This is a genomic window from Microtetraspora sp. NBRC 16547, from assembly GCF_030268965.1.
Lineage (GTDB): Bacteria > Actinomycetota > Actinomycetes > Streptosporangiales > Streptosporangiaceae > Microtetraspora.
Window position 1 is genome coordinate 1 of sequence record NZ_BSSE01000029.1, and the last position, 56,259, is coordinate 56,259.

A 56,259-nucleotide genomic window follows, 5' to 3' on the forward strand; every position below is an offset into this window, starting at 1 on the left:
TTGCCGGAGAACCAGGCGTCGATGGTTTCGCCTTTCACGCTGGTGGTCTTCATGCGGCAGCGGTCGGTGTCGAAGATTTTGCCGTCGAGGATGAGGTGGGGGACGCGGTCGGCGGCGGCGTGTTCCAAGGCTTCGTGCAGGTCGGGGGCTTGATCGGCCAGGACGTCGATGACCTTGTGCAGGTAGCGGTAGGCGGTGGCCTGGGACAGTCCGAACGCGATGCCGTGCAGGCGGATGTTGGGCTTGGAGCGGAACCAGGCCAGGGCGAACAGTGCCTGGTAGAAGCAGGTCAGGCGCCGAGACCTCTTGGGCGTTCCGCGGTGGCGGCGTTCGGTGTGTAGCAGGCGGCCGACGTAGCGGATCAGTTCACGGGAGACGTCGAGCATGGCAGGATAGGCGATCGCGTGGAGCTTTCTCGGTGTGAGGATCTTGTGGTGAGACCCCTTCTACCGGAAGCTCCACGTTCTTTTTGGGCTCCTGACATTCATCCGTGTATCTGCACGAGCGTGCCTGTTCCTATCAGACAAAGCCCTGATGTCCGAGTCGATCTCGGTGAGAAAACGTCACTCGGTGGTCGTCCCTTCTGATCGGTTTCGGTTGATGGAGATTTCCGCCTGATCGTCGCGTTCATCTCAGCCTGGATGCACCGCGTGATTTCTTGTGATCGATTCCTGGTCCAATTCCTCGGCGAGGACTGTTTCACCAGGTGACGCGCTGTTTCCGGGCGTGTGGGGGCCGCTGCGCGCGGGTCGCAGCTTGTGCACAGGGTTCGGGGGCGGGGGTTTGTGCGCCGAGGGCGCGGGTGACCGTTGGGGTCGTGGTGGTGCGGGCGGTGACCGGGGTTGGGGCAGGTCAGGCCGTCTGACGCGGGGGTGGTCGGTGGGTGGCCTCGAAGGCGTTCATCCAGGCGCCCTGCCAGCGCCAGTGTTCGGGCAGGTGGACGGTGATGTGGCCGCGGTCGTGCCGGGCGATCCGGGGCCGGGGCGGCGATCAACTGGCGGCGCAGTGTGGCCCCGCGTGCCTTGGCGTGGAAGGCCGAGGCCAGGCAACCGGTCGCGCGCAGCAGGTTGTGGGTGATCGGTGCGGAAGTCCTCGTTGGTTGTGTTCCTGGATGGTCGGTTAGCTGATCCTCTGCACGGTGGCACCCCGTCGGATGGCGCGGGGGATCTCGGCGACGGAGTCCACGATGTCGATCAGGTGGGCGATGCTCTCGGCTGGAGCGGTGGAGCTGACATCGACGGTGTAGGTGATCCCGGTTGACCGCCAGCTCTCGGTATCGAAGCCGCCGGCTGCGGAAACGCGCACTCCCAGAAGTTCGATTCCCAGTGCGGCGGCCTCCCGGTAAAGGTCGTTGAGGACGCATCCCGCGGCCGCGAGGTGAAGGAGATGTCCTCCGGTGAAGTCCGCCCTGACGCTCACGCCCTCGGGCGTCCACCGATGAGGGAAATGTACCGCGTGCTCGTCCGTCACCTTCAGCGATCCTGCGCTCACGATCACGTTGAAACGATCACCCATGATTCGGCTCCCGGCACCTCGGGCGTACGGACGTGAGGACAAGAGCCGTCCTACACGTCGCAGCCGCCAACCGTCAACACAGCACTCCCTCTAACGAGAACGCCCGCTCATGCCGCGAAGCGCGCCCCTGCTTCGTCGCCGAGGATCCCCACGTGCAAGAACGCGGACTTGTCGTAAGAGCAACTCGTCGTCGAGCACTACTCCCGGTGACGTCCGGGGCGGGGCGTCTCATGGACAGAGGGGCCCCGCCGCACGGTGGTCGGCAACGGTGCGGACCGACCGAGGCCTCCTGTCATGGACCGGTCCACGTGCCGGGCGGGCCGTCTCGCCGAGCGGGGCCACACATGTAGACATGTCGATCACCCGGACCGGCCCTCTCCGTTATGCTCTCGATCTCGTGTCGTACCCCCCAGGAGCATGTGTGCGTGAGCGCGTCCGCCAATTCATCGAGTCACGGCGGTTCCAGCAGGCGATCATCGGGGTCATCCTCATCAACGCGGCGACGCTCGGAGTCGAGACCTCGCCAGCCGCTGTTGCCCGCTACGGTGGCCTGCTGCACCTGGTGGATCACGTCGCGCTGTACGTTTTCGTGGCCGAGTTGCTCGCCAAGGCGTACGTGTATCGGCTGCGCTTCCTGCGCGATCCCTGGAACGTTTTCGACGCGGTCATCATCGGGATCTCCTTCCTGCCGACGGCGAGCGGCCTGTCCGTGCTGCGAGCCGTCCGCGTGCTCCGGACACTCCGCCTGATCTCCGTCGTACCGTCCCTGCGCCGGGTCGTCTCGGCGCTGCTCAGCGCCGTGCCCGGGATGGCCTCGATCGTGGTCCTCCTCGGGCTCGTGCTCTACGTGGCCGCCGTCATGGGCACCAAGTTGTACGGCGCCGCCGCGCCCGACTACTTCGGCGACCTGCCGAAGTCCCTCTTCTCGCTGTTCCAGGTGATGACGGGGGACGCCTGGTCGGACATCGCGCGCCCGCTGATGGAGACGCATTCGTCGGCCTGGCTGTACTTCGTGCTGGTCGTCCTCGTCTGCACGTTCGTGGTGCTCAACCTCTTCATCGCCGTCGTGGTCAGCGCCATGGAGGAGGAGAACCGAGAGGAACGCAAAGAGGACCATGCGGTGCTGAGCGAGGTGGCGGCCCTCCGCGCCGAGATCCAGAGCCTGCGCGAGATTCTCGCCGGTCGCGTCCCTTCCTGACAGCCGTACGGCTGCTGTACGCCCACCGCGAAACTGTACGCTGACGGGCGCTCCCGCTGAGCATTCGAAGCCACACAAGAACGACAGGGCGGGGTGGGCGCCTTTCGGAGGCCCGCGCACGTCACCCCCGGTTTCGTCCCAGGCCAGATGGCTGGTTTGCTTGGACGGTCACATCCACCAACACCTGAGGATCACCATGCGCAGCGTCGACCCTGAGATCTTCCTCGTCGCCCGGCCCGAGCTGGATTACGACGAGCTCGCCCGCTACTTGCGGGAGATCGGGGGCGAGACCTGGCTGGAGCGGCTGGAGCGGGGCGAGTTCGACGCGCAGAACCTCGCCGAGTTCGCCGGACGCCTGTGCTACCGATCCTTCGAGCCCGGGCTCAACCCCAACGTGACCCGAGTCCGGAAGGACCAGACCGACTACCTCCGCAACATCCTGGCCAGCGCGCACGGCTCGGTTCTGGAACACATCAGCTTCTCCTTCGTCCTGCACAACGTGAGCCGGGTGTTCACCCACGAGCTGGTACGGCACCGCCCCGGCGTAGCCGTCTCCCAGGAGTCCCTCCGTTTCGTCCGGCTGTCGGAGATTCCGTTCTGGTTCCCCGAGTGGGCGCGGGAGGACCCCGAGCTGATGAAGCGGGCGAGCGCCGTGCTCGACCAGCTCGAGGAGTTCCAGACGTGGATGGCCGATCACTTCGGACTGGACGAGGAGGGCGTGCCGTTCGCGGAGAAGAAGCACCGCACGTCCTTCATGCGGCGTTTCGCCCCGGAAGGCGTCGCGACCGGTCTGATTTGGACCGCCAACGTCCGCACCCTCCGGCACACGATCGAGGCCCGTACGGCGGTCGGGGCCGAAGAGGAGATCCGCCTCGTCTTCCAGCGCATCGGCGAGCTGATGAAGGAAGAGGCGCCCGCCCTGTTCGGTGACTACGTCGTCGAGGACGGCGCCTGGATCCCCGGCTGGCGGAAGGTCTGACAACCCGCGGCCAGTCCGGGCGCGCACGCCCACACACCCCTTCGCGTACGCGTGCGTGAACGGCGGGTGCGCCGGTTCGAACGGCATGCGGGCCCCGCGTGAGCGCGCGGGGCCCGTGGAGCGCTCCAATAGACAAGCTCCAAGAGACAAGCGCGACGGGGGACAGGGCGACGGGAGACGAGATCGGGGACGGGACGAGACGGGTTTGAGGAAACACGCCCGCTGGGGCGGTTCGGCCTTGTAGAACTCATCCGCGAATTCCGCCACGCGATTGATCTTTCCTGGTAGATCGAATCCTCGTCAGTTGACCGGGAGCAACTTTTCGCGGCGGTCAGTATCAGACACCCATGTATCGGCGCAGCCCGAAGATCGAATAACTCGTGCGGAAAGTCGTCCCGTGTGAGTGGTCGCTCCCGCGATGGCGCCCGCCAATGGTGATCTTTAAGCGAAGATCGGCTCTTGCCTGATCCGCAGAGCGCCGCCTTTCGTTGAGGATGGTCTTCGGCGGGCGCTGCGACTCGTGCGGACGCCATTCGGCAAGAGCCGATCTTCGGTGAGCGAATTCGCTCGGACACGTCCTTATGGGCGCGTCACGGCTGCTGTTGAGGGCGGGCACAGACCTCCGAGGGGCTGAAGATCCAGCATCCGGACCGGGCCGGTGTGGGACCCCACGAAGCGGGTGTGATTCGGGCGAGGGCGATCCGGGTCGGAGGTGGCGCGAAGGCCCACCGCGGTGCGGCCGACGGGATCAGTCCCTGGCCCGCGGCAGGTGACGCCGAATCCTGGCCGCCCGTACGGCCGCGCCAGGGGGCGAGGCTCCAGCACGAGGCGTCGGTCACCGACTGGCAGGACTCGGTGAAGGAGGCCGCCAGCGGCGGCAGGGGCACCACCAGCGGGACCGACTCCGACACGCGTGTCTCCAGGATCGGCAGGCCGGTCACGTCTCCGGCGGCGGCTCCTCCTGTCGTGTCAGCGGGGTCACCGACCGGCTCGGCCTCGGGATTCGGCTCGTCCTTGGCCGGATTCGCCTTCTCGGGAGGATTCGGCAGCGAGGTCGGAGGGATGCCGGAAGCCGTGACGGTCGGCTTGGGCGTGCCGCCGCCGGCCCCGTGGGTCTTGCTCCCCTTGGGAGAGTGCGCGGGACTCGGAGCGGTGCTCTTGGACGGAGTCGGAGAGGGCGTCGGACTGGCGGTATCCGCGGGCGTAGGGGTGTCGCTGGATGTCGCGGTGGGGGCGGGGTTCGCGCCGGACGTGGGGGTCGTGTCCGGGGGAGGGGTGACCGTCGGTGTCGCGCTCGCCGCGGGCTCCCCCGTGTCCGCGACGGTCGGTGTCGCGGCGGGAGCGGAGGTCGCTGGGGACGTCGAAGGGGATGTGGCAGCGGGTGTCGCATCGGGTGTCGCATCGGGAGTCGCGGCAGGAGGCGTGCTGGTCGTGCCACCGGCGCCGGCGGTCCCCGAGTCACCGCTTCCGGACGATCCCGCGTCGGAAGACGACGTGCCGGAGGCACCACCCGATGAGGAGGGTCCGGCGTCCGGCGCGGAGTCTCCCGAGCTCGAGGTGGAACCCCCCGATGCGGCCGAGTCCGTACGAGTCGACTCCGCGCCGCCTGACCCCGAACCACCCGAATCCGGGCTGCCCGCACTCGAACCACCCGAGTCCAGCGCGGACGAGTCGGATAGTGGAGCGGCGGTCGCGGACGCGTCCAACGCAGGATCGGCACCCGCGGCGAAGGGCTGGGCGACGATCGCGCCCGTCGTCGCGGACACTCCGACAAGGAGAAGATTGGAGAGCAGGCGGGTACGCCGGGGAGAGTTGCGAGGGGACATGGGGGCTCTTCCGTTTTAGGGGGTTTTGAGGGGTTTCCAGCCGGCCGCGGCGAACTCGGGAGTGCCCGGCAGGGTGGTCTGCGGCACGGCGGGTGGCGTGGGATCGGGGATGTTGACCCAGTCGCCCTGGTTGTCACCGCGTACGCCGGGATACCAGGCCATGAGCAGGGTCATCGCGTAGGGGCTGGAGTACGTCGGACCGTCGCCGTCGCCGCCCGTCGTGGCCGTGACCTGGACCAGGATGGACACCTGGACCTGGTCCTGCGCGCGGGCGCGCCACTGGACGCCGATCGTCTGCGTGCGCAGTGAGGCACCTTCGGGCAGCTTGCCGTCCTTGGGCAGGCCGAGCGTCGCGCGCCACCCACTCACGGCGGCCCGGGCGCCGTCGCTGGCGGCCTTGCGCTGCTCCGGCGGGGCGTACAGGACCGCCGCCTGCTCGGCCTGCGCGCCGTCCAGCGTCCAGGCCGCCTCAAGGGCCGCCGCCGCCGCGGAGGCTGCGCCCAGCTCCGTGTGGGGGAACCCGATGGGATATCCCGCGTCCCCCTCGTACGCAAGGGGCTGCGCCAGCGCGATGGCGGTGGGCGTCGGCGTCGGAGTGGGGGCCGACGTGGCGTCCACGACCCGCCATGTCCCGACGATCAGGACGACCGCCACGACGGTGATCGCCACCGCGATGATGATCACGGCCGCGGAGCGGGCGCGGCGAGGAGAGCCGAGGTCCCAGTCGAGCGCGGGATCCTCGACGACCGGGGGCACTAGCGTCCCGCCCGGTCCGGCCGCAGGCCGAACGCCTGTCCGGCGGCCGCCGCCAGACGAAGGTACGCGCCCCGCGTCGTGGGCCGGAGGCGGACCAGGTCCACCTCGGCGCCTTCCTTGAGATGCGGATCGTACGGCACGCGGATCACCGTCCGGCAGCGGTCGCGGAAGTGGCGTTCCAGCAGGTCCACGTCGACGTCGGACCTGCTCTCCACGGCGTTCAGCACCACGATCGCGTTCTTGACCAGGTCCGCGTACCCGTGGGCGGTGAGCCAGTCGAGCGTCGCGGCGGCCGAGTTCGCCCCGTCGACCGCGGGGAGGCTGACCAGCACGATCTGGTCGGCCAGCTCGAGGGTGGCCCGCATCGCGCCGTGGAGCAGCCCGGTCCCGCAGTCGGTGATGCAGATCGAGTAGTAACGCTCGATCAGCCCGGCCACCGTCCGGTAGTCGTCCGCGTCGAACGCCTCGCTGACGGCGGGATCGGTGTCGGAGGCCAGCACCTCCAGCCGGGCGGGGGACTGGGACGTGAAGGCCCGCGCGTCGGCGTAGCGGACGATGTGGTCGGCCTCGGCGAGCAGCGTGCGGATCGTCGCGGCGGTCTCGGACTTGACCTTGAGTCCCAGAGTCCCGCGATCCGGGTTCGCGTCGATCGCGATCACCCGGTCCCCCCGCAAGGAGGCCAGCGTGTTGCCGAGGGCGGCCGTCGTCGTGGTCTTGCCCACCCCGCCCTTGAGACTCATGACCGCGATCCGGTGATGCCCGCTCGCCACAGGCGTCTGAGCCTGCGCGATCAGGGTGCGTCGCTCGCGCTCCGCCGTGGACTCCGAAGGGATGTACTTCCGTCCGGAGAGCCGCCAGACGAGCCGCCGCCATCCGCCCGCGGGCTCCGGGCGCCGGTTCGTGAGCAGGTGTTCCGCGGTGAGCGGGACCGTCTCGGGGACTTGCTCGGCCGGTGCGTCGGCCGAGGTGTGGATCTCTGTCAAGGCACGGTCCTTTCGAACGTGAGCTATCAGCAGGTGCGCCAGCGCACCGTTGTGGTGATCGACTCGGATGGTCCGTGGACGGTGAGCGGCGAAGTCACCGCTTCGGGCACGCCGCACCAGTAACGGACCCTCAGGGCGCGCACGCTGACCACGCCGCGGCCGCCGCGCTTCAGGGTGCCCTTGGAGGGGGTCACCGCCAGGCCGGGAGCTGAGATCCGCCAGTTGATCGAACCTTCGGCTCCCTCGGAGACGGTGAGCGTCACGGTGCCCCGGCCGAACTCGTCGAGCGTCACGGTCGCCGGTATCCGCAGCGGCCCGTTGCCCGTGCTCTGGTCCTCCTCGTCTCCGGGATCTCCGAAGATCCCCTGCGTTCCCTGATCGCTCCGCGCCGTCTCCACCACAGCGGACTGGAGAGAGCGGGTGGGTGTCCCGCCGTCGAGCGCCGGTCCCAGAATCTTGATCCCCGTCACGGTGCCCGCCGCCCCGGCCAGGACGATGACCGCGATCTTCAGGGAGGTGTTCCTGGCGATCGGGCGCTCTTTCGAGATCTGCCGGATCAGCCGGATCGGCCGGGTCGGCTCGTCGGACAGCGGCCGGTTCCGCACCCCGCTCAGGCGCCGCGCCCGCGATCGGTCGCGCCGCTCGTCCAAAGGCCCAGTGGTCGGTACGGCCGGCAGCGGCCCGGTGAGCTCGGCCGGCAGAGGGGAGGGCAGCGGCGCCGACAGGGGAGACGCGGACGGCCCACCCGCCGACGAGACCGGCACCGAGGTGGCCGAGGACGCGGGCGGCAGCGCCCCAGCGGCCGGCGGCGGCGCACTGGACGGCGTACTGGACGGCGTACTCGGCGGCAGAGTCGATGGCGGACTCGCTGACGGATTCGCTGGCGGATTCGCGGCCGAACCCGCTGGCGGACTCGCCGGCGCGGCCGATGTGGCCGACGTGGCCGACGTGGCCGGCGCCGCACCCGATGCCGCCGGTGGCACGCCCGGCGGGATGGGGATCGGCTGGGTGGCCGCGGTCGTGTCTCCCGCGCGGGCGAGGACCTCGCGCGCCCACGCCTGCGTCCGCAGCGCGTTGTATAGCGGAGTGTCGTAACCGGCCTCGGCCGCCGCCGGCGTAGCGGGCTCCGGGGCGGACGGCCGCGCAAGGGGCGACCGGCGTTCGCGCTTCTCCGGTACGGCAGGCAGGGAACGCGTGGACGTGCGCGACCCTCCGGACTCATCCCCGGTCGCGGTGGCGTAGGGATGCCGAGGCCTGCCCGAAGTGCCCGCCGAGCCATGGCCGGCGCCACCCGGATCACGGGTGCCCTTCACCTTCGCCGGACCGTGCTCGTTCTCGGGCTCGTTCTCGGGCTCGTTCTTGGACCGACCGGGGCCGTCGCTCGCCAGAGAGAGATCATCCACATCGGAAGCAGGACGCTCCGTGTCCGGGGCGTGATCGTGATCTGTCGCGGTGTGTTCGTCGCCTGCCCGGGTGGCTCCATCCGACGCGTGATCCCCACCCGCCGGAGTGCGGTCGTCACCGGGGGGGACGGTCGCCTCCGCGACGGGTGTGTCACCCATCTCGGCGGCCCCTTCTGCGGCCCCTCCTGCGACCGCTTCTGCGATGGGACTGTCGCCGGCCGGGCCGCGGTCATCACCGCGGGGAATGTCACGATCAGAGTCGCGGTCATCGCCTGCCGAAGCGGTGCGCTCCGGAGCACCGGCGGAGGCATCGGCACGAGCAGGGCTCTCCGCAGGGCGGGCGGAGGCACCCGTCGCGGGGGCGAGAGCAGGGCCGTCCGCAGGAGGGATCACGAGGGGAGACAGGGGAGCGCCGAGGGCACCGGCGGCCGTGTGGAGCGCCCACGGCGGATCGTCACCCGACGGAAGCGTGGAGGGGGGCGAGGCCTCCCCGGCCGCGCCCATCCCGGGGAAGGCGGAAGGGCGGCGTGGGCGCGGAACCTGGTCTGCGCGCGGGCCGGATTTCCCCGCGAGGGACTCGGGCTCGGGTCGCGGTACGGCAGAGGAGACGGAGCCCTCAAGGAGCCCTCTGGACTCCGCCGTGAGACGCGGGATCGGCGGGTGAGAGGTCATCTGCGGAACCGTGTAGCGGATGTTGATCGGCCGCTTGCACACGGCGCAGCCGACGATGTGCGCGGTCAACGCCATGCGCCCGTCGGTGAACTCCTCCGGGGTGGGCGTGGCCGGCGGATCCGGGAACAGCACCTCCAGCAGCGGAGACAGCTCCGGGCAGGCGGCACGGCCGTGGACGAGCGCGTCCATCCCGCTCACCATGATCTCGATCAGATCCTGCGTACGGGTGGCGAGCCGGGCGGTGTCCCCCGCGGACAGTCCCAGCACGTGGGCGACGTCCCCGATGGCGAGCTCGTGCCGGTACATCAGCCGGAGCGCCTCCGCGCCCAGGGGATCGGCGAGCGTCCAGGCGCGCTCCACGGAACGCACGTCGGGGACGCCCGGCCCCGGCCCGGGAACGTAGCCCGGCCGGTACTGCGGGTCGGTACGGCAGCGCCGCCGCACCGACCCGAGCAGCCACGCCGAAGGGGAGACGCCGTCCGGCGGCTCCCCCTGTGTACGGCAGGCCGCCAGGACGGAGGCGACCAGGATCGGCGCCTTCGCGAGGCCCACGAGGCCTTCGGCGTAATCGAGCAGGTGCGCGCCGTGCTCGTCCACCCATTCGGGCACGGTCATGAGCCGGCGTACCCGGCGTCCGGATCGATCCGGCCCGGCGCCCCGGCGGGTGACGGCATGGCCGAGGGGTTCATCACCACGAGTTCGAGGTTGCGTTCTGGCAGGCCGGTGAACTTGGTCCAGTTGCTCACCTGCCCGGGAGCCGGATCGGCGTAAAGCCAGCGGACGAACGCCGGCAGCGCGCATGAGTCGCGTGGGATGCCGCGCCGGGACAGCTCACTGCTGGAGTAATCCTGGCAGGGCGGTGTGCCGGGAGGCGCGATGTTGAGATCCCAGACGCCGCTCTCGTCGGTGTAGCTCATGCCCTGGTCGAGTCCCAGCGCCTCGGACGCCCGCTGGAGCAGCTCCGGGTCCTGGAGTACGGGGAGGGCGTCGTCGGCGCCGGGCGCGGATGCGTTTCCGGCGTCCCCGGCGTCCCCGGCGTCTCCGGCTGTTCCGGCCCCGGCTCCGGTCCTGGTGCCGCTTCCGGTGACGGTGACGGTTCCGTCCGCGGTTCCACCGAAAGTCCCGTCGGTGGTCCCGGCGGCGCTTCCGTCGATGGTCCCTGTCCCGGTGCCACCCCGCCCGTTTCCGGTGCCACCCCGTCCGGTGCCGTGTCCAGCACCGTGCCGAGTGTCGTGCCCGCTCCTGTGGTGGGTCCCGCGCTCGGCCCCCGTCGAGGTGCCGTCTCCCACGATGATGTCCGTCCCGGTGGCGGCACCGCCGGCGCCGGTGCCCGTGCCACCCGTGGTTCCTCCCGCGGCACCGCCTCCCGCGGCACCGCCTCCCGCGGCACCGCCGCCGGACCCGCCGATGGCACCCGCGCCGCCGTTACCCGTGGCCCCGGCTCCGCCCGCGGTTGCGCCGTCAGTGGTGATTCCGCCTGTCGCTCCTCCGGCACCCGTACCCGTTCCGGCACCCGCGGACGGGCTCGGCGCGGCGGTGGTCTGCTGGGGGGCGAGTTCCACTCCGGCGGGGCTGACGATCATGCGGTCGCCGTTGGGCCGAAGCAGGAGCCAGTTGCCGTCCGGCAGCACCTTGACACCCGTGGCCCACGGGCCCGGCATGAGCCGGATCTGTTTGTTGTCCGGCCCGAAGATCGCCCGGCTGCCGTCGGGGCGTTCGACCAGCCGGGTGCCGTTCCGCGTGGTGCTGATGACCTTTCCCCACTGGCGGGCGGCGGGTGGGGGCACGCGGGAGGGGGTGGCCGCGGGTGTCGCCCCGGCCGAGGTCGTCGCGATCGGCGTGGCCGTGACGATGACGATCCCCTGCGTCGGGCTTGGATCCGCGGTCGCCCCTATCGCCTTGGTGGTCGCCGGTGGCGCGGTCGCGGCCGCCGGGGCCCGGGTGGGCACCGTCGTGACCTTAGGCGGCTTCGTGCCCGCCTTGGCGGGGGGCCGGGGGGCGGCCGACGTGCCGGTGGCGTCGGTGGTCTCGGTGTCCTTGGGCTTGCTCTTCGGTGTGCTCTTCGGTGTGCTCTTCGGTGTGCTCTTGGGCGGCGCCTCCGGCTCCGCCGATCCCGTGGCCTCGGTGTTGCCCGGGTGGCGCAACGCGGCGAACTGGCTCGCGGCGAGCACGGGCAGCGAGGCGCAGCCTTCGGCCGCCGCGTTCACGGCGCGGCCGTCGGTGGTAGTGGCGAGACAGACCCGCCGCTTCCCGGAGCCGGTCGTGATCGTGCTGCCCGCGTCCGTTCCGGTGAGCGAGGCGGGCCGGCCCGCACCGTCGGAGGCGAGGGACGTCCAGGCGTCTGCCCCGTCGTTCAGCCGGTAGGTGCCCGCGATCAGGCGCGCCGTGTTCAAATCGGCGGGTCGGGAGCCCGCGGCGATGACGGCTCCCACCGCGGTCCCGGCCCCGAACACACCGATCGCGACGCTCGCGGTGATCACCGTCGCGCGTGAGGGTGTCGACATGGATCCACCTCTTCCTCTGCTGGTGGTGACGTCAGGCCCCGTCGGTCTCCAACACTTGGCTCCACTCGCCGAGCACGCGCACGGGGTCGCCGGAACCGGCGGGGGGCACGTACGCGACGTACATCCGCCCGTAGGTCGCGCTCACCCAGCGGCCGAAGGCCTTGCTTTGGGAGCGGACCGCGGCCGCCCCCTTCAGGGAGACCTTCGCGCCGGTGTGCCGGGCCATGCGGGTCTCGGTCGAGCGGGCCGCGTACCAGATGAGGGCGCCGCCGTCGGTGGTCTGCAGCGCGCGCACCGGGCCCTCGGACTCGTACGACAGTGTGAGCCCCCAGCCGGCCTGCACCAGCTGCGCGCGCTCTCGCTGCCAGAACAGCGCGGCCTCGCTGGTCCACGAGCCCTGGGCGAACCGCGCGTCCGGCTGTGCCTTCTCCAGGCTGGCCAGGTGGGCGTGGACGATCTGGCGGGGAGTCCCCACCAGGCCGGTGGCGTTCTCCGGCAGGCTGACGGCGTAGCCCGCGGAGTCGGTCGCGAGGGCGGGGAACTCCGCCGCGTCGATCCGTGCGTCGGCGGCGGAGGCGACGAGCCGCCAGCCGCTGCCGGTCTTGGTCATCACGTCGCTGATCCGGGCCACCTTCGGCTCGTACGAGATCGTGACGAACCAGTCGGCCAGACCCTCGACGTGGCGGGGGACCCAAACCCGCGTGTTGGGCCACATGCCCGACGCGACCTTGGTCCCCTCCATCCGCGCGGTCGAGATGCTGGCTTTGGTCATCTCCATCGCGAGCCCCTGCTCGAGCTTCCCGATCGCCTCTTCGTCCATCCCGGCCTGCGCGGACGACATCCCGTGCTGGTAACGATCGAAGATCTCGCTCGCCTTCTTGCTGGTGAGCTGGGGAGACGTGGATTCCGTCGCCGCCTTGGTCGTCGACGGTTTCGAACCTGACGGCGACGGCGACGGCGACGCGGAGGATCGTCCGGTGTCCCAGCTCGCGGCGGCGCGCTGGGGAGGCGGAGACGGTGGCGCGTCGCCCCCGCGGATCACGATGACGGCGATGCCGATTCCGGCGAGAGCCGCCACGGCCACGCCGGCCGGGATGAGCTTTCGCCATCGAGAATCTGAAAGCCGTTCGGGCTCCCACTCCATCGGAGGACCGATGGCTTCCCATGCATGCCCGGCATGCGCATCATTGCGGCGTGCTCCCCTGTCTGGGAAATTTGCTGCATACCGAGACATAGACCAAGATATTAGACTGACAGTGTTTCGTTGGGAAGGTAAATGAAGACCGCAAATACTTTATGGGAATAAGTAACCGAAAAGTCGGCCTTCGGACCAACCGAAACCTGCAAGTGCTGTCCTGGTGGGGCCAGAGCTTCTCTAGAGAATAACTCCTCGTTCGCCCGATGATTCCCGGTTCGTGACCGGGGTGGAGACGAGGGAAACGCGCCGCCGTTTCGGGAACGGGCGCCGTCGGTTAATCGCCGTCCAATTCCGATGCAATTGCAAATGCGCGCGCATATGGCTGATTTCTCATGCCAGCGCGGGGAGGACGTACACCTCGGCGCCCGGGGGCAGGGCGCAGTCCAGGCCGCCGAGGCGGCTCACGTTCGCACCGCACACGAACAGCGTGATGTGCCGCCGGAGGTGGCCGTACTCGTCGCGCAGCCGCTCCTCCAGCGACGGATGCGTACGGCGCAGCGTGTCGAGCGCGCCGCCCAGCGTCGGGATGCCGTGGTCGGAGGCGGCCACGGCGAACACCCGTACCTCGTTCTGGTCGTTCACCCAGCGCCGCAACGAGGTCGGCAGGACGAACGTGACCAGGGTGACCGGCTTGGCCACTCAGAGCACCGCCGCACGGACGGTCAGCACGTCCGGCAGGTGCTTCGCGATCAGCGTCCACGTCTCGCCGTGGTCGCGTGAGCCGTACACCTCGCCGTCCCTGGTGCCGAAGAACACGCCCGCCTCGCTCGCGCACATGGCGTCGCGCAGCACGGCGGAGTGGACCGGCTCGTCGGGAAGACCGTGCCCGAAGCCCTTCCAGGTGGCCCCGGCGTCCTCGCTGCGGAACACCTGGTAGCGGTGGTCCAGGGGCGTGCGGTCCACGTCGGCCCGCAACGGGAACACGTACACCGTGTCCGGCCGCGTCGGGTCGACGACGATCGGGAAGCCGAAGTCCGACGGGAGGTCGGCGCCGATCTCCCGCCACGACCCGCCGAAGTCGTCCGACCGGTAGACGCCGAAGTGGTGCTGGAGGAACAGCCGCTCCGGGCGGGACGGATGCATGGCGACCTTGTGCACGCACTGGCCGAACTCGGGGTATTGCGCGCCCTCGGGGAAGAACGGCGCCCGGATGTTCTTGTTGGCCGGCTCCCACGAGGCGCCGCCGTCGGTGCTGCGGAAGAACCCCACGGCCGAGGCGGCGATCGCGATCCGCTGCGGATCGAGCGGGTGGGGGATGACCGTGTGCAGGCACAGGCCGCCGCCTCCGGCCTGCCACATCGGCCGGCTCGGATGGTTCCAGAGGCCCTCGACGAGAGAGAAGGTGGCACCGCCGTCCTCCGACCTGAACAGCGCGGCGGGCTCGGCGCCGGCCCAGACCACGCCGGGCTCGGTCGGCGACGGCTGGAGCTGCCACACCTTGGCCAGGGCCGCGCCCGTGTGCTCGGGGAACGCCACCGGCGGCCGGTCGGCCTCCTGCCAGCTCTCGCCCAGATCGTCCGACCACATCACCGACGGCCCGAAGTGGCCGTACTCGATCCCGGCGAGGAGCCGGGGAGCGGGCCCGCGCGTGTCGATCGCGACGGATGGGACGCCGACGGTGGTGAACCGGACCGGTTCCACCTCGAACGGTCCGCCGTTCCTGGAACGGGCGAGGAAGAGCCCCTTTCGGGTCCCGACAGCGAGCAGCGCATCCATTGGAGACCTCCTTGTGGTGACCTGTGCGTGCTGACCGGCACGTGCTGACCGGCTTGAACGCACTGTCTTTTGTGAACTGTCTTGCGCGGGTCGGGTGGGCGTGGACCGCCGCTCGCGGGACCGGGCCGCGCCCCTTCTGCCACCCACCGCGTACGGCTATCGCCATCGTGCCAGGCTCCACCGACAGATTCGGGCCGTCACCGGATCCGGGCGCCGTAGGTTTCGATTTGGATACCTGACAAGCGGAAGATCCACTCTGAACTGGGGCGACGTCACCGATGTGGTGGATTAGGTGACAAAACCGAAATCAGGTGCGCCATTATGGGCGTGCAGGAATTCGAGAATCTGTTGGAGACACCATGCCCCGTCCGCTCATTGGCATCACCGCCTACCTCGAGGCCGCCCGGTGGGGGACGTGGGTGCGCGAGGCGGTGCTCTCCCCGCACGCGTACGCGCGCGCGGTGGAGAAGGCGGGTGGCGCCCCGGTCGTGCTGCCGCCGATGAGCCCGTACGCCGCCGGAGACTACGCGCGCGGGCTCGACGGCCTCATCCTGGCCGGCGGCGCCCCGGTCGACCCGGCACTGTACGGCGAGACCCGTGACGACCGGATGGAGGAGCCGCAGGCGCACCGGGACCGGTTCGAGATGGCGCTGGCCGAGGCGGCCGTCAAGGCCGACCTGCCGTTCCTGGCGATCTCCCGTGGGATGCACCTTCTCAACGTCGCCCAGGGCGGCACGCTCATCCCCTGGCTGCCGGAGGCCGTCGCGCACGACCGCCACGGAACGGCACGGCACGCCGTCACCGTGAGCGTCTCCAGCAAGATCGGCAAGGCGATCGGCGACCACGCCGAAGTGACCGGGCCGCACTTCCAGGCCGTGAAGCTGCTGGGCACGGGCCTGCTCGCGGTGGCCTGGGCGGACGACCAGATCGTCGAGGGCATCGAGCTCCAGGGGCACAGGTTCGGCGTCGGCGTCCAGTGGCACCCCGAGCGCGGCGCGGACAACCGGCTGGTCGACGCGCTGGTCGACGCCGCCCGTCCCTGACCGACCAGGGCCCGCGCTCACCGCCACGGAGTCACGGCGAAGATCATGGCGCTGTTACTGTGCGGCCATGGCGTTGCATCCTCAGTCCGAGGCCTACCTGAAGCTCTTTCCGGCCGACCTCAACATCGATCTGGCCGCGCTCACGCTCCCGGAGATCGTCCGGATGCGCGGCCTGGACGGCATGGCCGAGCAGCGCGGCAGGCCCGCGGACCTGCCGGAGATCCGTGACCACGTGGTGGACGGCGTGCGGGTGCGCGTCTACCGGCCGGAGCCGGGCGACCGCCCGCTGCCCGTGGTCGTCTACTTCCACGGCGGCGGATGGGTGTTCGGCAGCGTGGACCGCAACGACGCGCTCGGACGCGACCTGGCCCTCCGCTGCGGCGCGGTCGTGGTCTCGGTGGACTACCGGCTGGCGCCCGAACATCCCTTCCCGGCTGCGGCCGACGACGCCTTCACGGTCGTACGTGACGTCTTCGCCCGGCCGGAGCTCTACACCGGCGATGCGAGCCGGGTGGCGGTGGTCGGCGACAGCGCGGGAGGCAACCTCGCGGCCGTCGCGGCCTGGCAGGCGCGCGACGCCGGGCTGGCGCTGGCCCACCAGGTGCTGCTCTATCCGATCACGGACGTGGCGATGGACACCCCGAGCTACCGGTCGTACGCCTCCGGATTCGGCCTGGACGCGGTGGAGATGGCCTGGTTCGTCAAGCAGTACGCCGGGGACGCCGACCCGCTCGACCCCCGGCTCGCCCCGCTGCGGCTGGCCGACAAGTCCGGTCTCGCGCCGGCGACGGTGATCACGGCGGAATGCGACCCGCTCTGCGACGAGGGCGCGGCCTACGCCCGTGATCTGTCCGAGGCGAGCGTCCCCGTCGAGTACCGCCGCTACGACGGCCTGCTGCACGGTTTCTTCGGCGTTCCCGGGTTCTTCGACCACGCCGAGGAAGCGCGCGAGTACGTCGCCACGCGGCTCAAGGACGCTTTCGCGTAGGGCCGCCGGAGGGGGTTGGCGTGCCTGGAGGGGGTTCGCGTCCGCCGGAGGGGGTTCACGTCCGCCGTAGACGGCTCACACCCGCGGTCTCCTGGCGTGGAAGACGAACGCGGGCGGCAGGTTGCCCCACACCGTGCGTCCGGGGACGACCTCCTCGAACGCCCGGGCCAGCCTCCGCCGGAACCGCACCGCCGGGCCGAGCATCCGGGCGTGCACGTAGGAGAAGGTCGTGAACGCGCCGTCGCGGCTGAGTGAGTCGACCACCGCGCGCAGCAGCGCGGCCTGCCGGTCCGGCGAGAACGCCGCCCAGGGCAGTCCACTGACGATCACGTCCGCCGTCGTGACCCCGCGCGCCGCGAGGAGGGCGGGAAGCCGCACGGCGTCGTCGACCACCACCTCCAGGCCGGGGTGCCGGGCCTGGAGGAGACCCCCCAGCCGGGGGTTGATCTCCAGTGCGAGGTGTCGGCCGCGGCCACCGAGCCGCCGCTGGATCTCCGCCGTGAACGGGCCGGTGCCCGCGCCGAGCTCGACCACCACCGGGTCGCCGCGCTCGGGGATCGGCACCGCCACCGCCGACGAGAGCCGGCGAGAGCTGGGCGCTATCGCGCCGATCACGGTCGGGGACCGGAAGAACTCGCCCAGGAAGAGCGATGATTCGTTCGCCATGTTCAAGCACACTACGGGTGCGTCGATCCGATGATCATCCTGCGACCAGCCCATTCGGGTGGCCACTTGGAGGAGGACCGCCGTCCTCCCTGAGGAGGAAGGGCGGCGACGGCGGCCTCGATACCGTTCACCCATGCGATCGCGAGGCGTATATCTGGATCTCTCACTCGCCGCCTCCGGAGTCGTGCTCAACGTGCTCATCGCGAGCTTCTCCTGGGGCGGCCCGTCGGCTCCGACCTGGGTCGTGCTGCTCGTCGCGCTGCTCGGCGGGCTCCCACTGGCGCTGCTGCGGAGATGGCCGGGCCACGCGGCGCTCTGCCTCACGGTGCTGCTCGTCCTCTACGACCAGTTCGAGGCCTCGACCGTCGACGCCGTACAGATCCTTCTTCCGATCGCGGTGGGTGTGCTGGCCCGGCTGCGCGGGTGGTGGTGGACGGCTCCCGTCGTGGTCCTCGCCTGCGTCGCCACGGGCCTGAACCTCGCCGACCCGGGCATCGCGTTCACCCGGAACGCGTGGTTCTACACGGTCGGCATCATCGTCGCCCCCGTGATCATCGGCCGCTACCTGCGCGGTACGGCGCTCCGCCACCCGCCGGAGGAGCGCGCCCCGCTGCTCGACCTCCTGATGGCCGGGGGCGGCCTCGCCCTCGCGGTGCTGGGCAGCTGGCCGAACTGGGACCGCAGCGCCCTGCCGGTCTGGGCGGCCGGGCTCCTGGTGGTGCTGTCGGGGCTCGCCCTCGGCGTGGTCCGCCGGCTCCCGGGAGCGGTGCTCCTCCTGGAGAGCGGCCTGGTGATCGTCGCCGACCAGTACGCCAGTGACGTCGGGACCACGATGCAGATCCTCCTGTTCGTCGCGCTCGGCGTGTTCGCGACCCGGGCGAGCTGGATCTGGGTGATCGCCGGATATTTGCTGACCTGCGCCGCGGCGGTGATCACGATCGTCGACGCCCACACCGAGATCACGACCTGGCGGGTGCTCGCCCTCACGACCATGGTCGCGGCGCCGGTCGCCATCGGCGGCTACGTCCGGGCCAGGCAGGCCGCCGCCCGCCACACCGCGGAGCTCTCCGCCGCGCGCACCCGGGCGAGCCGGTTGGCCGAGCGCGAGCGGATCGCCCGCGACGTCCACGACATCGTGGCCCACCACGTCGGCGCGATGGTGCTGCGGGCGAGCGCCGCGCTGTACGCCGGCGCGGACGGCCCCGCCGGGGAGGCGCTGGGGGACATCCGCGCCACCGGCCACCGCGTCCTGGAGGACCTGCGCGGCCTCCTCGACGTGCTCAGGGACCCCGGGAAGGACGACATCCCCTCCGCCGACCCCGCCGACGTCGTACGGGACGCCGTGGCCCGGATGACGGCGGCCGGCCTGCGAGTGGAGCTCGATCTCGCGCCGGAGGCGGAGCGCGCGCCGCTCGTCGTGCGCGCGTCCGCGGCGAGGATCGTCCAGGAGGGCCTGACCAACGTGCTCAAACACGCGGGCCCCGGCACGGACGCCCGTGTCAAGGTGGGGATCACGGGAGGTGAGCTGGCCGTGGAGATCAGGAACGGTCCGGGCGCCGCGGCGGCCGGGGAACTGCCCTCCACCGGGCAGGGCATCAACGGCATGCGAGAACGGGCCCGCGCGCTCGGCGGGCGCCTCACGGCCGGACCGGCCGAGGACGGCGGCTGGCGGCTGGCCGCCACACTGCCCATGAAGACGGGAAGGGAATGCCTGTGATCCGGGTGCTGGTGGCCGACGACCAGGCACTGGTCCGCGCCGGGGTGCGGATGATGCTGGAGGCCGCGGGGGACACGGAGATCTGCGGCGAGGCGGCCGACGGCGCGCAGGCCGTACGGCTCGCGGAGGAACTGCTGCCCGACGTGATCCTGATGGACCTGCGGATGCCCCGCGTGGACGGACTGGAGGCGACCCGGCGGATTCTCGCCGCGCGGCCGTCGTCCAGGATCGTCGTGCTCACCACGTTCGCCGACGACGACAACGTCTACGGCGCGCTCCGGGCCGGCGCGCTCGGCTTTCTCGTCAAGGACGACTCGCCTGACCGGATCGTCGACGCCGTACGGCGGGCCGCCCAGGGAGAGCCACTCCTGGCGCCGTCGGTGCTGCGGCGGGTGGTGGAGCGCGCGCTGGCCGCCGAGCGGGACACCGTCCCCATCCCGCGCGGCCTGACCGAGCGCGAGGTGCAGGTGCTCACTTTCGTCGGAATGGGCCTGTCCAACGCCGAGATAGGCGAGCGGCTGCATGTGGGGGTGACGACGGTCAAGAGCCACGTCGCCGCCGTCATGGAGAAGCTGGAGCTGCGCAACCGCACCCAGGCCGCGGTGGTGGCGCACCGGCTCGGTCTGGTGGACGCCGGCTTCCGGCCCGTACCCAACCAGGCCGCTGAGCGGGATCAGGGCGCGTTGTAGGGTCTGACCGTGGAGTCTGCCGAGGATCGGATCTTTACCCTGCCCAATCTGCTGAGCTTCCTGAGGTTGCTCGGCGTTCCGGTGTTCCTCTGGCTCGTGCTCGGGCCACAGGCGGACGGGTGGGCGATCCTCCTGCTCATAGCGGCGGGGATCAGCGACTGGCTCGACGGGAAGCTCGCCCGCGCGTGGAACCAGACCAGCAAACTCGGGCGGCTCATCGACCCGCTCGCCGACCGTCTCTACATTTTCGCCACCCTGGCCGGGCTGGTCCTGCGCGATGTCATCCCGTGGTGGCTGGCGGCCCTGGTCGTGGGACGAGACGTTCTCCTGCTCTTCACCGTCCCCATCCTGCGCCGTCACGGCTACGGCCCGGCCCTGCCCGTACATTTCCTCGGTAAGGCCGCGACCGCCTGCCTCATGTACGCGTTTCCCCTCCTGTTCCTCGCGTCCCATCAGGGGTGGTACGCCGAGATCACGGGGATCTTCGGCTGGGCGTTCGCCATATGGGGGACTGGTCTGTACTGGTGGGCCGGGGTGTTGTATGTGGTACAGGTCCGCCAGCTGACAAGGGGGTGAGCCCGTGAAGGCCGTCGTCATGGCGGGCGGGGAGGGAACGCGGCTCCGGCCGATGACCGCCAACCAGCCCAAACCCCTGCTCCCCATCATCAACCGGCCCATCATGGAGCACGTACTCCGCCTGCTCAAGAAGCACGGCTTCACCGAGACCGTGGTGACCGTGCAGTTCCTCGCCGCGCTGATCCGCAACTATTTCGGCGACGGTGACGAGCTCGGGATGCGCCTGCACTACGCCACCGAGGAGATCCCGCTCGGCACCGCGGGAAGCGTGAAGAACGCCGCCGACCGGCTCCGGGAGGAGCGGTTCCTCGTCATCTCCGGCGACGCGCTCACCGACATCGACCTGACCGACATGCTCCGGTTCCACGAGGAGAACGGCGCGCTGGTCACCATCGGACTCAAGCGGGTCCCGAACCCCCTGGAGTTCGGGATCATCATCGTGGACGAGAACGGCCGGATCCAGCGGTTCCTGGAGAAGCCCACCTGGGGCCAGGTCTTCTCCGACACCGTCAACACCGGCATCTACATCATGGAGCCCGGCGTCCTCGACGAGGTGCCGTCCGGGCGGTCCGTGGACTGGTCGTCCGACGTCTTCCCCCGGTTGCTCGAACGTGGCCTGCCGTTGTTCGGGTACGTCGCGGAGGGCTACTGGGAGGACGTCGGCACCCACGAGAGCTACCTCAAGGCCCAGGCCGACGTCCTGGAGGGCAAGGTCAGGGTCGACTTCGACGCCTTCGAGCTCGCGCCCGGCGTCTGGACGGCCGAGGGCGCCTCCGTCGACCCCGACGCGGTGCTCAAGGGGCCGCTCTACATCGGCGACTACGCCAAGGTGGAGGCCGGCGCCGAGCTGCGGGAGTACACCGTCCTCGGCAGCAACGCCGTGGTCAAGGAGGGGGCCTTCCTCCACCGGGCGGTCGTCCACGACAACGTCTACGTCGGTCCCGCCGCGCATCTGCGCGGCTGCGTGATCGGCAAGAACACCGACGTCATGACCGGCGCGAGGATCGAGGAGAACGCGGTCGTCGGCGACGAGTGCGTGATCGAGTCCGAGGCGTACGTCTCCTCCGGCGTGAAGATCTACCCGTTCAAGACGGTCGAGGCGGGCGCCGTCGTCAACACCAGTGTGATCTGGGAGTCGCGCGGCCAGCGCAGCCTGTTCGGCCCACGCGGCGTGTCCGGTCTGGTCAACGTGGAGATCACCCCCGAGCTGTGCGTACGGCTCGCCAGCGCGTACGCCACGACGGTCAGAAAGGGCGACACGATCGTCACCTCGCGTGACGCGTCGCGGGCGGCCCGCGCCTTCAAGCGGGCGGTCATCAGCGCGCTGAACTCCAGCGCGATCAACGTGGTCGACCTGGAGGCGTGCGCGCTTCCCGTCGCCCGCTTCCACACCTCCCGAGAGAGCGTCAAGGGCGGCATCGCGCTGCGGACCAGCGCGGGGGACCCCCAGAGCGTCGACATCGTCTTCATGGACGGCACCGGTGCGGACCTCTCCCAGGCGGCCCAGCGCAAGCTGGAGCGCATCTTCTCGCGCCAGGAGTACCGGCGCGCCTTCCCGGGCGAGATCGCCGAGCTGACCTTCCCGGCCCGCGCGGTGGACACCTACACGCGCGAGCTGCTGCGCTGCGTCGACATGAGCGGTGTGAAGGACGCCGAGATGAAGGTGGTGGTCGACTGCGCGGGCGGCACGTCGTCCCTGGTCCTGCCCAGCCTGCTCGGCCGCGTCGGGGTGGACGTGCTCACCGTGAACAACCGGCTCGACGACGCCTCGCCGACCGAGACCTTCGCCGAGCGCCGCCGCGACCTCCAGCGCCTCGCCGAGCTGGTCGGCTCATCCCGCGCCGCCTTCGGCGTACGGTTCGACCCGGTCGGGGAGCGGGTCTCCCTGGTCGACGAGATGGGCCAGCTCATCAGCGATGAGCGGGCGCTGCTGGTGGTGCTCGACCTGGTGGCGGCCGAGCGCAGGGGCGGCCGGGTCGCGTTGCCGGTCACCACCACCCGGGTGGCGGAGATGGTCTGCCGGTTCCACGGAGTACAGGTGGACTGGACGCCCACCAGCCTCGACGCGCTGACCACCGCCGCCACGCACAGTGAAATGATCTTCGCCGGAGACGGGCGCGGGGGGTTCATCGTCCCGGAGTTCGGGCCCACCGTGGACGGGCTCGCGGTGTTCCTGCGGCTGCTCGGGCTGGTCGCGCGCACCCGCCTGTCGCTCAGCCAGATCGACGCGCGGATCCCGGAGGCGAAGCTGCTGCGGCGGACCATCCCCACCCCGTGGGCGCACAAGGGCACGGTCATGCGCTCGGTGGTGGAGGCGGCCGAGGGCATGCACGTGGACACCACCGACGGCGTGCGCGTCGTGGGCGAGGACGGGAGCTGGGCCCTGGTCCTGCCCGACCCCGCCGAGGCGGTCACCCACCTGTGGGCCGAAGGCGGCGATGTGGACACCGCCCAGGCCCTGCTCGAACGCTGGGCCCGCGTGGTGGAACACGCCGCCGGAGCACAATAACAATCTCCGTGATCATGCACAAATCCTGAAAGAGGTGACGTTCGGTGACGCAGGAAACGGTGTGGCGGGATGGACCTTGGGCCGCGCCGGGCTGTAGCGTTGGTCAGTCCATGTCGAGCACGCTTCTTGACCTTTGTGCGTGATCAGCGTAAGTTGCGGCATTCGCCGTCTGAGCAAGTCATAAGAGAGGCCGAGCCGTTCGATGCCCAGCGTCTACTGCACGCAGTGCGGTCATGCCAACCCCGAGGATGCCCGTTTCTGTTCCAGATGCGGTTCGCCGCTGAGCGCTCCGGCGCCGGCCGCTCCCGACACCACCTCGACGATCTCTCTCGAGGCGCTGGAGAACGAGACGGGCCAGACCCTGCTGCCCGACAGGTCGGCCATAGAGCAGCTCCCGCCGGGCACCGCGCTCCTGGTCGTCATGCGAGGGCCCAATGCGGGAAGTCGTTTTCTGCTGGACAGCGATCTCACCACGGCGGGTCGCCACCCGGAAAGCGACATTTTCCTGGACGATGTGACAGTGTCCAGAAGGCACGCGGAGTTCTACCGGCGTGGCGGCCATTTCACCGTCCGTGACGTGGGCAGTCTCAACGGGACGTACGTCAACCGGGAGCGCATCGAGGAGTTCCCCCTGGCGGGGGGCGACGAGGTGCAGATCGGCAAGTTCCGGCTGGTGTTCTTCGCGCGTGGCCTTGGGGGCCAGTGATCGCTGAGGGAGGGGCGGGTAAGTCATGAGCGCGCAGGCGGTACGGGCGTTCATGAGCATCGGGGAGGTGCTCGCGCTGTTGCAGGGCGAGTTCCCCGACGTGACGATCTCCAAGATCCGTTTTTTGGAGGGCGAGGGGCTCATCGAGCCGCAGCGGAGTCCCTCGGGGTACCGCAAGTTCACCCACGGCGACGTCGAGCGGCTGCGCTACATCCTCACCGCGCAGCGTGACCACTACCTGCCGCTCCGGGTGATCAAGGAAAACCTCGAGGAGCAGGCCGCCCGGCCGAGGGCGCTGCCCCAGGAGACCCCGCCCGTACGCCTCAGCCGCCAGGATCTGCTCCAGGCTGCGGCGATCGACGAGGACACGCTGGCCGAGCTGGAGAGCTTCGGCCTGGTGGCCTCCGTGGCCCGGTGGTACGACGCGGACGCCCTGGAGGTCGCCCGCAGCGTCGGCTCGCTGGCCAGGTTCGGCCTGCACGCCCGCCATCTGCGCGTGGTCCGTGCAGCGGCGGAGCGCGAGGCGACCCTGGTCGAGCAGGCGGTGGCGCCGCTGCTGCGCCGCCGGGCGCCCGGCGCGATCGGTCAGGCCGACGAGACAGCTCGGGAAATATCCGGACTTCTCCTCGAATTGCACAGTGCATTGCTTCGTGGCAGTGTTCGCCGCGTTCTGGGGCAGTGACCGGGCCGACCCACTTCGGGTGTTACGTTGAAGGCCTGGTGATATGCCGCGCCACGTTGAGACGGAGTCGCCCGTGTTGCAGATGGAGGTCGTGGGGGTTCGCGTTGAGATGCCCACCAACCAGCCGATCGTCCTCCTGAAGGAGACGAACGGCGATCGGTACCTGCCGATCTGGATCGGCATGACCGAGGCGACGGCCATCGCGCTCGCCCAGGCGGAGGAACCGCCGCCGCGCCCGCTCACTCATGATCTGTTCCGTGACGTGCTGGAGGCGCTGGGGGTGCGCCTGCGCACGGTCAACATCGTCGCGCTACGCGACCAGATCTTCTTCGCCGATCTGGTGTTCTCCAACGGGGTGGAGGTGAGCGCCCGGCCGTCGGACTCGATCGCGCTCGCGCTCCGCACCGGTGCGACGATCTACGCCAGCGAGGACGTCCTCAGGGAAGCCGGAGTCAGCATGCCGGACGACCAGGAGGACGAGGTGGAGAAGTTCCGCGAGTTCCTGGACAACATCACGCCCGAGGACTTCGGGCGTGCCGGGTAGGGGTTGATTTCGGGAATTTAACGCTTCACGACGCGCCGCGCGGGGTCGTTGACTGAGAATGCCCCCGGTCCTACGGTGCAAGGGAATCCACGGTTGTAATTCATGAACCCCCAGATCAGACCGTGGGATGAGAGAAAGCCGGAGGTCCGCAGTGGCGGTCAGCAGCGGCGAGGGTAAAGCGGCCGACCAGCATGATCCGGCCCGTCAGTCAGCGCGAGAGCGCGCCGGTGAGCAGGGCCTGCTGTTCGACGAGCGGCCCACGAGACTGCCCGACGACATCGGGTATCGCGGTCCCACCGCCTGCGCGGCGGCCGGCATCACCTACCGCCAGCTCGACTACTGGGCCCGGACGGAGCTGGTCCTGCCGACGATAAGAGCCGCGCACGGCTCGGGTTCGCAGCGCCTGTACAGCTTCCGCGACATCCTCGTGCTCAAGGTCGTCAAACGCCTCCTGGACACTGGCGTCTCCCTCCAGCAGATCCGCACCGCCGTACAGCATCTCCGTGACCGCGGGGTGAACGACCTCGCCCAGATCACCCTGATGAGTGACGGCGTCAGCGTCTACGAGTGCACCTCGGCCGACGAGGTCATCGACCTGCTCCAGGGAGGGCAGGGAGTGTTCGGCATCGCCCTGGGGCGCGTCTGGCGCGAGGTCGAGGGCTCGCTGGCGGAGCTGCCGGGCGAGCGCGCCGAGTCCGGCTCCGATGCGGAGGCCGATCATCCGGCCGACGAGCTGGCACGGCGCAGGAAGTCCCGCAAGACCGGGTGAGATCGGGTGAGACCGGGTGAGACCGGGTGAGACCGGGTGCACGGCCCGCCTCAGGGTAGGCGGTAGAGTGATTTGAGCCGGCGACCCTGTGCGGGAGAGACCTCTTTTTGTGGAGGCGCCGAAGGAGCAACCCTCCCCGGAATCTCTCAGGCATCCCGTACCGCACGGGAGAGGCAACTCTGGAAAGCAGCACGTCCACCAGGCGTGCTCACCGACGGTGCAAGCCCTTCGGGGTGAAGCTCTCAGGTCGTGGTCCCGCCGCCGGTCGGCTGGTCGCGATGACAGAGGGGGAGACCAGGCGCACGCGTGCGCCGTCTAGGTCTCGACCGCTCCAGGAGGCTTGCCATGACCGACCGGTCACCACTTCGCGATCTTTCCGGTCCTCCCTTCGCCGCCCGTCACATCGGCCCGTCCGACGCCGAGCAGGCACGCATGCTGGAGGCCGTCGGATACGCCTCCGTCGCCGACCTGGTGGCCGTCGCCGTGCCCGAGGCGATCCGGACCGAGACCCCGCTCGCGCTGCCCGAGGCGGCGACCGAGGCGCGGGCGCTGGCGGAGCTGCGGGCGATCGCCGGGCGCAACCGGGTGCTCACCTCGATGATCGGCCTGGGCTACCACGACACGATCATCCCCGGCGTCATCCTGCGAAATGTGCTGGAGAACCCGGGCTGGTACACCGCGTACACGCCGTACCAGCCGGAGATCTCGCAGGGGCGGCTGGAGGCGCTGCTCAATTTCCAGACCGCGATCACCGACCTGACCGGCCTCGACGTCGCCGGAGCCTCGCTCCTGGACGAGGGCACGGCCGCCGCCGAGGCGATGACCCTGGCCCGCCGGGCGAGCCGGGTAAAGAGCGACGTCTTCGTGGTCGACGCCGACGCGCTGCCGCAGACCAAGGCGGTCCTCGCGACCCGGGCCGAGCCGCTCGGCATCACGCTGGTCGAGGCCGACCTCTCCGACCCCGCCGTCGCGCTGCCGGACTGCTTCGGCGTGCTGGTGCAGTACCCCGGGGCGAGCGGGCGGGTCGCGAGCTTCCGCGCGCTCGCCGAGCGGGCGCACGCGGCGGGCGCCCAGGTGATCGCCGCCGCCGACCTGCTCGGGCTGACGCTGCTGGCCGCGCCCGGCGAGCTGGGCGCGGACATCGCCGTCGGCTCGTCGCAGCGGTTCGGCGTCCCGCTCGGCTTCGGTGGCCCGCACGCTGCCTACATGGCCGTCAGGGAGGGGCTCCAGCGGCAGATGCCCGGCCGTCTGGTCGGGGTCTCCGTGGACGCCGACGGACAGCCCGCGTACCGGCTGGCGCTGCAGACCCGCGAGCAGCACATCCGCCGGGAGAAGGCCACCAGCAACATCTGCACCGCGCAGGTCCTGCTCGCGGTCATGGCCTCCATGTATGCCGTCTACCACGGCCCGGACGGGCTTCGGCGGATCGCGCAGCGGGTCCACCGCCACGCGGCCGTCCTCGCCGCCGGGCTGCGCGAGGGCGGCGTCGAGGTGGTGCACGAGGAGTTCTTCGACACCGTTCTCGCCCGCGTTCCGGGACGCGCCGCACAGGTCGTGGCCACCGCCGAGGCGGCGGGCGTCAACCTTCGCCTCGTGGACGCCGACCACGTCGCGGTGGCCTGTGACGAGAAGACGGCGGCCGAGCACCTGGAGGCCGTGTGGACGGCGTTCGGTGTGGCCGGCGCGTCCGAGGGCGGCCCGCTCATCGACGACCTGGACCGGGTGACCTCCGACGCGATTCCGGCCGGCCTGGCGCGGACCACCGAATTCCTGACCCACCCGGTGTTCCACTCCTACCGCTCGGAGACGGCGATGCTGCGCTATCTCCGCAGGCTCCAGGACAAGGACGTCGCCCTCGACCGTTCGATGATCCCGCTGGGCTCCTGCACGATGAAGCTCAACGCGACCACCGAGATGGAGCCGATCACCTGGCCGGAGTTCGCCGGGATCCACCCCTTCGTCCCGATCGACCAGGCGGCCGGCTACGTCGAGCTGGTCGAGACCCTCGAAGGCTGGCTCGCCGAGGTCACCGGCTACGACGCGGTGTCGATCCAGCCCAACGCCGGGTCCCAGGGAGAGTTCGCCGGGCTGCTCGCCATCCGCGCCTACCACCACGGCCGCGGTGAGGCCGGGCGGGACGTCTGCCTCATCCCGTCGTCCGCGCACGGCACCAACGCCGCCAGCGCGGTCATGGCCGGGATGCGGGTCGTCGTGGTCGCCTGCGACGACAACGGCAACGTCGATCTCGCCGACCTGTCCGCCAAGATCGACAAGCATCGCGACGCGCTCGCCGCGATCATGGTGACGTACCCGTCCACCCACGGCGTGTACGAGGAGACCATCGTCGAGATCTGCGACCGGGTCCACGAGGCCGGGGGACAGGTCTACGTCGACGGCGCCAACCTCAACGCCCTCGTCGGCCTGGCCAGGCTCGGCGAGTTCGGCGCGGACGTCAGCCACCTCAACCTGCACAAGACCTTCTGCATCCCGCACGGCGGTGGCGGGCCGGGCGTCGGGCCGGTCGCCGTCAAGGCCCACCTCGCCCCCTACCTCCCGGGCCGGGGCGCCGGCGCCGTCTCGGCCGCGCCGTACGGCTCCGCCGGCATCCTGCCGATCTCCTGGGCGTACATCCGGATGATGGGCGGGGAGGGGCTGCGCCGGGCGACCGAGCAGGCGATCCTCTCGGCCAACTACCTCGCCGAGCGGCTCGCCCCGCACTATCCGGTGCTGTACACCGGGCGGGACGGCCTCGTCGCCCACGAGTGCATCATCGACCTGCGGCAGATCACCAAGGAGACCGGCGTCACCGTGGACGACGTGGCCAAGCGCCTGGTCGACTACGGCTTCCACGCGCCGACCATGTCGTTCCCCGTCGCCGGGACCCTGATGATCGAGCCCACGGAGAGCGAGGACCTGGCCGAGCTCGACCGGTTCGCGGATGCCATGATCGCCATCCGTGGGGAGATCGCCCGCGTCGCGTCCGGGGAGTACGACAGGACTGACAACCCGCTGCGCAACGCGCCGCACACGGCGGCCTGCCTGGTCGCCGACGAGTGGCCGCACCCGTACTCGCGCACGGTCGCGGCCTACCCCGTTCCCTCGCTGCGGGACAACAAGTACTGGTCGCCGGTCCGCCGGATCGACCAGGCCTACGGGGACCGCAACCTGGTCTGCTCCTGCCCTCCCCTGGAGGCGTACGAGGACTGACCGCGCGCGCGGGGAAGATTCGCGGAGCCGGGCCGAACATCATGCGCATGTCTTCCCCGCGCGGGCCCACCGATCGTTAGGATCTTGCCGATCCCCGATTTTGGAGGGCCTGCATGACGGCCATCGACCCCGGACGGCAGATCGACCGCGCGCGTCGGCTGGCCGAGGCGGGTGATCTCGACGCCGCCGCGGCGATCTTCGCGGAGATCGCGGCCGACGGCGACGCGCCCGACCGGCAGGAGGGCGCTGCGGGGCTCTCCGCCGTAGCCGAGCGGATGGCCGAGCAACTGCTGGAGGACGGCGAGCCGGGACAGGCCGCCGACCTCCTGCTGCGCGCCCTGTCCGTGCCCGGCGTCGCGGACCCGGCCCGGCTGCGTGTCCTGCTCGGCCTCGCGCACCTCGACATGGCGTGCGGGGAGTTCGCCGGAGCGGTCGAGGAGGGCGTCGGCTCCGGAGAGGGAGCCGACGCGGGCACCGGGGCGCTCGCCATCGAGCTGCTCGCCCGCGTCCTGCCCTTGAGGGGCCGGGACGGCGACGCCGAGTCGGTCTGGCGGTACGGCCTGGCCCATCCGGACGCGGCGCTGGCCGAGGAAGTGCGGCTCCGCCTGAACAGGGACGTCCGCCCCTCGATAACGTGACCGCGTGGAACTTGTGACGCCGCACGGACCGGGGACCGCCGAGGTGGACGAGGCCGCCGATCCGTGGCTGCTGCTCGTGCTCACCCACGGCTCGTCCGGGGGAGTGGACGCGCCCGACCTGCTCGCCGTACGAGACGCCGTGCTGGACATCGGGGGAACGGTCGCCCGGGTGACCCAGCCGTTCCGGCTCAGGGGCGCGCGGGCACCGGGCTCGGCGGTCCGGCAGGACGAGTCGTGGATCGCGATGATCGACGAGCTGCGGGCCCGCTATCCCGGGCTGCCCCTCGTGCAGGGCGGGCGGAGCAACGGCGCCAGGGTCGCCTGCCGTACGGCCCGCGCCGTGAAGGCGGACGCGGTGGTCGCGCTGGCGTTCCCCCTGCACCCGCCGGGCAAGCCGGAACGTTCAAGAGCGGATGAGCTGCGGCAGGCGGAGACGGACGTTCTGGTGATCAATGGGGATCGCGACCCGTTCGGGGTGCCCGCGGCGTCCGACGCGGCGCGGCTCGTGGTGCTGCCGGGGGAGGGACACGATCTGAAGAAGGATCCCGCTCGCGTGGGCGAGGAAGTGGCCCGGTGGCTGCTGTCCCGGAGGCCCGGCTGACCGTGGGCGACGGGACCGGTGAGTCCGGCCGAACAGGACGGCCGGATGGAAGGGCCCCGGCTGGACGGACCAGCCGGGTGAGCCGGCCGCGAAACCGATCAGGCGGCGCTGGAGGCCAGGTCGGTGGGACGGTGCGGGGCGATGGCCGCTCCGTCGGGCAGCAGCTCGCCGGTGTCCTCGAAGAGGACGACTCCGTTGCACAGCAGGCTCCACCCCTGCTCGGGGTGCGCCGCGATGGTGCGGGCGGCTTCTCGGTCCTTCGCTTCCGCGCTAGGACAGGACGGGCTATGAGGGCACATCGCCGGGGCTCCGTGTCTTATTGTCGGCCCGCTGCACGAGGCTGCGGGCGTCTCGGGTTGATGTGTGACTAACCGCACATTGGACAGCACCAGTGTGCCGCCCGCTCGCCTCGTGGCGACATAGTCCGTTAGGACGGTTTCCGCCGGTCCTGGGGGAGGGGGCCGGGGGCGCCCGCGCGGGTTCCGCTCACCACGCTGTGAGCTATTCCACAAGAGTGCCTCAGGGAAGATAACGGTCCAAGCTCGACACGCCGTCCGTCTGGTAACCGGCGGATTACAGTGTCCAGGATCGGCCGGATCATCTGCTCAGGCGGTGGTTCCGGTGGCCTGGAGGCCGGCGAGGAGGGCGTCGAGGCCGCGCTCGAACTCCTCCTCTCCGCGGGCGGTCCTGGCGTCCCGCACGGTGGCGTCGGGATCGGCCCAGCCGGACTGCTGCACCTCGACCGCGACGCTACCGAAGACGTACGCCCGCAGGGCGCGTACGGCGTCCGCCGCGCCCGTCAGCCCGGCCTCGGCGAGCTGCTCCGTCTGGTCCCTGATCGTCATCAGCGCGGTGCCCTTGGGCGGTTTGGTCAGCGCGAGCGACAGCACGCCGGGGTGTTCCAGCAGGGCGGCACGGCCGGCGCGGGCCCAGGCGCGGGCCCGGTCCTGCCAGCCGCCCTCGGCCTCGACCCGCACGGTCGTCACGTGCTCGGCCAGGGCGTCCATGAGCGCGTCCTTGCCCCGGGGGAGGTGATGATAGATCGCCATCGCCTCCACCTGGAGCGCGTCGCCGAGGCGGCGCATGGTGAGCCGGCGCAGGCCCTGCCCGTCGGCGATGTGCAGGGCGGCGTCGATGATGCGTTCGCGGGAGAGCGGGACCGGCGGTCGCTTGGCAGGCATGGCGATCATGCTGCCATAGCGAACCTTACTGTGTAAAGGATCACACCCGGCCCGGATGTGAGGGTCGCCGCGAAACGGCGTACGCTACGGCCAGCGATATGTGCCCGATCTGGAAGGACCGTCGATGGCGTTTTTCCGTCCGCGTGTGAGCCGGGAGGCGGAGGTCAGGTACCACGCCGACCAGGAGGTCGGAAAGGGGTACCACGACCTGCTGGAGAAGGCGAGGGCGGCCGAGCTGGCCCTACGCGAGAAGCAGGCCGCCGGAGCGACCGAGCAGGAGTTGCGCGAGGCAGGTCTCGAACTGGACCGCGCACTCACCGACGCCCTGCGGGCCGCGGAGGCCGCGCAGCGCGCGACGTTCGGTGTGAAGTCCTATGACGACCGCATCCGCCGCAGGAAGGGCAAGGCCACGCCCAAGGGTGCCATGTGGACCGCCGAGGTGAACCGCCTGCGCACCGTGCGGGAGGCGCACCGGCTCACCGGCATCGTCCGGGTGCCGCGCGCCGCCGCGGTGGCCCGCTGAGCCCGTCTCCCCGTAGCGGCCCTTAGTGGTCCGTAGTGGTCCGTAGTGGTCCGTAGCGGCCCTTTGAATGGCGAACGGCCCGTGCCCCATCAGGAGCACGGGCCGTTTCCGTGTCTTACGTGTTGTCGTTCGTGTCGTCTTGCGTGTTCCCTGCGGCTCCTAGTGCCGGGAGGGCCACTAGCTGGCCCAGTCGAGCAGCGGCCGGGTGTTGCTCGGGTGGCGCAGCTTGGACAGCGACTCCTTCTCGAGCTGGCGGATCCGCTCCCGGGTGAGGCCCAGGAACTTGCCGATCTCGTCGAGGGTGTGCGGCTTGCCGTCGGCCAGACCGAACCGCAGGGCCATTATCTTGGCCTCGCGCGGGGACAGGTTCTCGAGCACGCCCTTGAGCTGCTCGGCCAGCAGTTGCCGGTCCACGACCTCGGACGCCTCGGGGGAGTCCACGTCCTCGATCAGGTCGCCGATGCGGGTCTCGCCGTCCTCGCCGATCGTGGAGTCGAGGCTGATCGGCTGCCTGCTCGTACGGAGCAGCTCCTCGATCTGGTCGGGCGTCTTGTCCAGCTCGACCGCCAGCTCCTCGGGGGAGGGCTCCCGGCCGAGACGCTGGTGCATGTCACGCTCCACGCGCGACAGCTTGGACAGCATCTCCAGCACGTGGACGGGCAGCCGGATCGTCCGGGCCGAGTCGGCGAAGCCGCGCTGGATGGCCTGCCGGATCCACCACATGGCGTACGTGGAGAACTTGTAGCCCTTGGTGTAGTCGAACTTCTCGACCGCCCGGATCAGGCCCAGGTTGCCCTCCTGCACGACGTCGAGCAGGGCCATGCCGCGGTCGGTGTACTTCTTGGCGACCGACACGACCAGGCGGAGGTTGGCCTCCAGCATGTGGTCCTTGGCGCGCTTGCCGTCCTCTATGACCCACTCGAGGTCCTCGCGGACCTCGGGGCGCAGCGGCTCGCCGTTCTCCAGCGCGGTCTCCAGCTTGTGCTCCGCGTACAGGCCGGCCTCGATGCGCTTGGCGAGCTCGACCTCCTGCGCCGCGGTCAGCAGCGTGCGCCGTCCGATCGACTTGAGGTAGGTGTGGACGGAGTCGCCCATGACCGAGGAGTTGTCGTCGAGGTCGATCGGCGCGCTCTCGTCGTGCGCGTCCTCCGCCTCGGCGTGGCGCTCGGCGGTCCGCTCCTCGTCCTCGTCGGCGAGGTCCTCGCCGGAAGCCTCGCCGGCGGACGCCGGGTCCCGCTTGGACTTCCTGGTCTTGGCGGCCTTCGCGGTCTTCGTGGACTTCGCGGCCGTGCGAGATGCCTTCGTCGCCGGCTCGGCCTCCGTCAGATCGACACCCGCCTCGGCCAGCTCGCGGAGGATCGCGCGGCCCTCGGCGGGTGCGACACCGGCCTGGTCGAACGCTTCGCGAAGCTGCGAGAGGGAAAGGTGACCTTGCGCGCGGCCCCGGTCCAGAAGCTGGTCCAGGGTCGTCATCGGGGTCGCCGCGCGCTCGGGCGGGGTCGCCACGGCGGTCGGGGGCATGAGGACACCTCCTCCATGACGGAGTACGTCGTACTGGGTGGCAATGGCTGGGCGCGGCGGTTGCGGCGGCTCGGCGCACCTGTATCAATAACGCGGGCGAGCCCAGTTTGTTCCCCCAGTACGCGGGGAGGTCACTCCGACGGGGTGATGATGCTGATGCTGACCTGGGGCATGGGCATGGGCTCGGCGCCCTGGAGCCGCTCGATCGTCCAGTAGTCGCGCGTCGTGCCCGGATCGTCGCTGAAGGGGTTCTCCACGACGTAGGGGGCGATGTCCTCGAGCATCTCGGGCAAGATCGTCCGCTCGTCGGCCGGCGCCGCCGCGCTGCGGCTCGGGCTGGGCTTCGCCTTCGCCGTCGAGTCCTTGACCTGCTCCTTGGCCTGCTCCTTGGTCGCCTGCTCCAGCCGCCCGGCCGAGGCGGTCGTGGCCACGGAGACCCCGCCCACCACGATGGCGGTGACGACACCTGCGGAGACCAGCATCCTGCGATCAGGCTTCATATGGAGTCCTCCCTCAAATGTGACGCGCGGAGGTCATTTTTGGTTTCGCAGGGCGACCATATCCGGTTTTCCGTTTGGCAACATCGGAATCTGTTGCACCGTTTGCACCATTCGTGGCGCGGCGTAGGCGGGCAGCCGCTCCTTGGCGTATTCGCGCAGTTCCTCCAGCGTCGCCGGGCCGACGACCACGGCCACGACGATCTCGCCCCACTCCGGATCGGGCCGGCCGACCACGGCCACGTCGCGGACGCCCGGGTGCTCGGAGAGGACCCGCGCGACGGCGGCGGCCACCACCTTCTGACCGCCGGTGTTGATGACGTCGTCGGCCCGCCCGAGGACCGTGAGGCGGCCCCCGTCGGCTGAGCCGTCGACCGTGCCGTCGATCGCGCCGAGGTCCGACGTGACGAACCAGTCGCCCTCGAACTCGTCGCGCTCCTCGCGCAGCCGGTATCCGGAGAACAGGACCGGGCCCGCGATCCTGATCCGGCCGTCGGCGCCGATTTTGAGATCTACATTGTCAAGGGCGACGCCGTCGTAGACGCATCCGCCGCTGGTCTCGCTCATGCCGTACGTCGTGACGAGGCGGGCGCCGCGGTCCCGGGCCTCGGCGAGCAGGCCGGGCGGGGCGGCCGCCCCGCCGAGCAGGATGGTGCGGAAGGCGGAGACGTCCGCGCCCTGGTCGAGGAGCCGCCTGAGCTGCGTCGGCACCAGGGAGACGTGGTCGGCGCCGCTCGCGACCACGTCCTCGGGTGAGAAGCGCGGGTGGATGATCGGCGCGGCCCCGCTCAGCAGCGACCTCACCAGCACCTGCATCCCGGAGATGTGCGACGGGGGCAGGCAGCACAGCCACCGCTCGCCCCGCGCGGCGCCCAGGCGATCCAGGGACGCCCGCGCGGACGCGGTCAGCGCGCCCGCCGTCAGCTCGACCCCCTTCGGCGCGCCCGTTGATCCGGAGGTCGCGATGATCACCGCCGCGCCGGTGGGCACGCCGTCCGGCTCCCGCCGTACGCCTTCGGAGGTGACGAGGTGGGTGGGCCGGAGCGAGGCGAGCGCGGCGGAGAGCGCGGGGCGCGGCAGGTCGGGGGAGAGGGGCAGCACCGCCGGGCCCTCTCCGGAAAGCGCGCGCTCGACCGCGGCGAAGAGCGCCGGGCCGGGCGGCAGGAGCAGGGCGTGCACCGCTCTCTCGACGGGACCTTCTTCGTGGGCCTTGTGTTCGCGACTACTGGGCACGGTCGTAAGGTTAGTCCCGGCAGACGGAACCGCCGGTGAACGGGCGGATCGCGGTAGTAAGGAGCGAGTGTGACGAGCGGCGTCGACTGGAAGCGGTCAGGCGAGTACGAGGACATCATCTACGAGACCGCCGAGGGCATCGCGAAGATCACGATCAACCGGCCGGAGCGGCACAACGCGTTCCGTCCGACGACGCTCTTCGAGCTGAGGGACGCGTTCAACGTCGCCCAGGAGGACACCGAGGTCGGTGTGATCATTTTCACCGGGGCCGGCGACCGGGCGTTCTGCTCCGGCGGCGACCAGAAGATCCGCGGTGACGACGGCTACGTCGACGACAAGACGCACGGCATCGGCCGGTTGAACGTTCTTGACCTGCAGGTGCAGATCCGGCGCTGCCCCAAGCCCGTCATCGCGATGGTCGCCGGCTACGCCATCGGCGGCGGCCACGTGCTGCACGTCTGCTGCGACCTCACGATCGCCGCGGACAACGCCAAGTTCGGGCAGACCGGGCCCAAGGTGGGCTCGTTCGACGGCGGGTACGGCTCGTGGCTGCTGGCCGAGACCGTCGGCCTCAAGCGGGCGCGCGAGATCTGGTACCTCTGCCGGCAGTACGACGCCGAGACGGCCCTGCAGTGGGGCCTGGTCAACGCGGTCGTCCCGCTGGAGCGCCTGGAGGAGGAGACCGTCCAGTGGGCGCGCGAGCTGCTGGAGAAGTCGCCGCTGGCGCTGCGCATGCTCAAGGGCGCGCTCAACGCGGTGACCGACGGCGCCGCGGGCATGCAGCAGTTCGCCGGTGACGCCACGCTCCTCTACTACATGAGCGAGGAGGCCCAGGAGGGCCGCGACGCGTTCAAGGAGAAGCGCACCCCGGACTTCGCGAAGTTCCCGCGCCGCCCCTAGTGCACGTCTTCCGCATCCCGATGACCCTGCGGTTCCGGGGGCAGACCGTCCGCGAGGGCGTGCTGATCCACGGACCCGCCGGGTGGGGGGAGTTCTCGCCCTTCCCCGAGTACGGCCCCGCCGAATGCGCCCGCTGGCTGGCCTGCGCGCGTGAGGCCGCGTTCGACGGCTGGCCGGCGCCGCTGCGCGACTCCGTCCGGGTCAACGCCACCGTGCCCGCCGTGGGCCCGGAGAAGGCGGCCGAGATCGTACGGCTCTCGCACTGCGGGACCGCCAAGGTCAAGGTCGGCGAGCGCGGCCAGGAGTTCGCCGAGGACATGGCCCGGGTCGAGGCCGTACGCGACGCGATCGGCCCGCGTGGCCGGGTCCGGGTGGACGTCAACGGCACCTGGGACGTCGACTCCGCCGTCCGGCGGCTCAAGGAGCTCGCCCGGTTCGACCTGGAGTACGCCGAGCAGCCGTGCGCCACGCTCGACGAGCTCGCCGCCGTCCGGCGCCGGGTGGACGTGCCGATCGCCGCCGACGAGTCGATCCGCCGCGCGGAGGACCCGCTGAAGGTCCGTGCCGCGGAGGCGGCCGACATCGCGGTGATCAAGGTGCAGCCCCTCGGCGGTGTGCGCAACGCGCTGCGCGTCGCCGAGGCGTGCGGGCTGCCCGTCGTCGTGTCGAGCGCCGTCGAGACGTCGGTCGGCCTGGCGGCCGGCCTCGCTCTCGCTGCCGCGTTGCCCGAATTGCCGTACGCTTGCGGACTCGGGACGATGCCTTTGCTCAGCGGTGACGTCGTCACGGACTCCCTCGTCCCCGTCGGCGGGGTGCTGGCCGTGCGGCGTCCGGAGGTGGATCAGCGCGCCCTCCAGGCGCATGAGATCGAGTCGCCCGCCTGGAAACGACGGATGGAGGAGGCCGCCGCAACGGCCGGAGAGGGGCGGCAGTGAATCCCGCGACCGCGCTTGCCACGGTGCTGGTCGACGAACTGGTGCGCTGCGGGGTGGCCGACGTTGTCCTGGCTCCCGGGTCCCGGTCGGCGCCGCTGGCCCTGGCCGTGCACGAGGAGCCGCGGATCCGGCTGCACGTGCGGATCGACGAGCGGTCGGCCGCCTTCCTGGCACTCGGGCTGGCCAAGCGGTCGGAGCGGCCCGTCGCGATCATCTGCACGTCCGGCACCGCCGCCGCGAACTTCCATCCCGCCGTGATCGAGGCGTCGGAGTCCGGCGTGCCGCTGCTGGTGCTGACCGCCGACCGGCCTCCGGAGCTGCGCGGCACCGGGGCCAACCAGACCATCGACCAGGTCAAGATGTACGGCTCCGCGGTCCGCTGGTTCGCCGAGGTCGGCGTGCCGGAGGACCGGCCGGGGCAGGCCGCTTACTGGCGCTCGCTCGCCTGCCGCGCCTACCAGCGGGCCGCCGGCCCGCCGGACCCCGGGCCGGTTCACCTCAACCTGGCCTTCCGCGAGCCGCTGATCCCCGACGGGGACGGCTCGTGGTGCGAGTCGCTGGACGGTGACGCGGGCGGCGCGTGGATCAGGGCGAGGGTGGCCCCGCCCGCGTCCGCACTGCACATCCCGCCGACCAGGCGCGGCGTGCTCGTGGTGGGCGACGGCGCGGCCAACGTCCGCAGGTACGTCGCGGCCGCCGGGATGGCGGGCTGGCCGGTGCTCTCCGAGCCGAACGGCGGCGGCCGCTACGGCGATCACGCCATCTCGACCTACCACTTCCTGCTCAGCGACCCCGAGTTCGCCCAGGCGCACCGGCCTGACGTCGTCGTGACGCTCGGGCGGCCGGGGTTGTCGCGGCCGCTGCTGTCGTGGATCAGGCGGGCCGAGGAGCACATCGTGGTCGCCTCGGACCTCACCCGCTGGCCGGACCCGACGCGGTCGGCGACCCAGGTCGCGCAGGCGGTGGAGATCCCGGTCACCTCGGGGGACGACTCCTGGCTGCGCTCGTGGCGGCACGCCGAGCACGTCGCCAGACACGCGATCGACTCCGTCCTGGACGGCTCCGGCCTGACCGAGCCGAGGCTGGCCCGCGACCTGGTCGAGATCCTGCCGAACGGCTCGCTGCTGTTCTGCGGCTCCTCGATGCCGATCAGGGACCTGGACCAGGCCATGCGGCCCCGCCGCGGGCTGCGCCTGATGGCGAGCCGCGGCGCGTCCGGCATCGACGGGCTGGTGTCCACGGCCATGGGCGCCGCGCTGGCCCACAACGGCCCGTCGTACGCGCTGGTCGGGGACCTGACGCTGCTGCACGACCAGAACGGGCTGATCCTCGGCCCCCAGGAGCCGCGGCCCGACCTGTGCCTGGTGGTGGTCAACAACGACGGCGGCGGGATCTTCTCGCTGCTGCCGCAGGCGACCGTGGGCGACTCCTTCGAGCGGATCTTCGGGACTTCCCACGGGGTCGACCTCGAATACGTCGCCGCCTCGACCGGCCTGCCGTACACGCGGGTCGAGGATCTCGACGACCTGTCCAGGGCGATCAAGGGGGACGGCATGCGCATGGTCGAGGTGCGCACGCACCGTGACCGCAACGCTGCCGTACATGCCGCCATGGGCGAGGCCGTACGCTCAGCGATGATTGCGAGTGCTACCGGAGACTGACCCACGATGGTCCTCGCGATGGATGTGTCATTGCCGGGGCGGCGGCAGAATGGAGCGTGCTCACCCCGCCCCGCTTATGAGGAGTTCCATGCACGTCGAGGAGTGGCTGCAGACGATCCCAGCCGTCTGGGTCTACATCCTTGTCGGCGCGGTCATCGGGCTGGAGAGCCTGGGGATCCCGCTTCCCGGTGAGATCGTTCTGGTCAGCGCGGCGCTGCTGTCGGCCAAGGGCGTGGTCAGCCCGGTCGTGCTCGGCGTGTGCGCCAGCGCCGGGGCGATCATCGGCGACTCGATCGGCTACTACATCGGCTGGAGGGGCGGCCGGCCGCTGTTCGACCGGCTGGGCCGCAGGTTCCCCAAGCACTTCGGGCCGGCCCACATCGCCAAGGCGGAGCGGCTCTTCGACCGCTGGGGCATGTGGGCGGTGTTCTTCGGCCGCTTCGTGGCGCTGCTGCGGATCCTCGCCGGTCCGCTGGCGGGCGCGCTGCGCATGCCGTACTGGCGGTTCCTGGTCGCCAACGTGCTCGGCGGCATCGCGTGGGCGGGCGGCACGACGACGGCCATCTATTTCCTGGGCATCGTGGCCGACAAGTGGCTGAAGGGCTTCTCCTGGGTCGGGCTGGCCGCCGCCCTGCTCCTGGGCCTGGGCACCACGGTCTGGCTCAAGCGGAAGGTCAGTGCGGACGGGGAGGAGAAGCCGGAGTCCGTCACCGCTCGATGAGCGTGACCTCCAGCGAGTAGTGCGAGGCCCGGTAGATGTGGGAGCCGTGCTCGACGGCCTTTCCCTGGTCGTCGTAGGTCGTGCGGACCATCGTCAGCAGGGGAGCGCCACGCCGCTCCTCGAGGAGCCGCGCCTCGGTCGGAGTGGCCGCCCGGGCGCCGATCCGCTGGTTGGCGACCCGCATCCTGACGCCGGCGGCGCGCAGCAGCTCGTACAGCCCGCGCTCCTGCAGTGACGTGGCCGAGAGATCGGCGACGCCGATCGGCAGCCAGTTGTTGAGCAGGGCGAGCGGCTCTCCCGCGGCGTAGCGGAGCCGCTCGATCCTGAGGACCTCGGTCCCCTCGGGCAGTGCGAGTGCCGCCGCCACGTTCTCGTCGGCGGATTCGGTGCCGATGGCCAGCACCCGGGTGGCCGGTTCCTGCCCGGCCCGCCGGAGGTCGTCGTACAGGCTGGTGAGCTCCACCGACCGCTTGCCCTGGCCGTGGACGACCTGGGTGCCGACACCGCGCTTGCGGACGAGCAGGCCCTTGTCCACGAGGTATTGGATCGCCTGCCGGATGGTGGGACGGGAGAGCCCGAGCCGCTCGGCGAGCTGGATCTCGTTGTCGAGCCGCGAGCCGGGGGCGAGGTCGCCGCGCCGGATCGCCTCCGAGATCTGCTCGGCGACCTGGAAGTAGAGGGGGATGGGGCTCGACCGGTCCAGCTCGATGTGCAGACGCTCGGAAGTCACACGTCGAGGTTAGCGGACATCAGAATGTCCTGACGAAGCCCTCCGCGGCCCCCGATTTCCGCTCAGGTGATCAGGCGGAGGGGGCGGACTGTCGGTGGAGGGGTGTAGAACATCGGGGTGACCCCTCAACTGACCTGGCCCCAGGTTCTCGCGTGGCGACTGGAGCGCCATCTCGTCGAGCCGGCCGCCGGATCCGACCCCGTGATGATCGCCCGCCGGCTGTGCGGGGTGCAGGCCCAGGTGGCTTCGTCCGCGGAGCTGGCGCTGGCGGTGCGCTCCTCCGCCCCGAGAGCCGGTGCCGTCGACGAGGCGCTGTGGGAAGAGCGCACACTCGTCAAGACGTGGTTGATGCGCGGCACGCTCCATCTGGTCCCTGCCGACGAGCTGGCGACGTACTGCGCGACGCTGGGTGCGCTGCGGTTCTGGGAGAAGGGGTCGTGGCAGCGGGGGCACGGGGTCACCGCCGCCGAGGTCGAGGCGATCATCGAGGCGGTGCCGCAGGCGCTCAAGGGGCGATCTCTCACCCGCGAGGAGCTGGTCGAGGCGGTCATCGAGGTGACCGGCGACGGCCACCTGCGCCAGGCTCTCACCTCCGGCTGGGGAGCGCTGCTCAAGCCGCTGAGCTTCCTCGGCGAGCTGTGTTACGGCCCGCCGCGCGACGGGCGGGTGACCTTCGCCCGTCCCGCCGATTGGCTGGCGGGTTGGCCGGACGCGCTGCCGTCCGCGGAGAAGGGCGGCGGGAGCCTCGTCCGCGCGTTCCTGGGGGCGCACGGTCCGGCGACCCCCGAGATGTTCGACTCCTGGCTGTTGCGGGGCGCGGCGCGCAAGGCGGTGCTGCGCGGGTGGTTCCGCGACCTCGCTCCGGAGCTCGCCGAGGTCGAGGTGGACGGGATGCCCATGGTGACGCTCGCCGAGCACGTGGACGCACTGGCCGCCGCCCGGCCGTCCGAGGCCGTGCATCTCCTGCCGGGGTTCGACCAGTACGTCCTGGGTGCACCACGTGATCTCGAGGCCCTGCTGCCCGCGGTCGCCAGGGCCAAGGTGAGCCGTGCGGCGGGCTGGATCTCCCCGGTCGTGGTCCACCGGGGGAGGGTGGCCGGGGTCTGGGAGGTCAAGGACGGGCGGCTGGCCGTGGAGCTCGTCGATCCCGTGCCGGGAGGAGCGCTCGAGGCCGCCGCGGGGCGGATCGCCGCGCTGCTGGGGCGTCCCGCGGAGCTCGTCGTCGGGTGAGCGCGCTCGCCCCTCCTGAATGAATCTACATTGTAAAGGCGTTGGGCTGGCTACGCTGACGGCATGCCCTCCTACCTGACCATCACCGACCCCGTCGAGCACGAGACCGAGGTCCGCCGCTCACGGTTCATCTGCGCGCTCGCCCCCGTGGGGACGGAGGAGGAAGCCAGGGCCTTCATCGCCGAGCGCAGGCGGCTGTACGGCGACGCCACCCACAACTGCACGGCGTACGTGATCGGGGCGCGGATCCAGAAGGCCGACGACGACGGGGAGCCGGGCGGCACGGCGGGGACGCCGATGCTGGAGGTGCTGAACCGGCGCGGCTTCGCCGACGTCGTGGCCGTGGTCACGCGCTATTTCGGCGGCGTCCTGCTGGGCGCCGGCGGCCTGGTCAGGGCCTACGGCGGCGCTGTGGGGGAGGCGCTCGACCGCGCGGCGAGCGTGCGGATGGTCCCCGCGACGATCGTGTCCGTGGTGATCGACCATGCGCACTCAGGGCGGCTGGAGAACGACCTGCGCGCGTCGCCGTACCCCGTCCGGGCGGTGGACTACGGCTCGGACGTGACGTTCGAGGTGGCGGTCGCCGACGACGCGTTCGACGCCTTCACCGGCTGGCTCGCGGGCGTGACGGCGGGACGGGCCATCGCCCTTCCGGGCGACGGCGTCCACCTCAGGGAGGACCGGGCGGTCAGCTCTCCAGGGCGTACCGCATGACGCGGAACTTCGCCTGGGCCTCGGCCAGCTCGGCCACCGGGTCGGAGTCGCCCATGATGCCGCACCCGGCGAACAGGCGGGCGCGGTTGCCGGTGATCTGCGCGCAGCGCAGGGCGATGCCCCACTCGCCGTCGCCCCTGGCGTCGATCCAGCCCACCGGGCCGGCGTAGCCGGCGCGGTCCATGCCCTCCAGCTCGCGGATGACGTCGAGGGCGGTGCCGGTGGGCGTGCCGCCGACCGCCGCGGTGGGATGCATCGCCGCGACCACGTCCAGCACGGAGGCGCCGTCGGACAGCCGCCCGCTCACCCGGCTGGCGAGATGCTGCACGTTCGGGAGCACGAGCAGTTCGGGCTCGTCCGGAACGTCGAGCGTGGAGCACAGGGGAGCGAGTGCCTCCCTGACCGAGCTGACGGCGCAGACGTGCTCGTACCGGTCCTTCGGCGAGGCGTACAGAGCCGCGCCACGGGCCAGGTCGTCGGCCTCGTCCACGCCGCGCGGGGTGGTCCCGGCGAGGACGAGCGACTCGATGGAGTCGCCCCGGTGCCGGACCAGCAGCTCCGGCGTCGCGCCGGTGAAGCCGTCGACCGAGAACGTGTAGCACTCGGGATAACGGGCGGACAGCCGTGACAGCAGGACGCGGACGTCGATGTCGTTCTCCGCGACGGCCGTCAGGTCGCGGGCCAGGACGACCTTGTCGAGCCTGCCGTCGTTGATCTGCCGCACGGCCCTCGCCACGGCGTGCTGCCATTCCGGCGCGGTCAGCGAGCCGTCGCCGTACCGGATGCGGCCGGGCGCCGTCGGCGGGGTCCTGAGGACGGGCCGGTGGTCGGCTCCGCTGTCGTCCTCGCCGATCGTGGTGAGCCAGGCGCGGCCGCCCCTGCGGGCGAGCACCACACGCGGGACGACGAGCGTCGAACCGGTGGCGCCGGCCTCGAAGGTGAACGAACCGAACGCGACAGGCCCCGAGCCGGGCGTCTCCACGTCATCGTCGATGCGCGCGTCCCGGAAGAGCGACGACACCCAGTCGCGGGCCCAGCGGAACCGGTCCGGACCCGGGGGGATCGTGGCGCGGGCGGCCTCGCCCCAGCCCACGAGCCCTTCCCCGTGCCGGATCCACGCGTACGGCGCGGCGTCCGGCAGGCAGGAGACGAGTTCTCCGGGATCGCTGACGGGGACCGTGCGCACCACGAGGGGGCGGATGAGAGCGACACTCACTTGAACCACTTTACGCAGAAACTGAACATGTTCGACACGAGCCCCCCTTGCCGCACTCCTTGTCAAGCGGTGATAGGAAGTTGGTCACACAAGCCGCACCTTTCCCAGAGGCGATGGAACGCGCCCCACGACGCTCCTTACCTTTGGGCGCATGCGGATCGCGTCCATTCTTCCCGCGGCGGCACTCCTGCTCCCGAGTACGGTGTCCGCCCAGACCGGCACGGTGGTGATGGCGGCGCTCGGTGATTCGATCAGCGCCGGGTTCAACGCCTGCGGCTGGTATGCGTCCTGCGCCTCGCGGTCCTGGTCCACGGGGGACAGCGCCGAGGTGAACAGCCACTACCTGCGGCTGCGCGCGCTCGTCCCGGGCATCGACGGCCACAACGTGAACCTCGCCGTCCCGGGCTCGACCAGCGCGGACCTCGCCGGCCAGGCCCGCGAAGCGGTCGCGAAGGGCGCCGACTACGTGACCGTCATGATCGGCGCGCAGGACGCGTGCGCGGCCTCGGAGAAGGCCATGACCCCGGTCGCGGTCTTCGGGCAGCGGGTGGACGAGGCCCTCGCCGTGCTCCGCACCACCGGTGCGCGGGTGTTCGTCGGCAGCATCCCCGACCTGCGGCGGCTGTGGTCGTTGGGAAGGACGAGCACCCTGGCGCGGGCCTTCTGGACGGTCGGGCACATCTGTCCGTCGATGCTGGCCGAGCCCGCCTCGACCGCGAGGCAGGACCTGCTGCGGCGGGCGCGGGTGCGCGCGCGGGTCATGGCGTACAACGCGCGGCTGGAGGAGGCGTGCCTGGCGTACGGCCCGGCCTGCCGTTACGACGGTGGGGCCGTCTTCTCCTTCCCGTACGCGCTGAAGCACGTGAGCGCGTGGGACTACTTCCATCCCAGCGGTGAGGGGCAGCGGGCCCTGGCCAAAGTGACGTTCGACGCTGCGTCCCTCGGAGACATGACGGCGCAGCACGGGCCCGAGATGCTTCAATAGCGGGTTTCATGACCTTTGACGGGAAAGTTGTCATCGACTGCGCGGATCCCCATGCCTCCTGAGGGCAACGAGTTCGACGTGCAGTGAGCTGTGCAGTGAGCTGTGCAGTGAGCTGTGCAGTGAGCCGTGCGGTGGTCCGGCCCGGTGATCCAGGCCGGTCGCGCGGCGCAGTGGCCCGGGGCCGGTCGCGCGTCGCAGTGACCCGGGGCCGGTCGTGCGGCGCAATGGCGGGGCGCGGGTCAGAGCCAGCCGTTGTGCCTGGCCTGCCGCGCCGCCTCGATCCGGTTGCGGGTGCCGGTCTTGCCGATCGCCGACGACAGATAGTTGCGCACGGTACTCTCCGACAGATGCAGCCGGGCGGCGACGTCGGCGATCGTGGATCCGTCCCCGGCGGCGGCGAGCACATCCCGCTCCCGGTCGGTGAGCGGGCTCGGGCCGGTGCTGAGCGCCGCCGCCGCGAGGGCCGGGTCGATCACCCGCTCGCCGGCCAGGACCCGGCGGATCGCCGCGGCCAGTTCCTCGACCGGCCCGTCCTTCACGAGGAAGCCGTACGCCCCGGCCTCCATCGCCCGGCGCAGGTAGCCGGGGCGTCCGAACGTCGTCAGGATCAGCACCCGGCATTGCGGGAGGCGGTCGCGCAGCTCGGCGGCGGCGTCGAGGCCGGTTCTCCCCGGCATCTCGATGTCCAGGAGCGCGACGTCCGGCCGCTCGCGCAGCGCGGCGGGCACGATCTCGTCGCCGTTCGGCACCTGGGCGACGACCTCGATGTCTTCTTCGAGGCCGAGCAGCAGGGCGAGCGCGCCGCGCATCATGCCCTGGTCCTCGGCCAGCAGGACCTTGATCATGTGTCCAGCGTCACCTGGAGCCGGAAGCCGCCGGACGGCGGGGTGTCGATGGACAGCCGCCCGCCTGCGGCCCGCACCCGCTCGCGCAGGCCCACCAGGCCGTTCCCCTGCCGCGCTCCCCGTCCGAGTCCGTGCTCGGCGGCGTGCTGGGGCCCGTGCTGGGGCCCGTGCTGGGGGTCGGGCGCGTGGGAGTGCGCGCCGGGGTGGCTGCCGCCGTTGTCGCTGACCCGCAGCGCCATCCCGCCGCCCGTCCCCTGCTCCAGTTCGATCTCGCACCGGGTCGCCCCGCTGTGCCGGATCACGTTCGTCACCCCTTCTCGTACGGCCCAGCCGAGCAGCGCGTCCGTCTCGGGCGGGAGGTCCACGGACGGCGTGCGGATCGTGAGGGCGATGCCGGCGTCGGCGAGTGCCGTACGCGCGGAGTCCAGTTCGGCGGCCAGGCCGCGGCCCCGGTAGCCGGTGACGGCGGCGCGCACCTCGGTCAGCGCATCCCGCCCGATCCGCTCGATGTCGGCGGCCTGCCCCGCCGCCGCCTCGACGTCCCGGGGCGCCAGGCGGCGTACGGCCTCGGCCTTGACGACGATGACGGACAAAGTGTGCCCGAGGAGGTCGTGCAGGTCGCGGGAGAAGCGCAGCCGCTCCTCGGTGACCGCCGCCCGCGCGAGTTCTTCCCGGGTGCGCTGGAGATCCCGGATGGCCTCCCACAGGCGAATGATCATCGCGGGGATGAGGCCGGCGCAGAAGATGCCCCAGCCGAGGCTGAGGATGCCGGTGAGATCGCCGCCCCGCCACCACGCGATCGCGGCGGCGGCCCCGCAGAGGGCGAACAGGAGGAGGGGCATCTCCCGGCTCCTGACGGTCACGCCGAGCGCGATCGCCAGGAGGACCAGCAGGTAGAGCCAGTTGTCGCCGAATGTCGCGGTGCCTGCGAAGACGACCACGGCGAGCAGGGGCAGCCAGAGGCGCTGTGCGCGGCGGCGGTCACCGAAGGCGAAGCGGATCGTCACGAGGTAGAGCGCGGCCGTCAGGATCGCCGCCGTCCAGGCGAGCCACAGCGGGTGGGAGCGTCCGTGCGTGATGTCCCACACCGGGCCGCCGGTCAGGAGCACCCAGGCGACCATGCCTTTGGCGTCCGGGCCTCGTTCGCCCTCGCGGAGCGGGTTCAGCCAGGTGTCGCCGTCCGATGACCGTTGCGTGGCCATTTTCCCCTTTTCAGGCTGTCTTGCCCGCACGGCGGTAACCGTACATGGCGTAGAGACCGAACACGAGGAGCCAGCTGGACAGAACGGCGACCTCGCGGAGGCCCGGCACCTCTCCGGAGGCGGCGTGCCAGGAGAGCGCGGCGTAACTGTTGGACGGTGTCCACTCCGCGATCGCGCGCAGCCAGGCGGGGAAGTTGGTGGTGGGAATCCAGAGGCCGCCGAGGATGGACAGGCTCAGCATCGTGGCGAGGTTGGTCATGGCGGCGGTCTGGCCGGTCAGGCGGTAGCCGTTGCCCAGGCCGAGCAGGGAGAACGGGATGGTCCCGACCCACAGCAGGCCGATGATCGCCAGCCACTGGCCCGGGGTGAGCGTGACGTGGTTGACCAGCGCCCCGGTGAGCAGAACCGCCGCGATGCTCGGGACGACGCCGAGCACGCCGGTGACCACCTTCCCCGCGACGACCTGCGCGGGCGTCATAGGGGTGAGTCGGAGCTGGCGCAGCCATCCCGCCGCGCGATCCTCCGCGATGCCGCTGCCGTTGTTGAACGCGCTGCCCAGCGCGCCGTACGCGGCCATGCTGACCATCGTGAAGAGCGCCGCGTCGTGCTTGTCACCCTGGGCCAGGCCGAGGTTGGTGAAAAGCAGGTACATCACGACGGGCATGACCACGCCGAAGATGATGTAGCCGCCGTCCCTGAGGGACCTGACCAGTTCGAGTCGGACGTATCCGAGCATCACGCGTTCTCCTTCGCGAGAGGGCCGGTGGGGAGGGGCCCGGTGGAGGGCCCGGTGGGGAGGGGCCCGGTGGAGGGCCCGGTGGGGAGGGGCCCGGTGGAGGGCTCGGTGCTGGTGAGGGCGACGAAGGCGTCCTCCAGATCGGCCGGGGTCACCTCGATGTCGCGTACGGCTCCCGCCTGCGCGAGGGCGACCACGGTCGCGTCGGGGTCGGTGCTGCGCAGGCTCGCCCGGTCGCCGTGGACCTCCATCCCGGTGACGCCGGGGAGCCGGCCCAGCCAGGCGGCCTCACCGGACACGGTCACGCGCACGGTGGTCATCGCCACCACGCGCTTGATCTCGGCGCTCGTGCCGTCCGCCGCCAGCCGGCCCTTGTTGATCACGATGATCCGGTCGGACTGCTCGTCCGCCTCGTCCAGATAGTGGGTGGAGAACAGGATGGTCCTGCCCCGCTCGGCGAAGCCGCGCATGCTCGCCCAGAGTTCCCGCCTGGCCTCGACGTCCAGCGCGGCGGTCGGCTCGTCGAGCACGATCAGGTCGGGGTCGCCTGCGATGGCCATGGCGAACCTGACCCGCTGCGCCTGGCCGCCGGACAGCTTGTCCACGCGCCGGTCGCGCAGCGCGGTGAGCTGGGCGAGGGCGAGAAGCCGGTCGAGCGGGAGCGGCTCGCGGTAGGTCTGGGAGACGAAGGTGAGCAGCTCGCGGACGGTGACCCTCGCGATGATCCCGCCCTCCTGCGGCATGGCCCCGACCCGGCCGCGCCGTACGGCCTGTTCGGGGTCACCTCCGAAGAGGGCGGCCGTTCCGGAGTCGGGCGGGATCAGCCCGAGGAGCATGCCGATGGCGGTGGACTTGCCCGCGCCGTTGGGGCCGAGCAACGCCACGGTCTGGCCCCGGGGGATGCTGAGCGTCAGGCCGTCCACGGCCCGGGTCGCACCGAACGTCTTGGTCACGTTCGCCAGGGATGCTGCGTTTTCCATGGTCAGAACGCTACGGAGGTGCGGCTTTCGGCCGTAGATCAATGAATCCCGGGTTCCACGGGACAAATGTCCTGCACGTGCGATGGCCTGCGGTGGCCGCAGGCCGGAGGGCTGCGACGGGATGCGATGGGATGCGATGGGATGCGGCGGCCGCGTAAGTCCGGAGGAGTACGGCCCGGGGCGGCCCACCGGTCGTGGAGGTCGGGCGGTGTCCACGACCGGTGGAACGCCGCTCAGCTCCCGGGAGTGATCTCGGCGAGCAGGGCCGCCGTGTCGGCCGGGCGGGAGAGCATCGGCCAGTGGCCGGTGGGCAGCTCGCGCAGCTCCCATTCCGGTCCCGTTAGTGCGGCGAAGAACGGGTGCCCCCCGGCGATCAGCGCCTTGACCTGGTCGAGCGGGAACGAGCAGCTGATCAGGGTCTTGGGTAGTGCGTCGAACGCGCCGGTGAGGCGCAGCGGCTCGTTGATCGTGCCGAGCGGCTGGTCGGTCGCGCGGGAGGCCATCAGCTCGCGCTCCGCCGGGCCGAGCCCGTCGAGGCTGGAACCGGACGCCTCCAGGTCTGTCCAGGACGGGAAGGGGTAGCGCCAGCCGTCCTTCAGGCGGGCCTCGACGAACTCGCGTCCGGACATGTCGATCTGGGCGACGCCGTCCGGCACCGGACCGCTCTCCAGGTAGACGACCCGGCCGATCCGGTCCGCGACCCGGTCGGCCGCACCGGTCACCGCCGTACCGCCGCCGCTGTGCCCGACCAGCACGACATCACGCAGATCTTCGTACGTGATCAGGTTGACGATGTCATCGATATGGGTGTCGGGCGTGAGTTCGGGCGAGGCCAGGTGGGATCGGTCGGCCAGGCCGGTGAGCGTCACGGGGTAGGCGGTGTGGCCACTCGCGCGCAGCGAGGACGCGACACCCTGCCACGCCCACGCGCCGAGCCAGAGACCGGGGACCAGTACGTATGTCGTCATGAGTCGACAGTAGAACTGAATCAGGTCAGAATCAGTCCTGATATGTCGACGAATCGTGTTCTGGCTTTCCTCGAACTGCTGCAGGCCCGTCCGGGGCTCACCGGGCCGGAGCTCGCCGCTCGGCTGGAGGTGGACGAGCGCACGGTCCGCCGCTATGCCGTACGGCTCGGCGACCTGGGCGTGCCGGTCGAGGCGGAGCGGGGGCGTTATGGCGGATACCGGCTGCGGCCCGGGTACAAGCTGCCGCCGCTCATGTTCGGTGACGACGAGGCGACCGCCGTCGTGCTCGGCCTGCTGGCGGGCCGCCGTACCGGCCTGTCGGTAGGGGACGCGGCCACCGAGAGCGCGCTGGCCAAGATCCAGCGGGTGCTGCCCGAGGCGCTGCGCGAGCGGGTGCGCGCGGTCGAGGAGATGGTGGACGTGACGTCACGGGCGGCGGACGCGCCCCGCCCGGCTGCGGCCGCGTTGCTCGCGCTCGCCGACGCGGCGCGCCGCCGCCGCCGGGTGCGGCTCGCCTACCGCTCCTATCAAGGGAGCGAGAGTGAGCGGGTGCTCGAACCCTACGGGCTGGTCTTCCATTCCGGCCGGTGGTATGTCACCGGGCACGATCATCGCACTGGGGAGGTACGGACCTTCCGCGTGGACCGGGTGTCCGGTGCGGAGGTCACCGGCGAGGGCTTTGCCGCGCCGGGCGGGTTCGACCCGGTCGCGCACGTGCTGGAGTCCCTCTCCGGCGTGCCGTACCGGCACGAGGTGGAGGTCGTGCTGGCGACCAGCCTGGAGGAGGCGCGCCGCCGCATCCCCCCTACGGTGGCGACGCTCACCGAGGTCGAAGGGCCGAGGGACGGGCGGATGGATGGGGACGCCGATGGCGTCGGCGGGGTCCATGAGGCCCATGGGATCCATGGGGGAGTGCGGATGACGGGGCGCGCCGAGCGGCTGGACGGCATGGCCCAGCTGCTGGCAGGGCTCGGCTGGCGGTTCACCGTGATCAGGCCGGACGAGCTGCGGGACGAGGTGCGCGCTCTCGCGCGGCGGCTGCTCGACGGGACCTGACCGGCGACGAGGCGGGGGTGAACTCTGGGTGGGGCTGATGAGCATCGGAACGAAAAATCCCGTTAAGCAGCCCGTCCGGCGCGTTTTCCCGCCGGTCGTACGGTAAGCGATAACCGTGAGCACACTCGTCGCCGGCGGGCCCTTGCCATCCCCAAGGGCGCCGGGACGTGGAGGAAATCATGACCCAGTCGATACGTGAACGGATCCGAAGCGTCCCGCACGAGGTCAACCGGCTGGCCGTCGCAGTCGGCGAGCCGCTTGAGAGCTTCCGCGCCCGATATGAGCAGGCCGTTCCCGTCTTCGACGCCGAGCGGTTCGAGCGGCTCATCGCGGAAGGCGCCGACTGGGACGCTGTCCTGGAAGCGACGAAGGAAAACGCCCCCCACGGGTTCATCATCTACTGGAGCCACGACTTCTCACCGCTGCTGCGGCTGGCCGGCCATGGGTTGCGCTGCGTGGAATACCTCATGGGCAACCACGAGGTCGCCGAGACGATGTACCGCCACAACCCGGCGATTCTGCTGTACGCACCGCTGCGCACGGCCATTTACGAGGACGCCGTCGGCGATACCTGGTTCACCGTCGATCAGCCGAGAACCCGGTTCTCCAGCTTCGGCGACCCAGGCATCACCCAGGGAGGCGTCGAGCTCGATCGCCGGCTCGCCGCACTGCTCGACCATCTCCGGGTGCCGGTACCCGACATACTGACCGCCCCCGCCTAGCGCCGGCCCGCTCCAGTTCGTCGGCATGGTCGTCGTGATCCTCCGCGACGCCGGGACGGTCGCCCTGCCGGTGATCGCGGCGCTGAAGGCTGAGGCCAGGTGTTTCAGCGGCATCGAGGGAGCGAAGCCTCGATCAGGACGGGAACGGAGGTTGGTTCTCCGGGGGAACGCCGCCCCCTTTGCCCCCGCCTTTCTTGCCCTTGTCCGTGCCGTGCGGCCGGCCCTTGCGCACCTTTCCGACCCCGGACCGCGCCTTGAATTCCGCCGCGTCCTGCGTGGCGCTCCCGCGACCCGATCGGCGCGCCTCGGGCTGCTGTGGCTGCCCCATGGTTCCTCCCAGCTGCCGAATCCCTCCAACGCCGTGGAGTACCGGATCCACCTGCCCTTCGCTGGGGTCGCCATGCACGCCCCAGCGGCCGGTCCGGCAGCCCGCTCACCACGCGAAGGCGCGTGAGATCACACCCGACTCCACCGAGGATCCGGAACCGGATCCGGATCAGACGTGGGTGGCGGCCGGACGCGTGGCCGCCGGCCTTTCGATCTCGACGAACGTCTTCAGCCGCATCAGGTCCTGCCTCAGCTTTTTGACGGGATCCACGCCCAGCAGTTTCGCCATGGCGTGGCCCAGCGCGCCGACGGCCGGGTTGTACGCCATCTGCACCTGGACGCGGGTCCGCCCCTCGGCGTCGGAGGTCAGCCGCAGCGCGCCGGTGTGAGCGAAGAGCTGTCCTTCGACGGTCTTCCAGGCGATCTCCCGGCCCTTCTCGCGCCGGGTCTCCACCACGTCGAAGCGGATCGAGGTTCCGGCGGGGCCGGCGATCACCCAGTGGGACCGGCCGTCGCTGAGAAGGCGCACTTCGCGCACATCAGGCATGATCCGCGCGAAGAAGCTGTAGTCGCTCACCAGTGCCCAGATGTCCTCGGCAGGAGCGGCGATGGAGATCGCGTCCTGAACGTCGACCGCGCGCCGGCCCGAGCTGATCCCGGTGAGCCGCCGCAGGGGGAGGTTGGTCGCCGCGCGTACGAGCAGGACCGCGCAGGCGGCGCGCACCGTCCATGAGAACGGCTGGGGAAGCCCGCCGGACACTCCCCACGTCAGCATGGCGGAGGACCCGACGAGGAAGCGCGCGGTCGGCGACCATCGCTGCTGGAGCAGCTCCGGTACAGGTCTCCTCGTCCGGGACGTGCCCTGCAGCCCAGGCGTGTCCCCGGCTTCGGGATGCGTCTTCCAGCGGCAGTCGACCCGCCTGACCCCCGCGACCCGTCGCACCGCCCACCGGGCCCTCCGATCCTCCTCGCTCAGGATGTCCCCGGACAGCGTCACGATCCTGTCGTCGACGTGGACCTCCACCGCGTGAGGATGCGCCACATAGCGGCCCAGCTGCGCCCGCACGCGTTCATGAAGGACGCGGTCGTCCACGTCGCGCTCGGTGAGGATCCGGTGCCGCGCGGCCGCGAGGGCGCCGCGACCCCGGTTCGGCAGGTCGCTGGAGAGAACGGTGAAGCTGTTCTGCATCTTGTGCGTGGCGTGCGCGGCCTTGTCGCGAACCAGCGCCCGGCGGGTGCGGCCCCGATCCGGATCGCACAGATACTCGATGACCACGCCCGCACAGACTCCCGCGCCCGCGGCACCGAGAGTTCGCCGTAGCGGGGACCGCTCAACGAGCATGACGCCGGTGTAGCGATCCCCTTGAAGACGAGCGGAAGTACGCATAACGACCATGCCTCCCTCGCGGTGCCCAGCCTCCGTCGTCGCCCCTCTACCCGACGGGTCGCGGACGATTCACTCTGTCACCGTGCGGTCTGATGGGACGGTTCGGGTGTGGTCGTCTCCGGTGCGGATCCGTCCCGGCACAGGTCGTGGAGGAGCTCCTCCCAGCGCGCCCCCACGACCTCGATGTCGTAGCCCGCCGCCTTCTCCAGGGCGTTGGCCCCGAACCTGCGGCGTTGTTCCTCGTCCTCGATGAGCAGGCAGATCGCGTCGGCCATCGCGTGGATCTTCTCCGGCTTGACCAGCAGCCCGTCGTGCCCGTGAGTGATCAGCTCGGCGGGTCCGGTCGGGCAGTTGTAGCTCACCACGGGCACGCCCTTGCTCATCGCTTCGAGGATGACCATCGGCATGCCCTCGCCGCGCGAGCTGAGCACGTACACCGACGCCTGGGCGAGCTCGCTTCCCACGTCGTTGACCGACCCCATGAGCAGCACCTTGCCGGTCAGCTCCCGCTTGTCGATCGACGCCTGCAGCTTCTCGCGGCGGGGACCGTCACCGAAGATGCGCAGGGTCCAGTCGGGGTACCTCGCCGCCACGTGCGCCCACGCGCGGATCAGCAGGTCGTAGCCCTTTCCGTACGTGAGGCGGCCGACGGCGACGGCGGTCTTCGCGGTGAGGGGGGATCGGCCGCCCTGCAGCTTGGTCACGGCGTTGGGCATCTGCGTGAGCAGGCGCGGCCTGGTCTTGAGTGCCCGCTCGTACGCCTGGAGGTCGGACTTCGTCAGCGTGACCACCGCGTCGAGCCTTCCGTAGCGGCGGGTGATCTGCTTGCGCAGCTCCGGGCCGTGACCGGCGAGGTTGCCGTGCTCCTGCGCGATCGTGATGATCTCCGGCGGCGCGACCAGGGACATGATCAGGTTCAGGCCGGGCCGGGTTCCGATGAGGACACCGCGCCGCCGGCCACGTATGTAGCGGATGATCTTCAGGTCGGTCCGCAGGGTGAACCAGTGGTGGGCTGCCTCCTCCTTCGGGACCAACCTGCTGGGGAAGCGGGACAGGAGCCCCTTTCGGCGGGGGAGCCGGTCGTCGAGGTAGCGGATCCGGACGCCCGGCGGCACCGGGAAGAACGGCTCCTCGCGCTCTCGGACGATGCTCACGATTTCGACGTCGTGCTCTCTGGCGAGATATCCGGCGAGGTTGAAGACGGTGCGGATCGTGCCGCCCATCCCGTTCGCATGGAGCAGGAGAATGCGTACCTCATGAGCGTTTCGCGGCCCGGCATGCCGTGCGCGGCTTCTGTCGCGCATTGTGCGTAGTTTCAGCACGACACGCCGTAATATCCCCGTAAACGACAAACTATTCCCCGTCCTATATAGGTCTTAACCTCTCTTTTATAGACGAGTTAGGACGTACTAACGTTGATGTGATCTGTCTCACATAAGGCGCCAAACGGTCGTGCGCTTGTACGGCACGTCCTCCAGAACGGCGGGCACCAGGTGGACGCTCACCGGTGCGAAGAGGTCGCGTGGCAGGTAGGAGCAGGCGCGTTCGGGATCAGCGGCCAGCACGAGCCGCCTGATCGCCGCCCCGGCCGCCGCTCTGGTCGCCCCTCCCGCCGCCGCTCGGGGAGCTGCTCCCGCCGCCGTTCCTGGTGCCGGCGCGGCTCCGGTCCCGGCTTCACGTCCGGTGTCGGTCGTGGCTTCACGTCCCGTGCCGTAGCCGGGTTCAGGTTCGGCGCCGGGGCCGGGCGCGGACACCGCTCGCGTTCGGAGGAGGAAGGGCATGACCCGCCGGGTCAGCGCCACGTCGTAGAAGGCGTCACCAGCCAGCACGACATCCACCTCGGGTGTCGTGGAGAGGATGTCGCCCGAACGGACGGTGACGGCGGCCCCGTTGGCGCGGGCGTTGAGCGCGATGGCGGCCACGGCGTGCGGATCGATGTCGTTGGCGACCACCCCGGCGGCGCCCGCCATGGCGGCGGCGATGGCGACGAGACCGGACCCCGAGGCGAGATCGAGCACGGTGCGGCCCCTGACCAGCTCGGGATAGTCGAGCACGTGCCGGGCCAGCGCCTGGCCGCCCGCCCACGCGTAGGCCCAGAACGGCAGCCCGCCGGTCCGCTCCCAGAGCCCGAACACCTCGTCCTGCGCCTCCGCGGGCGCGAGGTGCAGTCGGATCTCCGGAACGTACGGCACGGCCACGAGCCGTGTGTGCGCCCGCACCAGATGCTCCATGCCCGCGCCCTCCCGCCGCACTGTGACTCGGCCCCGGCCATGCCCGCCGCGCCCACCAATCGTGGCATGCCGGCCCTTTTTTCTCCTTGCTCCTCGTTGTTCCTCCTTGCGGCACCATCGGGTCCGTGAGGTCGCGTGAGAGGGCGTCGGCGTCGCCCGGCCCTGCGCGCGTGGCTCCCACGGCGTACTCGCCGGAGTCGACCTGCGGCCTTCAGCCGGTCGGCCGGTCAGGACGTCACAGCAGGGAGAGCTGCTCCGGGGCGGCGGGCTGCGGCCGGTCGCGGACGGCGCGCACCGCTCGGCTCGTCGACCGCCCGATGCCGTATCGCCGGGCCAACTCGCCCACATCCCGGCCGATCCGGTCCTGGTACGCCTTCGGAGCGTAGGCGCCCCTGCCGTACAGCTCCTGGTAGCGCGGGATGAGATGCGGGTGCTCGCGGGAGAGCCAGGCGAGGAACCACTCCCGGGCGCCGGGCCGCAGGTGCAGCACGATCGGCGCGATGTGCGTGGCGCCCGCTTCCGCGATCTCCCGCACGGCCGCGTCGAGCGCCTGTCGAGAGTCGGTGAGGTAGGGGAGGATCGGGGCCATCAGCACGCCGCACGGGATGCCGTGGCCGTTGAGCGTGGCGCAGACCTCCAGCCGCTTGCGCGGGGCCGGCGTCCCCGGCTCGACTGAGCGCCAGACCTCCTTGTCGACGAAGCCGACCGACACGGCGGTGCTCACGTCGGTCACCTCGGCGGCCTCGGCGAGGAGGTCGAGGTCGCGCAGGATCAGCGAGCCCTTGGTGAGGATCGAGAAGGGGTTGGCGGCGTCCCTGAGTGCGGAGATGATGCCTGGCATCAGGGCGTACCGCCCCTCGGCCCGCTGGTAGCAGTCGACGTTCGTCCCCATCGCGATGTGCGCGCCCCGCCATCTGGGGGCGGCCAGTTCCTTGCGGACGAGATCGGGCGCGTTGACTTTCACCACGATCTTCGAGTCGAAGTCCCGCCCGGAATCCAGGTCGAGATATTCGTGTGTCCGCCGGGCGAAGCAGTAGACGCAGGCGTGGCTGCACCCCCGATAGGGGTTGATGGTCCACTCGAACGGAACGTGGCTGGCCCCGGGCACGCGGTTGGTGATCGACCGGGCGTGGACCTCGTAGAACGTGATGCCCCTGAACTCGGGGGTGTCGAACGTTCTGGTCACCGCGCCGCGGGCGAACAAGGGGGCCGCCGGATCGCCCTGGCCGGAGTCGTCGAGCCGCAGATTGTCCCAGCGCATGAGGTGAGTAGAACAAACATTCGATGCAGATCGCAAGCCAGTTCGCCGATGCCGCGCGCTGTGCCGGTGCTCCGTGCCGCGCGCCGTGTGCCGCGCGCCGGGTGACGAGTTGATCCGAACAAACGACAATCCGTCCCGATCGAGGCCTTTGCCGCTTACGGGTGACCACCCGCCATGAGCATCCCTACCGTTGGGGTAGGTCGACACGCCGTTTCGGCGTCATCCCGGGAGACCGATTCGACGCTCCGTCCGTCCGTCCGCACCCGCCCGCGGCCCCGCCGCGTCGCTCCGCGGACCCGACACCACGAGATCCGGCCCCGCCCCCGAGCAGGGACGGGGAACCGTCACGCACGGAGTGATTCCCATGCTCAGAAACGCACTCGCCACCGGCATGCTGCTGGCTTCCGCACTC

54 protein-coding genes and 1 riboswitch (1 of these 55 only partly in view) are annotated in these 56,259 nt (G+C 70.8%); of the genes, 28 read left to right on the forward strand and 26 right to left on the reverse strand.

Features of this window, described 5'->3' with window-relative positions; translation table 11 throughout:
- Both QSK17_RS29335 and QSK17_RS29345 read right to left on the reverse strand, forming a co-directional pair.
- Positions 1–386: helix-turn-helix domain-containing protein (locus tag QSK17_RS29335; RefSeq protein WP_285708711.1), on the reverse strand; the 386-nt coding region annotated here is incomplete at its 3' end.
- A 733-nt stretch (positions 387–1,119) separates the two neighbouring features.
- Positions 1,120–1,515: an OsmC family protein gene (locus tag QSK17_RS29345; protein WP_067128005.1), complete on the reverse strand. Its 396-nt coding sequence runs from the start codon at positions 1,513–1,515 to the stop codon at positions 1,120–1,122.
- A gap of 421 nt (positions 1,516–1,936) precedes the next feature.
- Between QSK17_RS29345 and QSK17_RS29350 the strand changes: the two genes are divergently transcribed.
- The 3 genes from QSK17_RS29350 (at position 1,937) to QSK17_RS29360 (ending at position 5,537) form a co-directional block, all read left to right on the forward strand.
- Complete coding sequence (locus QSK17_RS29350; RefSeq protein WP_285708713.1) at positions 1,937–2,713, forward strand: ion transporter; 777 nt, start codon at positions 1,937–1,939, stop codon at positions 2,711–2,713.
- 196 nt (positions 2,714–2,909) lie between these two features.
- Positions 2,910–3,692 carry an FAD-dependent thymidylate synthase gene (thyX, locus tag QSK17_RS29355; protein WP_285708715.1) on the forward strand — a complete coding sequence of 261 codons (783 nt, stop codon included), beginning with the start codon at positions 2,910–2,912 and terminating at the stop codon, positions 3,690–3,692.
- A 681-nt stretch (positions 3,693–4,373) separates the two neighbouring features.
- Complete coding sequence (locus QSK17_RS29360; protein WP_285708716.1) at positions 4,374–5,537, forward strand: hypothetical protein; 1,164 nt, start codon at positions 4,374–4,376, stop codon at positions 5,535–5,537.
- Here QSK17_RS29360 and QSK17_RS29365 read toward each other — a convergent pair.
- From QSK17_RS29365 to QSK17_RS29395, 7 genes are all read right to left on the reverse strand, one after another.
- Entirely contained in the window at positions 5,534–6,274 is a 741-nt protein-coding gene (locus QSK17_RS29365) for a hypothetical protein (protein WP_285708717.1), read from the reverse strand. The two genes, QSK17_RS29360 and QSK17_RS29365, sit on opposite strands and share 4 nt — an antisense overlap.
- A complete protein-coding gene (locus tag QSK17_RS29370) occupies positions 6,274–7,257 on the reverse strand; it encodes a MinD/ParA family ATP-binding protein (protein WP_285708718.1) in 984 nt (327 codons plus the stop codon). Before QSK17_RS29370 ends, QSK17_RS29365 begins: the two co-directional genes overlap by 1 nt.
- 26 nt (positions 7,258–7,283) lie before the next feature.
- On the reverse strand, positions 7,284–9,947 hold the full coding sequence (locus QSK17_RS29375) for a hypothetical protein (RefSeq protein ID WP_285708719.1): 2,664 nt from the start codon (positions 9,945–9,947) through the stop codon (positions 7,284–7,286).
- Positions 9,944–11,836 carry a hypothetical protein gene (locus QSK17_RS29380; RefSeq protein WP_285708720.1) on the reverse strand — a complete coding sequence of 631 codons (1,893 nt, stop codon included), beginning with the start codon at positions 11,834–11,836 and terminating at the stop codon, positions 9,944–9,946. The genes QSK17_RS29375 and QSK17_RS29380 overlap by 4 nt, the downstream gene beginning before the upstream one ends.
- Before the next feature lie 31 nt (positions 11,837–11,867).
- Positions 11,868–12,920: a DUF8094 domain-containing protein gene (locus QSK17_RS29385; RefSeq protein ID WP_285708721.1), complete on the reverse strand. Its 1,053-nt coding sequence runs from the start codon at positions 12,918–12,920 to the stop codon at positions 11,868–11,870.
- A 444-nt stretch (positions 12,921–13,364) separates the two neighbouring features.
- On the reverse strand, positions 13,365–13,673 hold the full coding sequence (locus tag QSK17_RS29390) for a ubiquitin family protein (RefSeq protein ID WP_285708722.1): 309 nt from the start codon (positions 13,671–13,673) through the stop codon (positions 13,365–13,367).
- On the reverse strand, positions 13,674–14,750 hold the full coding sequence (locus QSK17_RS29395; protein WP_285708724.1) for a WD40/YVTN/BNR-like repeat-containing protein: 1,077 nt from the start codon (positions 14,748–14,750) through the stop codon (positions 13,674–13,676).
- 359 nt (positions 14,751–15,109) lie between these two features.
- Between QSK17_RS29395 and QSK17_RS29400 the strand changes: the two genes are divergently transcribed.
- Positions 15,110–15,793 carry a gamma-glutamyl-gamma-aminobutyrate hydrolase family protein gene (locus QSK17_RS29400; RefSeq protein ID WP_285708725.1) on the forward strand — a complete coding sequence of 228 codons (684 nt, stop codon included), beginning with the start codon at positions 15,110–15,112 and terminating at the stop codon, positions 15,791–15,793.
- A 67-nt stretch (positions 15,794–15,860) separates the two neighbouring features.
- The gene (locus QSK17_RS29405; protein WP_285708726.1) at positions 15,861–16,781 is read left to right on the forward strand and encodes an alpha/beta hydrolase; all 921 of its coding nucleotides are present in this window, start codon (positions 15,861–15,863) and stop codon (positions 16,779–16,781) included.
- 75 nt (positions 16,782–16,856) lie between these two features.
- Here the strand turns inward: QSK17_RS29405 and QSK17_RS29410 are convergent, their stop codons facing one another.
- The gene (locus QSK17_RS29410) at positions 16,857–17,447 is read right to left on the reverse strand and encodes a class I SAM-dependent methyltransferase (RefSeq protein WP_285708727.1); all 591 of its coding nucleotides are present in this window, start codon (positions 17,445–17,447) and stop codon (positions 16,857–16,859) included.
- A 133-nt stretch (positions 17,448–17,580) separates the two neighbouring features.
- Between QSK17_RS29410 and QSK17_RS29415 the strand changes: the two genes are divergently transcribed.
- The 11 genes from QSK17_RS29415 to QSK17_RS29465 all read left to right on the forward strand — a co-directional run bounded on the left by QSK17_RS29415 (position 17,581) and on the right by QSK17_RS29465 (position 30,085).
- Positions 17,581–19,164 (forward strand): ATP-binding protein, encoded by a 1,584-nt coding sequence (locus QSK17_RS29415; protein WP_285708728.1) that lies wholly within the window; start codon positions 17,581–17,583, stop codon positions 19,162–19,164.
- Positions 19,161–19,853, forward strand: a complete 693-nt coding sequence (locus QSK17_RS29420) for a response regulator (RefSeq protein ID WP_285708729.1) — start codon at positions 19,161–19,163, stop codon at positions 19,851–19,853. The genes QSK17_RS29415 and QSK17_RS29420 overlap by 4 nt, the downstream gene beginning before the upstream one ends.
- A gap of 9 nt (positions 19,854–19,862) precedes the next feature.
- On the forward strand, positions 19,863–20,429 hold the full coding sequence (gene clsA / locus QSK17_RS29425) for a cardiolipin synthase ClsA (protein WP_285708730.1): 567 nt from the start codon (positions 19,863–19,865) through the stop codon (positions 20,427–20,429).
- 4 nt (positions 20,430–20,433) lie between these two features.
- A complete protein-coding gene (locus QSK17_RS29430) occupies positions 20,434–22,938 on the forward strand; it encodes a mannose-1-phosphate guanyltransferase (RefSeq protein ID WP_285708731.1) in 2,505 nt (834 codons plus the stop codon).
- A gap of 202 nt (positions 22,939–23,140) precedes the next feature.
- The gene (locus tag QSK17_RS29435; protein ID WP_061258619.1) at positions 23,141–23,644 is read left to right on the forward strand and encodes an FHA domain-containing protein; all 504 of its coding nucleotides are present in this window, start codon (positions 23,141–23,143) and stop codon (positions 23,642–23,644) included.
- 25 nt (positions 23,645–23,669) lie between these two features.
- Positions 23,670–24,326, forward strand: a complete 657-nt coding sequence (gene ftsR / locus QSK17_RS29440; protein WP_285708732.1) for a transcriptional regulator FtsR — start codon at positions 23,670–23,672, stop codon at positions 24,324–24,326.
- Between the two features lie 73 nt (positions 24,327–24,399).
- Positions 24,400–24,870: a bifunctional nuclease family protein gene (locus QSK17_RS29445; protein WP_157530732.1), complete on the forward strand. Its 471-nt coding sequence runs from the start codon at positions 24,400–24,402 to the stop codon at positions 24,868–24,870.
- Between the two features lie 151 nt (positions 24,871–25,021).
- The gene (locus QSK17_RS29450; RefSeq protein ID WP_285708734.1) at positions 25,022–25,639 is read left to right on the forward strand and encodes a MerR family transcriptional regulator; all 618 of its coding nucleotides are present in this window, start codon (positions 25,022–25,024) and stop codon (positions 25,637–25,639) included.
- An 81-nt stretch (positions 25,640–25,720) separates the two neighbouring features.
- A riboswitch (glycine riboswitch) is annotated at positions 25,721–25,812 on the forward strand.
- A gap of 172 nt (positions 25,813–25,984) precedes the next feature.
- Complete coding sequence (gcvP, locus tag QSK17_RS29455) at positions 25,985–28,846, forward strand: aminomethyl-transferring glycine dehydrogenase (protein WP_285708736.1); 2,862 nt, start codon at positions 25,985–25,987, stop codon at positions 28,844–28,846.
- Positions 28,847–28,959: 113 nt separating this feature from the next.
- Positions 28,960–29,484 (forward strand): hypothetical protein, encoded by a 525-nt coding sequence (locus QSK17_RS29460; RefSeq protein WP_285708737.1) that lies wholly within the window; start codon positions 28,960–28,962, stop codon positions 29,482–29,484.
- Positions 29,485–29,488: 4 nt separating this feature from the next.
- Positions 29,489–30,085, forward strand: coding sequence for an alpha/beta hydrolase family protein (locus QSK17_RS29465; RefSeq protein ID WP_285708738.1), 597 nt, complete (start codon positions 29,489–29,491; stop codon positions 30,083–30,085).
- Between the two features lie 98 nt (positions 30,086–30,183).
- On the opposite strand, the gene QSK17_RS29470 is transcribed toward QSK17_RS29465, so the two are convergent.
- Positions 30,184–30,384: a DUF5999 family protein gene (locus tag QSK17_RS29470; RefSeq protein WP_067184826.1), complete on the reverse strand. Its 201-nt coding sequence runs from the start codon at positions 30,382–30,384 to the stop codon at positions 30,184–30,186.
- Between the two features lie 306 nt (positions 30,385–30,690).
- Positions 30,691–31,266 (reverse strand): TetR/AcrR family transcriptional regulator C-terminal domain-containing protein, encoded by a 576-nt coding sequence (locus QSK17_RS29475; RefSeq protein WP_285708741.1) that lies wholly within the window; start codon positions 31,264–31,266, stop codon positions 30,691–30,693.
- A gap of 124 nt (positions 31,267–31,390) precedes the next feature.
- On the opposite strand from QSK17_RS29475, the gene QSK17_RS29480 reads away from it, so the two are divergent.
- Positions 31,391–31,789, forward strand: coding sequence for a hypothetical protein (locus QSK17_RS29480; RefSeq protein ID WP_285708743.1), 399 nt, complete (start codon positions 31,391–31,393; stop codon positions 31,787–31,789).
- A gap of 177 nt (positions 31,790–31,966) precedes the next feature.
- Here QSK17_RS29480 and QSK17_RS29485 read toward each other — a convergent pair whose 3' ends face one another.
- From QSK17_RS29485 to QSK17_RS29495, 3 genes are all read right to left on the reverse strand, one after another.
- Positions 31,967–33,310, reverse strand: a complete 1,344-nt coding sequence (locus tag QSK17_RS29485) for an RNA polymerase sigma factor (RefSeq protein ID WP_285708744.1) — start codon at positions 33,308–33,310, stop codon at positions 31,967–31,969.
- Positions 33,311–33,441: 131 nt separating this feature from the next.
- The gene (locus QSK17_RS29490; RefSeq protein WP_285708745.1) at positions 33,442–33,810 is read right to left on the reverse strand and encodes a hypothetical protein; all 369 of its coding nucleotides are present in this window, start codon (positions 33,808–33,810) and stop codon (positions 33,442–33,444) included.
- A 33-nt stretch (positions 33,811–33,843) separates the two neighbouring features.
- Positions 33,844–35,040 (reverse strand): AMP-binding protein, encoded by a 1,197-nt coding sequence (locus tag QSK17_RS29495; protein WP_285708746.1) that lies wholly within the window; start codon positions 35,038–35,040, stop codon positions 33,844–33,846.
- A gap of 69 nt (positions 35,041–35,109) precedes the next feature.
- Between QSK17_RS29495 and menB the strand changes: the two genes are divergently transcribed.
- From menB to QSK17_RS29515, 4 genes are all read left to right on the forward strand, one after another.
- A complete protein-coding gene (gene menB / locus QSK17_RS29500) occupies positions 35,110–35,940 on the forward strand; it encodes a 1,4-dihydroxy-2-naphthoyl-CoA synthase (RefSeq protein ID WP_285708747.1) in 831 nt (276 codons plus the stop codon).
- Positions 35,940–36,875 carry an o-succinylbenzoate synthase gene (locus QSK17_RS29505; protein WP_285708750.1) on the forward strand — a complete coding sequence of 312 codons (936 nt, stop codon included), beginning with the start codon at positions 35,940–35,942 and terminating at the stop codon, positions 36,873–36,875. The genes menB and QSK17_RS29505 overlap by 1 nt, the downstream gene beginning before the upstream one ends.
- Positions 36,872–38,536, forward strand: a complete 1,665-nt coding sequence (menD, locus tag QSK17_RS29510; protein WP_285708751.1) for a 2-succinyl-5-enolpyruvyl-6-hydroxy-3-cyclohexene-1-carboxylic-acid synthase — start codon at positions 36,872–36,874, stop codon at positions 38,534–38,536. The genes QSK17_RS29505 and menD overlap by 4 nt, the downstream gene beginning before the upstream one ends.
- Positions 38,537–38,624: 88 nt before the next feature.
- Complete coding sequence (locus tag QSK17_RS29515) at positions 38,625–39,257, forward strand: DedA family protein (protein WP_285708752.1); 633 nt, start codon at positions 38,625–38,627, stop codon at positions 39,255–39,257.
- On the opposite strand, the gene QSK17_RS29520 is transcribed toward QSK17_RS29515, so the two are convergent.
- Positions 39,244–39,987, reverse strand: a complete 744-nt coding sequence (locus QSK17_RS29520) for a GntR family transcriptional regulator (protein WP_285708753.1) — start codon at positions 39,985–39,987, stop codon at positions 39,244–39,246. The genes QSK17_RS29515 and QSK17_RS29520 overlap by 14 nt on opposite strands.
- Positions 39,988–40,104: 117 nt before the next feature.
- Here QSK17_RS29520 and QSK17_RS29525 point away from each other — a divergent pair, with 117 nt between their 5' ends.
- Both QSK17_RS29525 and QSK17_RS29530 read left to right on the forward strand, forming a co-directional pair.
- Complete coding sequence (locus QSK17_RS29525; protein ID WP_285708754.1) at positions 40,105–41,217, forward strand: winged helix DNA-binding domain-containing protein; 1,113 nt, start codon at positions 40,105–40,107, stop codon at positions 41,215–41,217.
- Between the two features lie 63 nt (positions 41,218–41,280).
- Complete coding sequence (locus QSK17_RS29530; RefSeq protein WP_285708755.1) at positions 41,281–41,931, forward strand: YigZ family protein; 651 nt, start codon at positions 41,281–41,283, stop codon at positions 41,929–41,931.
- On the opposite strand, the gene QSK17_RS29535 is transcribed toward QSK17_RS29530, so the two are convergent.
- The gene (locus QSK17_RS29535) at positions 41,906–43,147 is read right to left on the reverse strand and encodes an isochorismate synthase (RefSeq protein WP_285708756.1); all 1,242 of its coding nucleotides are present in this window, start codon (positions 43,145–43,147) and stop codon (positions 41,906–41,908) included. The genes QSK17_RS29530 and QSK17_RS29535 overlap by 26 nt on opposite strands.
- Positions 43,148–43,298: 151 nt before the next feature.
- Here QSK17_RS29535 and QSK17_RS29540 point away from each other — a divergent pair, with 151 nt between their 5' ends.
- Complete coding sequence (locus QSK17_RS29540) at positions 43,299–44,132, forward strand: SGNH/GDSL hydrolase family protein (RefSeq protein WP_285708757.1); 834 nt, start codon at positions 43,299–43,301, stop codon at positions 44,130–44,132.
- Between the two features lie 239 nt (positions 44,133–44,371).
- Here QSK17_RS29540 and QSK17_RS29545 read toward each other — a convergent pair whose 3' ends face one another.
- The 5 genes from QSK17_RS29545 to QSK17_RS29565 all read right to left on the reverse strand — a co-directional run bounded on the left by QSK17_RS29545 (position 44,372) and on the right by QSK17_RS29565 (position 48,863).
- Entirely contained in the window at positions 44,372–44,977 is a 606-nt protein-coding gene (locus tag QSK17_RS29545; protein ID WP_285708759.1) for a response regulator transcription factor, read from the reverse strand.
- The gene (locus tag QSK17_RS29550) at positions 44,974–46,179 is read right to left on the reverse strand and encodes a sensor histidine kinase (protein ID WP_285708761.1); all 1,206 of its coding nucleotides are present in this window, start codon (positions 46,177–46,179) and stop codon (positions 44,974–44,976) included. The genes QSK17_RS29545 and QSK17_RS29550 overlap by 4 nt, the downstream gene beginning before the upstream one ends.
- Positions 46,180–46,189: 10 nt before the next feature.
- A complete protein-coding gene (locus QSK17_RS29555; protein WP_285708763.1) occupies positions 46,190–46,915 on the reverse strand; it encodes an ABC transporter permease in 726 nt (241 codons plus the stop codon).
- Complete coding sequence (locus tag QSK17_RS29560) at positions 46,915–47,895, reverse strand: ABC transporter ATP-binding protein (RefSeq protein ID WP_285708764.1); 981 nt, start codon at positions 47,893–47,895, stop codon at positions 46,915–46,917. Before QSK17_RS29560 ends, QSK17_RS29555 begins: the two co-directional genes overlap by 1 nt.
- A 233-nt stretch (positions 47,896–48,128) precedes the next feature.
- The gene (locus QSK17_RS29565; protein WP_285708766.1) at positions 48,129–48,863 is read right to left on the reverse strand and encodes an alpha/beta fold hydrolase; all 735 of its coding nucleotides are present in this window, start codon (positions 48,861–48,863) and stop codon (positions 48,129–48,131) included.
- A gap of 42 nt (positions 48,864–48,905) precedes the next feature.
- On the opposite strand from QSK17_RS29565, the gene QSK17_RS29570 reads away from it, so the two are divergent.
- The 3 genes from QSK17_RS29570 to QSK17_RS29580 all read left to right on the forward strand — a co-directional run bounded on the left by QSK17_RS29570 (position 48,906) and on the right by QSK17_RS29580 (position 51,095).
- Positions 48,906–49,919, forward strand: a complete 1,014-nt coding sequence (locus QSK17_RS29570; protein WP_285708768.1) for a helix-turn-helix transcriptional regulator — start codon at positions 48,906–48,908, stop codon at positions 49,917–49,919.
- Between the two features lie 179 nt (positions 49,920–50,098).
- Complete coding sequence (locus QSK17_RS29575; protein ID WP_285708769.1) at positions 50,099–50,641, forward strand: DUF302 domain-containing protein; 543 nt, start codon at positions 50,099–50,101, stop codon at positions 50,639–50,641.
- Positions 50,642–50,666: 25 nt separating this feature from the next.
- Positions 50,667–51,095 carry a hypothetical protein gene (locus QSK17_RS29580; protein WP_285708771.1) on the forward strand — a complete coding sequence of 143 codons (429 nt, stop codon included), beginning with the start codon at positions 50,667–50,669 and terminating at the stop codon, positions 51,093–51,095.
- A 42-nt stretch (positions 51,096–51,137) separates the two neighbouring features.
- Here the strand turns inward: QSK17_RS29580 and QSK17_RS29585 are convergent, their stop codons facing one another.
- The 4 genes from QSK17_RS29585 to QSK17_RS29600 form a co-directional block, all read right to left on the reverse strand.
- The gene (locus QSK17_RS29585; RefSeq protein ID WP_285708772.1) at positions 51,138–52,310 is read right to left on the reverse strand and encodes an SRPBCC family protein; all 1,173 of its coding nucleotides are present in this window, start codon (positions 52,308–52,310) and stop codon (positions 51,138–51,140) included.
- 122 nt (positions 52,311–52,432) lie between these two features.
- Complete coding sequence (locus QSK17_RS29590) at positions 52,433–53,578, reverse strand: glycosyltransferase family 4 protein (protein WP_285708773.1); 1,146 nt, start codon at positions 53,576–53,578, stop codon at positions 52,433–52,435.
- Positions 53,579–53,785: 207 nt separating this feature from the next.
- Positions 53,786–54,586, reverse strand: coding sequence for a class I SAM-dependent methyltransferase (locus tag QSK17_RS29595; RefSeq protein WP_285708774.1), 801 nt, complete (start codon positions 54,584–54,586; stop codon positions 53,786–53,788).
- Between the two features lie 235 nt (positions 54,587–54,821).
- Positions 54,822–55,847 carry an Rv2578c family radical SAM protein gene (locus tag QSK17_RS29600; RefSeq protein WP_285708775.1) on the reverse strand — a complete coding sequence of 342 codons (1,026 nt, stop codon included), beginning with the start codon at positions 55,845–55,847 and terminating at the stop codon, positions 54,822–54,824.
- A gap of 364 nt (positions 55,848–56,211) precedes the next feature.
- On the opposite strand from QSK17_RS29600, the gene QSK17_RS29605 reads away from it, so the two are divergent.
- Positions 56,212–56,259: the 5' portion of a hypothetical protein gene (locus QSK17_RS29605; RefSeq protein ID WP_285708776.1), read on the forward strand. Its footprint extends 435 nt past the window's final position; the window shows 48 of its 483 coding nt (coding positions 1–48); it begins with the start codon at positions 56,212–56,214; its stop codon lies off the right edge, out of view.

Bases quoted from the DNA above. Each gene is read 5' to 3' on its own strand.
- QSK17_RS29345 (WP_067128005.1), bottom strand. From the start codon at position 1,515: ATGGGTGATCGTTTCAACGTGATCGTGAGCGCAGGATCGCTGAAGGTG.
- thyX (WP_285708715.1), top strand. From the start codon at position 2,910: ATGCGCAGCGTCGACCCTGAGATCTTCCTCGTCGCCCGGCCCGAGCTG.
- QSK17_RS29375 (WP_285708719.1), bottom strand. From the start codon at position 9,947: ATGACCGTGCCCGAATGGGTGGACGAGCACGGCGCGCACCTGCTCGAT.
- QSK17_RS29380 (WP_285708720.1), bottom strand. From the start codon at position 11,836: ATGTCGACACCCTCACGCGCGACGGTGATCACCGCGAGCGTCGCGATC.
- QSK17_RS29395 (WP_285708724.1), bottom strand. From the start codon at position 14,750: ATGGATGCGCTGCTCGCTGTCGGGACCCGAAAGGGGCTCTTCCTCGCC.
- QSK17_RS29400 (WP_285708725.1), top strand. From the start codon at position 15,110: ATGCCCCGTCCGCTCATTGGCATCACCGCCTACCTCGAGGCCGCCCGG.
- QSK17_RS29405 (WP_285708726.1), top strand. From the start codon at position 15,861: ATGGCGTTGCATCCTCAGTCCGAGGCCTACCTGAAGCTCTTTCCGGCC.
- QSK17_RS29410 (WP_285708727.1), bottom strand. From the start codon at position 17,447: ATGGCGAACGAATCATCGCTCTTCCTGGGCGAGTTCTTCCGGTCCCCG.
- QSK17_RS29415 (WP_285708728.1), top strand. From the start codon at position 17,581: ATGCGATCGCGAGGCGTATATCTGGATCTCTCACTCGCCGCCTCCGGA.
- QSK17_RS29435 (WP_061258619.1), top strand. From the start codon at position 23,141: ATGCCCAGCGTCTACTGCACGCAGTGCGGTCATGCCAACCCCGAGGAT.
- ftsR (WP_285708732.1), top strand. From the start codon at position 23,670: ATGAGCGCGCAGGCGGTACGGGCGTTCATGAGCATCGGGGAGGTGCTC.
- gcvP (WP_285708736.1), top strand. From the start codon at position 25,985: ATGACCGACCGGTCACCACTTCGCGATCTTTCCGGTCCTCCCTTCGCC.
- QSK17_RS29460 (WP_285708737.1), top strand. From the start codon at position 28,960: ATGACGGCCATCGACCCCGGACGGCAGATCGACCGCGCGCGTCGGCTG.
- QSK17_RS29470 (WP_067184826.1), bottom strand. From the start codon at position 30,384: ATGTGCCCTCATAGCCCGTCCTGTCCTAGCGCGGAAGCGAAGGACCGA.
- QSK17_RS29475 (WP_285708741.1), bottom strand. From the start codon at position 31,266: ATGCCTGCCAAGCGACCGCCGGTCCCGCTCTCCCGCGAACGCATCATC.
- QSK17_RS29480 (WP_285708743.1), top strand. From the start codon at position 31,391: ATGGCGTTTTTCCGTCCGCGTGTGAGCCGGGAGGCGGAGGTCAGGTAC.
- QSK17_RS29485 (WP_285708744.1), bottom strand. From the start codon at position 33,310: ATGCCCCCGACCGCCGTGGCGACCCCGCCCGAGCGCGCGGCGACCCCG.
- QSK17_RS29490 (WP_285708745.1), bottom strand. From the start codon at position 33,810: ATGAAGCCTGATCGCAGGATGCTGGTCTCCGCAGGTGTCGTCACCGCC.
- QSK17_RS29515 (WP_285708752.1), top strand. From the start codon at position 38,625: ATGCACGTCGAGGAGTGGCTGCAGACGATCCCAGCCGTCTGGGTCTAC.
- QSK17_RS29530 (WP_285708755.1), top strand. From the start codon at position 41,281: ATGCCCTCCTACCTGACCATCACCGACCCCGTCGAGCACGAGACCGAG.
- QSK17_RS29540 (WP_285708757.1), top strand. From the start codon at position 43,299: ATGCGGATCGCGTCCATTCTTCCCGCGGCGGCACTCCTGCTCCCGAGT.
- QSK17_RS29545 (WP_285708759.1), bottom strand. From the start codon at position 44,977: ATGATCAAGGTCCTGCTGGCCGAGGACCAGGGCATGATGCGCGGCGCG.
- QSK17_RS29550 (WP_285708761.1), bottom strand. From the start codon at position 46,179: ATGGCCACGCAACGGTCATCGGACGGCGACACCTGGCTGAACCCGCTC.
- QSK17_RS29555 (WP_285708763.1), bottom strand. From the start codon at position 46,915: ATGCTCGGATACGTCCGACTCGAACTGGTCAGGTCCCTCAGGGACGGC.
- QSK17_RS29560 (WP_285708764.1), bottom strand. From the start codon at position 47,895: ATGGAAAACGCAGCATCCCTGGCGAACGTGACCAAGACGTTCGGTGCG.
- QSK17_RS29565 (WP_285708766.1), bottom strand. From the start codon at position 48,863: ATGACGACATACGTACTGGTCCCCGGTCTCTGGCTCGGCGCGTGGGCG.
- QSK17_RS29570 (WP_285708768.1), top strand. From the start codon at position 48,906: ATGTCGACGAATCGTGTTCTGGCTTTCCTCGAACTGCTGCAGGCCCGT.
- QSK17_RS29575 (WP_285708769.1), top strand. From the start codon at position 50,099: ATGACCCAGTCGATACGTGAACGGATCCGAAGCGTCCCGCACGAGGTC.
- QSK17_RS29580 (WP_285708771.1), top strand. From the start codon at position 50,667: ATGGTCGTCGTGATCCTCCGCGACGCCGGGACGGTCGCCCTGCCGGTG.
- QSK17_RS29585 (WP_285708772.1), bottom strand. From the start codon at position 52,310: ATGCTCGTTGAGCGGTCCCCGCTACGGCGAACTCTCGGTGCCGCGGGC.
- QSK17_RS29590 (WP_285708773.1), bottom strand. From the start codon at position 53,578: ATGGGCGGCACGATCCGCACCGTCTTCAACCTCGCCGGATATCTCGCC.
- QSK17_RS29595 (WP_285708774.1), bottom strand. From the start codon at position 54,586: ATGGAGCATCTGGTGCGGGCGCACACACGGCTCGTGGCCGTGCCGTAC.
- QSK17_RS29600 (WP_285708775.1), bottom strand. From the start codon at position 55,847: ATGCGCTGGGACAATCTGCGGCTCGACGACTCCGGCCAGGGCGATCCG.